At 56.7% G+C, this 57,671-nt stretch carries 52 protein-coding genes (1 of these 52 running past the window's edge); 45 read left to right on the top strand and 7 right to left on the bottom strand.

Translation table 11 applies throughout. The annotated features are described in order from the left end of the window. The 3 genes from glyA to ychF all read left to right on the top strand — a co-directional run. Positions 1-897, top strand: partial view of a serine hydroxymethyltransferase gene (gene glyA, locus DWZ54_RS01590; protein ID WP_118016080.1) — the 3' portion only. 351 nt of this gene lie to the left of the window's left edge; 897 of the gene's 1,248 nt are visible here — the last part of the coding sequence; the start codon falls outside the window, past its left edge; it ends in the stop codon at positions 895-897. Positions 898-918: 21 nt separating this feature from the next. Further along, entirely contained in the window at positions 919-1,557 is a 639-nt protein-coding gene (gene upp, locus DWZ54_RS01585) for a uracil phosphoribosyltransferase (RefSeq protein ID WP_118016079.1), read from the top strand. Positions 1,558-1,651: 94 nt separating this feature from the next. Then, on the top strand, positions 1,652-2,758 hold the full coding sequence (gene ychF, locus DWZ54_RS01580; RefSeq protein WP_118474223.1) for a redox-regulated ATPase YchF: 1,107 nt from the start codon (positions 1,652-1,654) through the stop codon (positions 2,756-2,758). Positions 2,759-2,938: 180 nt separating this feature from the next. On the opposite strand, the gene DWZ54_RS01575 is transcribed toward ychF, so the two are convergent. Next, positions 2,939-3,742 carry a carbon-nitrogen family hydrolase gene (locus tag DWZ54_RS01575; protein ID WP_118474222.1) on the bottom strand — a complete coding sequence of 268 codons (804 nt, stop codon included), beginning with the start codon at positions 3,740-3,742 and terminating at the stop codon, positions 2,939-2,941. Between the two features lie 58 nt (positions 3,743-3,800). On the opposite strand from DWZ54_RS01575, the gene DWZ54_RS01570 reads away from it, so the two are divergent. From DWZ54_RS01570 to alr, 8 genes are all read left to right on the top strand, one after another. Beyond that, complete coding sequence (locus DWZ54_RS01570) at positions 3,801-4,004, top strand: DUF951 domain-containing protein (RefSeq protein WP_118474221.1); 204 nt, start codon at positions 3,801-3,803, stop codon at positions 4,002-4,004. Between the two features lie 263 nt (positions 4,005-4,267). Then, positions 4,268-5,566, top strand: coding sequence for a porin (locus DWZ54_RS01565; RefSeq protein ID WP_118474220.1), 1,299 nt, complete (start codon positions 4,268-4,270; stop codon positions 5,564-5,566). Between the two features lie 271 nt (positions 5,567-5,837). Continuing rightward, positions 5,838-7,154: an S-layer homology domain-containing protein gene (locus DWZ54_RS01560; protein WP_118474219.1), complete on the top strand. Its 1,317-nt coding sequence runs from the start codon at positions 5,838-5,840 to the stop codon at positions 7,152-7,154. 140 nt (positions 7,155-7,294) lie between these two features. Beyond that, positions 7,295-8,353 (top strand): protein tyrosine phosphatase, encoded by a 1,059-nt coding sequence (locus tag DWZ54_RS01555; RefSeq protein ID WP_233541582.1) that lies wholly within the window; start codon positions 7,295-7,297, stop codon positions 8,351-8,353. Between the two features lie 237 nt (positions 8,354-8,590). Further along, entirely contained in the window at positions 8,591-9,886 is a 1,296-nt protein-coding gene (locus DWZ54_RS01550; protein ID WP_118474217.1) for a putative porin, read from the top strand. A gap of 258 nt (positions 9,887-10,144) precedes the next feature. Further along, on the top strand, positions 10,145-11,467 hold the full coding sequence (locus tag DWZ54_RS01545) for an S-layer homology domain-containing protein (protein ID WP_118474216.1): 1,323 nt from the start codon (positions 10,145-10,147) through the stop codon (positions 11,465-11,467). Positions 11,468-11,867: 400 nt separating this feature from the next. Continuing rightward, a complete protein-coding gene (locus tag DWZ54_RS01540) occupies positions 11,868-13,148 on the top strand; it encodes an S-layer homology domain-containing protein (RefSeq protein WP_118474215.1) in 1,281 nt (426 codons plus the stop codon). Between the two features lie 264 nt (positions 13,149-13,412). Then, complete coding sequence (gene alr, locus DWZ54_RS01535; protein WP_118474214.1) at positions 13,413-14,522, top strand: alanine racemase; 1,110 nt, start codon at positions 13,413-13,415, stop codon at positions 14,520-14,522. A 76-nt stretch (positions 14,523-14,598) separates the two neighbouring features. On the opposite strand, the gene DWZ54_RS01530 is transcribed toward alr, so the two are convergent. The 3 genes from DWZ54_RS01530 to DWZ54_RS01520 form a co-directional block, all read right to left on the bottom strand. After that, positions 14,599-15,738 carry an AbrB family transcriptional regulator gene (locus tag DWZ54_RS01530; RefSeq protein WP_118474213.1) on the bottom strand — a complete coding sequence of 380 codons (1,140 nt, stop codon included), beginning with the start codon at positions 15,736-15,738 and terminating at the stop codon, positions 14,599-14,601. Positions 15,739-15,749: 11 nt separating this feature from the next. Next, entirely contained in the window at positions 15,750-16,199 is a 450-nt protein-coding gene (locus DWZ54_RS01525; RefSeq protein ID WP_118474212.1) for a hypothetical protein, read from the bottom strand. 135 nt (positions 16,200-16,334) lie between these two features. Continuing rightward, positions 16,335-17,291 carry an L-lactate dehydrogenase gene (locus tag DWZ54_RS01520; RefSeq protein ID WP_118016066.1) on the bottom strand — a complete coding sequence of 319 codons (957 nt, stop codon included), beginning with the start codon at positions 17,289-17,291 and terminating at the stop codon, positions 16,335-16,337. A 379-nt stretch (positions 17,292-17,670) separates the two neighbouring features. Here DWZ54_RS01520 and DWZ54_RS01515 point away from each other — a divergent pair, with 379 nt between their 5' ends. The 14 genes from DWZ54_RS01515 to DWZ54_RS01450 all read left to right on the top strand — a co-directional run bounded on the left by DWZ54_RS01515 (position 17,671) and on the right by DWZ54_RS01450 (position 33,973). Next, the gene (locus tag DWZ54_RS01515; protein ID WP_118474210.1) at positions 17,671-18,693 is read left to right on the top strand and encodes a rod shape-determining protein; all 1,023 of its coding nucleotides are present in this window, start codon (positions 17,671-17,673) and stop codon (positions 18,691-18,693) included. Between the two features lie 105 nt (positions 18,694-18,798). Further along, positions 18,799-20,301 carry a phosphodiester glycosidase family protein gene (locus DWZ54_RS01510; protein WP_118474209.1) on the top strand — a complete coding sequence of 501 codons (1,503 nt, stop codon included), beginning with the start codon at positions 18,799-18,801 and terminating at the stop codon, positions 20,299-20,301. A 129-nt stretch (positions 20,302-20,430) separates the two neighbouring features. Further along, complete coding sequence (locus DWZ54_RS01505) at positions 20,431-22,554, top strand: SpoIVB peptidase S55 domain-containing protein (protein WP_370245718.1); 2,124 nt, start codon at positions 20,431-20,433, stop codon at positions 22,552-22,554. A gap of 105 nt (positions 22,555-22,659) precedes the next feature. Beyond that, the gene (murA, locus tag DWZ54_RS01500) at positions 22,660-23,925 is read left to right on the top strand and encodes a UDP-N-acetylglucosamine 1-carboxyvinyltransferase (protein WP_118474208.1); all 1,266 of its coding nucleotides are present in this window, start codon (positions 22,660-22,662) and stop codon (positions 23,923-23,925) included. Between the two features lie 150 nt (positions 23,926-24,075). Further along, positions 24,076-25,173, top strand: a complete 1,098-nt coding sequence (locus tag DWZ54_RS01495) for an NADH:flavin oxidoreductase (protein ID WP_118474207.1) — start codon at positions 24,076-24,078, stop codon at positions 25,171-25,173. A 230-nt stretch (positions 25,174-25,403) separates the two neighbouring features. Beyond that, the gene (locus DWZ54_RS01490) at positions 25,404-27,080 is read left to right on the top strand and encodes a carbon starvation protein A (RefSeq protein WP_118474206.1); all 1,677 of its coding nucleotides are present in this window, start codon (positions 25,404-25,406) and stop codon (positions 27,078-27,080) included. A 138-nt stretch (positions 27,081-27,218) separates the two neighbouring features. Beyond that, the gene (locus tag DWZ54_RS01485) at positions 27,219-27,917 is read left to right on the top strand and encodes a response regulator transcription factor (RefSeq protein ID WP_118474205.1); all 699 of its coding nucleotides are present in this window, start codon (positions 27,219-27,221) and stop codon (positions 27,915-27,917) included. Then, the gene (locus DWZ54_RS01480) at positions 27,914-29,332 is read left to right on the top strand and encodes a HAMP domain-containing sensor histidine kinase (protein WP_118474204.1); all 1,419 of its coding nucleotides are present in this window, start codon (positions 27,914-27,916) and stop codon (positions 29,330-29,332) included. Before DWZ54_RS01485 ends, DWZ54_RS01480 begins: the two co-directional genes overlap by 4 nt. Continuing rightward, the gene (locus DWZ54_RS01475; RefSeq protein ID WP_118474203.1) at positions 29,329-30,138 is read left to right on the top strand and encodes a DUF3919 family protein; all 810 of its coding nucleotides are present in this window, start codon (positions 29,329-29,331) and stop codon (positions 30,136-30,138) included. Before DWZ54_RS01480 ends, DWZ54_RS01475 begins: the two co-directional genes overlap by 4 nt. After that, on the top strand, positions 30,135-31,175 hold the full coding sequence (locus DWZ54_RS01470) for an extracellular solute-binding protein (protein WP_118474202.1): 1,041 nt from the start codon (positions 30,135-30,137) through the stop codon (positions 31,173-31,175). Before DWZ54_RS01475 ends, DWZ54_RS01470 begins: the two co-directional genes overlap by 4 nt. A 142-nt stretch (positions 31,176-31,317) precedes the next feature. Then, positions 31,318-31,752, top strand: coding sequence for a PTS sugar transporter subunit IIA (locus DWZ54_RS01465; RefSeq protein ID WP_118474201.1), 435 nt, complete (start codon positions 31,318-31,320; stop codon positions 31,750-31,752). A gap of 54 nt (positions 31,753-31,806) precedes the next feature. After that, on the top strand, positions 31,807-32,307 hold the full coding sequence (locus tag DWZ54_RS01460; protein ID WP_118474200.1) for a PTS sugar transporter subunit IIB: 501 nt from the start codon (positions 31,807-31,809) through the stop codon (positions 32,305-32,307). A 29-nt stretch (positions 32,308-32,336) separates the two neighbouring features. Further along, positions 32,337-33,143, top strand: a complete 807-nt coding sequence (locus tag DWZ54_RS01455; RefSeq protein ID WP_118016166.1) for a PTS sugar transporter subunit IIC — start codon at positions 32,337-32,339, stop codon at positions 33,141-33,143. Then, entirely contained in the window at positions 33,140-33,973 is an 834-nt protein-coding gene (locus tag DWZ54_RS01450; protein ID WP_199663159.1) for a PTS system mannose/fructose/sorbose family transporter subunit IID, read from the top strand. The genes DWZ54_RS01455 and DWZ54_RS01450 overlap by 4 nt, the downstream gene beginning before the upstream one ends. A gap of 130 nt (positions 33,974-34,103) precedes the next feature. Here DWZ54_RS01450 and DWZ54_RS01445 read toward each other — a convergent pair whose 3' ends face one another. Further along, entirely contained in the window at positions 34,104-35,288 is a 1,185-nt protein-coding gene (locus DWZ54_RS01445) for an iron-containing alcohol dehydrogenase (protein WP_118474199.1), read from the bottom strand. A 253-nt stretch (positions 35,289-35,541) separates the two neighbouring features. Here DWZ54_RS01445 and DWZ54_RS01440 point away from each other — a divergent pair, with 253 nt between their 5' ends. From DWZ54_RS01440 to DWZ54_RS01420, 5 genes are all read left to right on the top strand, one after another. Beyond that, entirely contained in the window at positions 35,542-36,420 is an 879-nt protein-coding gene (locus DWZ54_RS01440; protein ID WP_158573591.1) for a DMT family transporter, read from the top strand. A gap of 261 nt (positions 36,421-36,681) precedes the next feature. After that, entirely contained in the window at positions 36,682-36,882 is a 201-nt protein-coding gene (locus DWZ54_RS01435; protein ID WP_118016169.1) for a 4Fe-4S binding protein, read from the top strand. Then, positions 36,879-38,021, top strand: coding sequence for a 2-oxoacid:acceptor oxidoreductase subunit alpha (locus tag DWZ54_RS01430; RefSeq protein ID WP_118474197.1), 1,143 nt, complete (start codon positions 36,879-36,881; stop codon positions 38,019-38,021). The genes DWZ54_RS01435 and DWZ54_RS01430 overlap by 4 nt, the downstream gene beginning before the upstream one ends. After that, a complete protein-coding gene (locus DWZ54_RS01425) occupies positions 38,021-38,842 on the top strand; it encodes a 2-oxoacid:ferredoxin oxidoreductase subunit beta (protein WP_370245717.1) in 822 nt (273 codons plus the stop codon). The genes DWZ54_RS01430 and DWZ54_RS01425 overlap by 1 nt, the downstream gene beginning before the upstream one ends. Then, positions 38,839-39,369, top strand: a complete 531-nt coding sequence (locus DWZ54_RS01420; protein WP_118474195.1) for a 2-oxoacid:acceptor oxidoreductase family protein — start codon at positions 38,839-38,841, stop codon at positions 39,367-39,369. The genes DWZ54_RS01425 and DWZ54_RS01420 overlap by 4 nt, the downstream gene beginning before the upstream one ends. Before the next feature lie 92 nt (positions 39,370-39,461). On the opposite strand, the gene DWZ54_RS01415 is transcribed toward DWZ54_RS01420, so the two are convergent. After that, positions 39,462-39,737, bottom strand: a complete 276-nt coding sequence (locus DWZ54_RS01415) for a hypothetical protein (protein WP_118016173.1) — start codon at positions 39,735-39,737, stop codon at positions 39,462-39,464. Between the two features lie 97 nt (positions 39,738-39,834). After that, positions 39,835-41,025 carry an MFS transporter gene (locus tag DWZ54_RS01410; RefSeq protein WP_118474194.1) on the bottom strand — a complete coding sequence of 397 codons (1,191 nt, stop codon included), beginning with the start codon at positions 41,023-41,025 and terminating at the stop codon, positions 39,835-39,837. A 212-nt stretch (positions 41,026-41,237) separates the two neighbouring features. Between DWZ54_RS01410 and DWZ54_RS01405 the strand changes: the two genes are divergently transcribed. The 15 genes from DWZ54_RS01405 to fucO all read left to right on the top strand — a co-directional run bounded on the left by DWZ54_RS01405 (position 41,238) and on the right by fucO (position 57,518). Continuing rightward, the gene (locus DWZ54_RS01405; protein ID WP_118474193.1) at positions 41,238-42,041 is read left to right on the top strand and encodes a Cof-type HAD-IIB family hydrolase; all 804 of its coding nucleotides are present in this window, start codon (positions 41,238-41,240) and stop codon (positions 42,039-42,041) included. 5 nt (positions 42,042-42,046) lie between these two features. Then, positions 42,047-42,982, top strand: coding sequence for an RNase adapter RapZ (gene rapZ, locus DWZ54_RS01400; protein ID WP_118474326.1), 936 nt, complete (start codon positions 42,047-42,049; stop codon positions 42,980-42,982). 2 nt (positions 42,983-42,984) lie between these two features. After that, positions 42,985-44,310, top strand: a complete 1,326-nt coding sequence (gene yvcK, locus DWZ54_RS01395) for a YvcK family protein (RefSeq protein ID WP_118474192.1) — start codon at positions 42,985-42,987, stop codon at positions 44,308-44,310. A 40-nt stretch (positions 44,311-44,350) separates the two neighbouring features. Then, the gene (whiA, locus tag DWZ54_RS01390) at positions 44,351-45,298 is read left to right on the top strand and encodes a DNA-binding protein WhiA (RefSeq protein WP_118474191.1); all 948 of its coding nucleotides are present in this window, start codon (positions 44,351-44,353) and stop codon (positions 45,296-45,298) included. Further along, on the top strand, positions 45,295-46,128 hold the full coding sequence (locus tag DWZ54_RS01385; RefSeq protein WP_118474190.1) for a polysaccharide deacetylase family protein: 834 nt from the start codon (positions 45,295-45,297) through the stop codon (positions 46,126-46,128). The genes whiA and DWZ54_RS01385 overlap by 4 nt, the downstream gene beginning before the upstream one ends. Positions 46,129-46,135: 7 nt before the next feature. Continuing rightward, complete coding sequence (locus DWZ54_RS01380; RefSeq protein ID WP_118474189.1) at positions 46,136-47,536, top strand: copper amine oxidase; 1,401 nt, start codon at positions 46,136-46,138, stop codon at positions 47,534-47,536. 73 nt (positions 47,537-47,609) lie between these two features. Further along, complete coding sequence (gene scfA / locus DWZ54_RS01375; protein WP_005841055.1) at positions 47,610-47,747, top strand: six-cysteine ranthipeptide SCIFF; 138 nt, start codon at positions 47,610-47,612, stop codon at positions 47,745-47,747. Positions 47,748-47,803: 56 nt separating this feature from the next. Beyond that, entirely contained in the window at positions 47,804-49,204 is a 1,401-nt protein-coding gene (scfB, locus tag DWZ54_RS01370) for a thioether cross-link-forming SCIFF peptide maturase (protein WP_118474188.1), read from the top strand. Positions 49,205-49,496: 292 nt separating this feature from the next. Then, the gene (gene gap, locus DWZ54_RS01365) at positions 49,497-50,519 is read left to right on the top strand and encodes a type I glyceraldehyde-3-phosphate dehydrogenase (protein WP_118016181.1); all 1,023 of its coding nucleotides are present in this window, start codon (positions 49,497-49,499) and stop codon (positions 50,517-50,519) included. Positions 50,520-50,628: 109 nt separating this feature from the next. After that, positions 50,629-51,822, top strand: coding sequence for a phosphoglycerate kinase (gene pgk, locus DWZ54_RS01360; RefSeq protein WP_118474187.1), 1,194 nt, complete (start codon positions 50,629-50,631; stop codon positions 51,820-51,822). A 75-nt stretch (positions 51,823-51,897) separates the two neighbouring features. Beyond that, on the top strand, positions 51,898-52,647 hold the full coding sequence (tpiA, locus tag DWZ54_RS01355; RefSeq protein WP_118016183.1) for a triose-phosphate isomerase: 750 nt from the start codon (positions 51,898-51,900) through the stop codon (positions 52,645-52,647). Between the two features lie 32 nt (positions 52,648-52,679). Next, positions 52,680-54,209: a 2,3-bisphosphoglycerate-independent phosphoglycerate mutase gene (gene gpmI / locus DWZ54_RS01350; protein WP_005841065.1), complete on the top strand. Its 1,530-nt coding sequence runs from the start codon at positions 52,680-52,682 to the stop codon at positions 54,207-54,209. 120 nt (positions 54,210-54,329) lie between these two features. Further along, positions 54,330-55,022 (top strand): iron-sulfur cluster assembly scaffold protein, encoded by a 693-nt coding sequence (locus DWZ54_RS01345; protein WP_199497591.1) that lies wholly within the window; start codon positions 54,330-54,332, stop codon positions 55,020-55,022. A 54-nt stretch (positions 55,023-55,076) separates the two neighbouring features. Further along, positions 55,077-56,081: a GGGtGRT protein gene (locus DWZ54_RS01340; RefSeq protein WP_036375790.1), complete on the top strand. Its 1,005-nt coding sequence runs from the start codon at positions 55,077-55,079 to the stop codon at positions 56,079-56,081. A gap of 288 nt (positions 56,082-56,369) precedes the next feature. Then, positions 56,370-57,518, top strand: a complete 1,149-nt coding sequence (fucO, locus tag DWZ54_RS01335; protein ID WP_118016185.1) for a lactaldehyde reductase — start codon at positions 56,370-56,372, stop codon at positions 57,516-57,518. Positions 57,519-57,671: the final 153 nt, after the last annotated feature.

The following is a 57,671-nucleotide window of genomic DNA, read 5'->3' as shown; positions in this document are numbered from 1 at the left end:
ATGAACCTCACGGACGGCGGCCATCTCACGCATGGCAGCCCCGTCAACATGAGCGGCAAGTACTTCAAAATCGTGCCGTACGGCGTTGACAAGGAAACGGAACGCATTGACTACGATGCCCTCGAGAAGAAGGCGGAGGAATGCAAGCCGAAGCTCATCGTCGCCGGTGCTTCCGCCTATGCGCGCATCATCGACTTCCCGCGCCTCGCGGACATCGCGCACAAGGTCGGCGCTTACCTCATGGTCGACATCGCACACATTGCCGGCCTCGTGGCAGCCGGCCTTCATCCGAGTCCGGTCCCGTACGCCGATGTCGTCACGACGACGACGCACAAGACGCTGCGCGGTCCTCGCGGCGGCATGATCCTCTGCAAGGACGCTGAATTCGGCAAGCAGTTCAACAAGGCCGTATTCCCCGGCATCCAGGGCGGCCCGCTCATGCATGTCATCGCGGCCAAGGCCGTAGCGCTCGGCGAGGCCCTGCGTCCGGAATTCAAGGAATATGCGGCACAGACGATCAAGAACGCCAAGGCTCTGGCTGAAACGCTCCAGAACGACGGCTTCCGCATCGTTTCGGGTGGCACGGACAACCACCTGATGCTCGTCGACCTCACGAGCAAGAACATCACGGGCAAGGAAGCGCAGACGGTCCTCGACGAAGTCAACATCACGTCGAACCGCAACACGATCCCGTTCGAGCCGCGCTCCCCGTTCGTCACGAGCGGCATCCGCCTCGGCTCACCGGCACTGACGACGCGTGGCTTCAAGGAAGACGATATGCGCGAAGTCGGCAACATTATCGCACTGGTCCTCAACAATCCGACGGACGAAGCGGCCAAGGACGAAGCACGCCGCCGTGTGGCTGCTCTTTGCGCTAAATATCCGCTTTACGAATGAGAACAAGGGGGCAGAAGAAATATGGCTGAAGAACTCAACGTCCATGTCATCGATCATCCGCTGATCCAGCACAAGCTCACGCTGATGCGCATGAAGGAAACCGGCACGAAGGACTTCCGCGAGCTTCTCGAAGAAATCGCCATGCTCATGACATACGAGATTACGCGCGATTTCCCACTCAAGGAAATCGAGATTGAGACGCCGGTTGCCAAATGCAAGGCCAAGGTGCTTGCCGGCAAGAAAGTCGGCGTCGTGCCCATCCTGCGCGCGGGCCTCGGCATGCTCTCGGGCGTGGCCAATATGATCCCGGCCGCACGCGTCGGCCATGTCGGCATGTACCGCGATCCGAAGACGCTCAAGCCGGTGGAATACTACTGCAAGCTGCCGAGCGACGTGGCGGAGCGCACGCTCATCGTCGTCGACCCGATGCTGGCAACGGGCGGCAGTGCCTCGGCAGCCCTGACGCTGCTCAAGGAAAAAGGGGCGAAATCCTTGATCCTCATGTGCCTCGTGGCTGCGCCGGAGGGCATCCGCGTCATCAACAAGGAACATCCGGATGTGCCGCTTTACGTGGCTGCCGTTGATGAACGCCTCAACGACAAGGGCTATATCGTACCAGGCCTCGGCGATGCCGGTGACCGCATCTTCGGTACGCTCTGAGCATCCAACGCATAAGAATGGCCCCTCCCGCCAGGCTGCTGTCTGTTGAGAGGGGCTTTCTGGATTTGACTATCATGATAAAGGAGTTTTTATTTTGAGTAATTTAGAAGTGGGTATCGTTGGCCTGCCGAATGTCGGCAAGAGCACGCTTTTCAATGCCATCACGAAGGCCGGTGCAGAGGCGGCGAACTTCCCGTTCTGCACGATCGAGCCGAACGTCGGCGTCGTGGCCGTGCCGGATCCGCGCCTGCAGGTACTCCATGAGATGTACAATTCCAAGAAGACGACGCCGGCCACGGTCCGCTTCGTCGACATCGCCGGCCTCGTCAAGGGCGCATCCAAGGGCGAGGGCCTCGGCAACAAATTCCTCGAGCACATCCGCCAGGTCGATGCCGTCGCGCATGTCGTGCGCTGCTTTGTCGACCCGAACATCACGCACGTCGAGGGAGGCATCGACCCGCTGCGCGACATCGACATCATCCAGACGGAACTCTGCCTGGCTGACCTCGAGATCGTCGAGAAACGCATCATGAAGCTCGCCAAGATCGCGAAATCCGGCAACAAGGAAGCGAAGGTAGAGGACGAAATCCTGCGCCGCATCAAGGCTGCACTCGACGAAGGCACGCCGGCCCGCCAGGTCGATCTTTCGGATGATGACCTTGAGCTCATCAAGGAAATGAACCTCCTGACGCTCAAGCCGACGCTCTACGTGACGAATGTCGCCGAGGATGAAGTCGCGACGGCTTACGACGAGAATCCGTACGTGCAGCAGGTCAAGGAATACGCAGCCAAGGAAGGTGCGGAAGTCGTGGCCATCTCGGCCAGGGTTGAGTCAGAAATCGCCGAACTCGACCCTGAGGAAGCCAAAGCGTTCCTCGAGGACCTCGGCGAAACGGAGAGCGGCCTCGACCGTCTCATCAAGGCTGCTTTCGATCTCCTGGGCCTCCAGACGTTCCTGACGGCCGGCCCCGATGAATGCCGTGCCTGGACGATTGTCAAGGGGACGACGGCACCGAAGGCTGCCGGCAAGATTCATACGGATTTCGAACGCGGCTTCATTCGTGCCGAAATCGTCAATTACGATGATCTCGTAGCTGCCGGCAGCGTGGCCGCAGCCCGCGAAAAAGGACAGGTCCGCGTCGAAGGCAAGGATTATGTCATGCAGGACGGCGACGTTGTTAACTTCCGCTTCAACGTTTGATAGAAACGGTCTCCTCTGGGGCTCTGAAGGAACGGGATGCCGGTGACATCGGGCCGTAAGGGCAAAAAAGGGGCATGACCCCTTTATACGGCTGGCGCCGCTAGCTGTCCCAAAGGGGAAGCCTTTCCTAAAAAGAAAAGCCGCCTGGACTTGATTTTGCAGGCGGCTTTTCTCATGCCTTTATCGGTGTGTCGTGTATAGTTCGGGGCGGCGGTCGGCGCGTACCGGGATATCCTGGCGGATATGGCGGCAGAGCACGGGGCGCAGGTTCGCCGTGAGGATGGACTGCTCCGTATCGGCCTCGGCCAGGATCTCACCCCAGGGATCAATGATGGCCGAATGACCGGCCAGATGATTGCCCTGTTCGTCCGTGCCGGCCTCATTGGCCGCGACGACGAACATCTGGTTCTCGATGGCCCGTGCGCGCGTCAGGACCCGCCAGTGCGTCAGACGGCTCTCCGGCCAGGCGGCCGGCAGGAACAGGATATCGATGCCGGAGAGTGCCAGCTTCTGGATGAATTCAGGGAAGCGCAGGTCGTAGCAGATCGCGAAGCCGCATTTCACGCCGTCGAGCTCGCACGTAATGAGCTGGCTGCCCGGCTGGAAATCCTTTGCTTCGCCGCTCGGCGAGAACAGATGGACCTTGTCGTACCGCGTCACGAGATCGCCGAGCCGGTCGTAGACGAAACAGGTGTTGTAGACTTTCGGGCCTTCCTTGTCTGTGGCGACATTGGCCACGGTGCCGCCGACGATGTTGACGCCGTAGTGTGCGGCGAGCAGTGCGAGCGTCTGGCGCGCCTCACGACCGTCGCGGTCTGCGAGCGGCGCGATGGGCTTCGGGTAAAAGCCGAGGCGCCAAAGCTCGGGCAGCACGAGTACATCCGGCTTGTCACGCATGGCATCCTTGGCCATGGCTTTGAGCGTGGCGATATTGGCTTCCGGGCGCCCAAAGGCGACCGGCATTTGCAGAATAGAGACTTTCATGGGGCGTATCTGTCCTCCTTATTGATACACGGTCCTTTTAAGAAAGGAGTAATTGATTATGACGAATCCAACGTATGCCGTCGGGGATATCGTGCGCATGAAGAAAGCGCATCCCTGCGGTTCGCATGAATGGGAAATCCTGCGCACAGGCATGGATTTTCGTCTGAAATGCCAGGGATGCGGCCATCTCGTTATGATGCCGCGCACGAAATTCGAACGTCTCGTCCGTGAAATCGTGCGTCATGCTGAAACGGTAGATTAAAATAATCGCTCTTATTGTACCACAGTTTTTTCATAAATGTGTATGATTTTCTTTCCTATTGTTACCGAGTTCTTATTGAAGAATTAATCTTTAATGAGAAAACTTGCTTCTCCACAGATGGTATGTTAATATAAGCATGTTGTTCGTACCGGATAGACGGGAAAGGGACAGGCTGAGGAAACATGGCAACTCATGGTTGTCCTCCTGTGAAACGGTTAGAGCAACTCGTTGTTTTTTCTGTTTTTATGAAGGAGGAGTTTCTCATGAAGAAGACTCTCGTATCCGCACTGACGACGGCTCTCGTTGTCGGCGCTGCCAGCACGACGTTTGCTGCTGCCAACCCGTTCTCCGATGTACCGGCTGACCACTGGGCTTACGACGCTGTATCCCAGCTCGCAGCTGACGGTGTCATCGAAGGCTATGGCGACACGACGTTCCGTGGCAACCAGAACATCACGCGTTATGAGATGGCTCAGATGATCGCCAAGGCTATGGCCAAGAGCGATGTTTCCGCTGCTGATAAGGCCCTCATCGACAAGCTCGCTGCTGAGTTCTCCGATGAGCTCAACAACCTCGGTGTTCGCGTCAGCAACCTCGAGCGCAACGCTGATAAAGTAAAGTGGACGGGTGAGGCTCGTTACACCTACACGAGCCAGCGCGATGAGCAGGCAAATGGCTCCCAGAAGAAGGACAACACGGATAAGCTCCAGTTCCGTCTCTATCCGACGGCTGAAGTCAACAACAACTGGCATGTAAAGGCTCGTCTGACGGCTTCCACGCTCATGGACAAAGATGCAGGCAAGGATGACAGTGATAAAGTTGAACTGACGTATGTCTATGCAGACGGCCAGTACAACAACTTCGACGTCAAACTCGGTAAGATGCCGCTGTACTCTGTTGCCGATGACGGCCTCGTAGTCGATGACTTCTTCTCCGGTGCTCAGGTTAACTTCGGCAAAGACCTCAAGGCTACGCTCGAAGCTGGCCGTTATGACCTCGACCGTGCACAGGATAACTTCAAAGATGCTGTTAAAGAATCCACGGCTGACAAAGCTGCGAACTACCAGGGCATTGAGCTCAACTACGGTCCGAACAAGTTCCGTATGGGCGCTTCCTACCGTCATTTCAACAGCGCAGCCTTCAAGGATGTTGAGAACTACCGCAACGGCACGTCCGAATCCGATGATGCCAACATCTGGTCCGTTGGCGCTGGCTACAGATTCGACCACAACTGGGATCTCTTCGGTGCTTTCGCTCAGAACACGGAAGCTGACAACAACGATACGGCTCACAGCATCCAGCTCTCCTATAAGGGCACGGATATTGCCAACAAGGGCACGTGGGGCGCTTATGCCGCTTATCGTTACCTCGGCAACAACGCTGTCGTCCTGCCGACGTATGATACGGCTCACAGCCATGTCAACGAGAAGGGTTGGGAAGTCGGTGCAAGCTACGTTCCGTTCACGAACGTCTACACGGCTATCGAGTACTTCGACGGCAAGGACCTCGCTACGGATCGCGATGCCAAGACGCTGTTCGGCCGCGTAAGCTTCTTCTTCTGATGACGGCTTCCGTTTTCGGATTTCCAAGCAACAAATACGAAAAGACCTTCCTGCGGGAAGGTCTTTTTTGTACGCGTGATATGAACAAATTTTAGAATAATATTAGAAAATGTATTGCCAGAAAATTTGAATCATGATACAATAAATACAATCGCTGCTGAACAAGAAGCTTGAGATGCTTGAGGAAACAAGGAAACTCGGCATATGAGCGGATGCGGACGGCAGTGAGAAGGATTACATCTTTACTTGTATTTGAAAAGGAGTTGTCCTCATGAAAAAGACACTGGCAACCACACTGACGACAGCGCTGGTCATTGGCGCAGCCTCTACGACGTTTGCAGCAGCAAACCCCTTTTCCGATGTACCTGCCGACCACTGGGCGTATGATGCGGTGACGCAGCTCGCACAAGACGGCGTCATCGAAGGCTATGGCGATACGACCTTCCGCGGCAATCAGAGCATCACGCGCTACGAGATGGCACAGATGGTCGCAAAGGCCATGGCACGCACGGACGTATCGGCCAGCGACAAGGCTCTCATCGACAAGCTCGCGGCAGAGTTCTCCGATGAGCTCAGCAATCTCGGCGTGCGCGTCGCGAACCTCGAGCGCAATGCCGACAAGGTCAAGTGGACCGGCGAGGCCCGTTACCGCTACTGGAGCAACCGCGTAGAAGATCGCGAGGCTTCGAAGCATAATGGTGACGGCAAGGATAAGCAGAACAAGGATACCCTGCTCTTCCGTCTGTATGCCACGGGTGAGATCAATGATAACTGGCGTGTTGTCGGACGTCTCGATGCCACGACGAATATGACTTCCGACAACGGCGGCTCGGGTAAGACTGATAATGTTAAGCTCACGCGTATCTTTGCACAGGGTGACTACACGAACTTCCAGGTCCGCCTCGGCAAGCAGCCGTTCTTCTCGACTGAGACGAACGGCCTGCTCTTCGATGATAACTTCAGCGGTGCCGGCATCACGTTTGGCAAGCAGCTCAAGGCGACCATTGAAGCCGGCCGCTGGAATCTCGAAAAGGCCGATGAAGTTGTAGCTGCTGCTGCAGGAAAGAAGGACACAGCAGCCAATTACCAGGGCATCATGCTCAACTACGCTCCGAATAAGCTCACGCTCGGTGCAGGCTACCGCCATCTCGGCAGCGATGCCTTCAAGGGCGTTGATTCCTACAGCAACAGCAAGGATGTCGCCAATCGTGAGGATTCGGCACAAATCTGGTCGCTCGGCGCTGCATACCGCTTCGACCGCAACTGGAACCTCGAAGGCGCATATGCGGAAAACACGAAGGCTGACAACTTCAAGACGGCTCACAACATCCAGCTTTCCTACAAGGGTGCAAACCGGGCCAATGCCGGCAGCTGGGGTATGTACGCCGCTTATCGTTACCTCGGTGAGAACGTCGCGGTGAACTCCACGTACGACACGTTCCTCAACAATACGAAGGGGTGGGACTTCGGTGTAGATTACACGCCGCTCAAGAACACGTACGCCGCCGTCTGGTACTTCGACGGCAAGCAGCTCGCAAACGACAAGAGCGCCAAAGTCCTCTACGGCCGTCTGAGCTACTACTTCTGATTTTTGGGTATCCCTCCATTTCCAATATAGCAACAAGCAGGAAAAGCGCAGCCATTCGCCATGTGGCTGTGCTTTTTCTGTGCACGTTTGGCAGGGAAGGAGTATAATGGGGGCAGCATATGATACTAGGAGGGATAATCATGAAGAACAAGAAGATGTGCCTGGCCCTGGGGTTGGCAATTTATTTGGGCAGTGCGCAGCTGCCGGGGGTATCGCTGGCCGCGGCTCAGCCAGATGTGGCCGCAGCAGCTCAGACGACGGCCGCAGCCGTGACGACGGACAAGCCGGGCGCGATTGACGCAGCGAAGTATGCGGGCTATATCTGGCGGCTCGATGCGAAGGACCGCGAGCAGCTGCCGCGCAACTTCCGCACGGTGAATTCCGCGTACCGTACGGAGGTCAATCGGCAGAAAACGGGGAAGGACTTTGTGGCAAAGCCGACGCGCGAAGGGCTGTCGAACCTCAATATGTCGGGCAGCGCACAGTTCTCGGCGGGGGAGCTGGCCGTCATGGTGCCCGTGCTCAAGGCGCAGGCCAAAGGCCCCATCTACATCGTGGATCTGCGTCAGGAAGCACATGGCTTCGTCAATGGAGATGCCGTCAGCTGGTACGGGGCGCACGACTGGGGCAATATCGGCAAGACGCATGCCGAGGCCCTGAAGGATGAACATGCGCGCCTGCGCCGCATCCGCGGCAAGGTCGTGACGGTCGCGAAGCTCAATGGCGACAAGAAGCCCATCCTGCCGCGCCACGTCAAGGCGGAGCAGGTCATGGACGAGCAGCAGCTGGTCAGGAAGAACGGCCTGCGTTACTATCGCATCACGGCGACGGATCATATCTGGCCATCACCGGAACATATCGATGCCTTCATCGCTTTTTCGCGCAAGCTGCCCAAGGACGCTTGGCTCCATTTTCATTGTCAGGCCGGGCAGGGTCGCACGACGACTTACATGGCCCTTTACGACATGATGAAGAATCCGCAGCTGCCGCTTGCGGACATTGTCTCGCGCCAGTACCTGCTGGGCGGTGCCGACATCTCGTATACCATCGCGAATCCGAAGCCGGGCCAGTGGAAAGCGCCGTATTACGAAGAAAAGGCCAGGATGCTGCCGAAGTTCTACGCCTACGTGCAGGCGAACCATGCCGATGGTTTCCGGATGACCTGGAGCCAGTGGCTCAGGGAACATCCGGAGACATAAGAGACTAGCGAAGATTCGTTCTTATCGTGATTTAAGCGATATTTTACTCACCTTTAATGGTAATTGACTCAGTCAAGTATTATAATGAAGTTGTTCCAAGGGAAGGAAGCAAGGAAGAGCCGAGGAAACATGGCCACTCTGATTTCTCCTGCCTCCGGCCTGCGGAACAGCCGGCTTTCCAATAGGGGGAAAGCGCTCCGCTAGGGCATAGACCCTGCATAAAAGGAGGAATTCATTATGAAAAAGACTCTTGTATCTGCATTGACGACGGCTCTTGTTGTCGGTGCTGCCAGCACGACGTTTGCCGCTACGAACCCGTTCTCTGATGTCCCGTCCGACCACTGGGCATACGACGCTGTATCCCAGCTTGCCGCTGATGGCGTCATCGAAGGCTATGGCGATACGACATTCCGCGGCAACCAGAACATCACGCGTTATGAGATGGCGCAGATGATCGCAAAGGCCATGGCCAAGAGCGATGTCTCCGCTGCCGACAAGGCGCTCATCGACAAACTCGCCGCTGAGTTCGCCGATGAACTCAACAATCTCGGCGTCCGCGTCAGCAACCTCGAGCGCAATGCCGACAAGGTGAAATGGAATGGCGAAGCCCGCTACACCTACACGAGCACGCGCGACAAATCCAAGACGGACAGCAAGAGCAACGATGACGAGCTGCTGCTGCGTCTCGAGCCGTCGGCTGAGGTCAACGACCACTGGCATGTCAATGCCCGTCTCGATGCTTCAACGGACCTCGCCGAGGATAAAGGCGACGGCAACCATGGTGGCTCTCAGGATACGAATGTGACGCTGCAGCGCATCTGGGCAGAAGGCCAATACGGCACGACGAACATCAAGCTCGGCAAGCTGCCAATGCAGATCGATGACAACCTGCTCTTCGATGATGAGATTTCCGGCGCCGCCATCACGACGGGCAAGGACCTCAAGCTCACGCTGCAGGCCGGCCGTTTCGATCTCAATGGTGATACGAACAACAAAGCCGTCCAGATTGCGGATGAGAAGGCCGATGATGCTGCCAACATGCAGAGCGTAGGCCTGCAGTACGGCAAGGATAAGTTCAGCATCGGCGCTGCCTACCATCATCTGAACAGCGATGCCTTCACGAAGATGGGCCCGTCCTACAAGGCCAGCGGCGATGAGGACAATGCCGATATCTGGAGCGCCAACCTCCACTACGCATTTGACAAGAACGTTGCACTCGGCGGTGTCTATGCCGAGAACACGAAGGCTGACGATTACGAGAAGGCCGGCACGGTCGAGCTCGACTACAAGGGCGCACAGCAGGAAAACAAGGGCACGTGGGGCGCTTATGCCGCTTATCGTTACCTCGGCCAGAACGTAGCCTTTGACCCGTCCTATGATGGCGCCTGGGCCGGCACGAAGGGCTGGGAAGTCGGCACGAACTACACGCTCTTCAAGAACACGGTCGCCAGCCTCAAGTACTTCAACGGCGAGAAGCTGGACAGCGGCAAGGATGCCGAGAAACTCTTCGGCCGCGTCGAGTTCTTCTTCTAATCCTGTTTTCCCTATCCAAAAGACTTCCTCTGCGGAGGAGGTCTTTTTTGGCCATGATATTGTTAAAAAAATGTTACAAATTTACAAGATATCACCGACTCCTCTTTACAATAATATTTGAATTATGTTAGAATGTTAATTAATCATTAGGAAATAAGAAGAAATGCTGTATGAGGAAACAAGGGTGCTCATAAGAAGCATATCTTCTGATTTCTATTGATGCAGACTGTTCATCTATTTCAGAAGGAGGAGTTTCTTATGAAGAAGACTCTCGTATCTGCACTGACGACGGCTCTCGTTGTCGGCGCTGCCAGCACGACGTTTGCTGCTGCCAACCCGTTCTCCGATGTACCGGCTGACCACTGGGCATACGACGCTGTATCCCAGCTCGCAGCTGACGGTGTCATCGAAGGCTATGGCGACACGACGTTCCGTGGCAACCAGAACATTACGCGTTATGAGATGGCTCAGATGATCGCCAAGGCTATGGCCAAGAGCGATGTCTCCGCTGCTGATAAGGCCCTCATCGACAAACTCGCTGCTGAGTTCTCCGATGAGCTCAACAACCTCGGCGTCCGCGTCAGCAATCTCGAGCGCAACGCTGATATGGTTAAGTGGAACGGCATGGCTCGTTATACGTATACGCATGATAAATATGAATATAAAGATCTGGAAGGAAAGGACAAGAACAATGAGCTGCTTTTCCGTCTCGAGCCGTCCGCTGAAGTCAACGATCACTGGCATGTAAAGGCACGTCTCGAGGCCAAGACGGATCTTAAGAGCGACCAGGGCAATGATGGCAAGGTTTCTCTGAAGCGCATCTGGGCACAGGGTGATTACAGCAATTTCCAGGTCAAACTCGGTAAACTCCCGAGCACGGTCAATAATACGCTCGTATACGATAATCCGTATTCCGGTGCAGCTGTAACGTTCGGCAAGAACCTTAAGGCTACGCTCGAGGCTGGCCGCGTCGGCACTGATGAATTGAGCAACACGTTGAATGGCAAAGGCGTTCGGGGAACTATCACGAAAGCCATCTTGGATGATGATTATCCTATTGATAAGGCAGCTAGTTATCAGGGCATCGGTCTTGCCTACAATGATGGCAGCAAGCTGACGGGTCGTGCCGGTTATCAGCATTTTGACTGGAACGCTGACGATGTTGACAACGATGATGTCGGCATTTGGTCAGTTGGCGCCAACTATCGCTTCGACAAGAACGTTGCATTCGATGCTTCGTATGCGAAGTCGAATCGTAGCCTGACGGATTATTACAAGGATCTTAAGGGTGACGACAATCAGGATAAGTCGTATGCTTTTGAACTCGACTATAAGGGTGCTCAGAAGCAGAATGTCGGTACCTGGGGGGCATGGGTCGCTTACCGTTACCTCGGTGCATTAACGTCTGTGAAGCCGACCTACGATGGCATCCATGAAGGCTATAAGGGCTGGGAAGTCGGCATGAACTATACGCCGTTCCAGAATGTCGTCGGCACGCTGCGTTATGGCGACACGAAGAATCTCTATGAGAATGATCTCAAAGACAAAGTGTTCTTCGGCCGTATCGAAGTATTCTTCTAATCTTCAAGGCTTGAAAGAATAGTTTAATAAGAGCAGGCATTTTGCTTCGTGAGAAGTGAGATGCCTGCTTTTCTAATTGTCGGTTATTTATTTAAAAATAGAACAAAATATCGCTTTACACAGAAACAAATTCTTTTGTTTTGATGATGTTGTGCGTATTTTATAATAAAATATTCTTTGTTTTTTAACAGTCCTCTTTCTTCAATAAGGAAAATCTTGCGTTTTATTAAGAAAATCTTATTTTAAGATTGCAATATATTTAACACTATGCTAAAATAAAGCCTGACCGATGGGAATCGGGAGATATGGAATTTGAGGAAACATGGATACTCATAAGGAACATACCTTCCAATGTCCTACCGGGGCGCATTTTTATCTGTTTCAGAAGGAGGAGTTTCTTATGAAGAAGACTCTCGTATCCGCACTGACGACGGCTCTCGTTGTCGGCGCTGCCAGCACGACGTTTGCTGCTGCCAATCCGTTCTCCGATGTACCGGCTGACCACTGGGCATACGACGCTGTATCCCAGCTCGCAGCTGATGGTGTCATCGAAGGCTATGGCGACACGACGTTCCGTGGCAACCAGAACATCACGCGTTATGAGATGGCTCAGATGATCGCCAAGGCTATGGCCAAGAGCGATGTCTCCGCTGCTGATAAGGCACTCATCGACAAACTCGCTGCTGAGTTCTCCGATGAGCTCAACAACCTCGGCGTCCGCGTCAGCAACCTCGAGCGCAACGCTGATATGGTTAAGTGGAACGGCAAGATTGAGTACACGTACAAGAGCCTCCGCGACAAAGATACGACGGATCCGGATCAGAAAAAGAAGAACAGCGATCACCTGCTGTTCCGCCTCGAGCCGACGGCTGAAGTTAACAGCAACTGGCATGTACATGCCCGTCTCGATGCTTCCACGGAAATGGATAGCGATTCCCCGGCTAAAGATGCCCCGAATGAAGATAAAGTCGACCTTAAGCGTGTATGGGCACAGGGCAACTACAACAACTTCCAGGTTAAGCTCGGTAAGTTCGCGCAGATCGATGACGACAGCATCTTCGATACGACGTTCTCCGGTGCTGAAGTTTCGTTCGGCAACAAAGTAACGTTCACGGCTGGTGCTGGTCGTCTTGATGCTGATGATTATGTAACGACGAAGAAGGACGTTGTTACGGATGATGCTGCTAACTATCAGTATGCTGGCCTCGGATATGCAGCTGGCAAGTTTGTCGGCGGTGTTGACTATCATCACCTCAATGCTGATAACTTTGCATATGAGAAGAAGCATGCAAATGACCAGATTGAAGATAATGCCAACATCTGGCTCGTCAAGGCCGCTTATCAGTTCGATAAGACGAATGGCCTGAACGGCTTCTATGCCAACAACACGTCGGCTGATGATTTCGACAAGGCTTGGAGCACTGAGTATGACTACAAGGGCGCACAGGCTGAGAACAAAGGCACTTGGGGTGCTTGGGCAGCTTATCGCTACCTCGGCCAGAACACGGCTCTGTTCTCCACGTTCGATGCTATTCTCCCAGGCCAGAAGGGTTGGGAAGTCGGCGCCAACTACGCTCCATTCAAGAACATCGTTGCGACGCTGCGTTATGGCAACGGCAAGGATCTCTCCTCTGACAACAAGGTTGAGAACCTCTTCGGCCGTGTTGAGTTCTTCTTCTAATCGTTCGATTAGCAGAACTCAATTGCATATGAAAGACCTCCGCTTCGGCGGAGGTCTTTTTGTGTGCTCTTTTAGCAGGGGACAGCTTTTGCTTTGTGCGGATAGCCTTCTCCGCGCACGGAGAAGGTGGCCCGCAGGGCCGGAAGAGGTCCATGGGCATATATGGTGGGAATGAGCGTGGAAAAAACTGTCGGTGCTTGACTTTTCAAGGGCGTGTAGTAAACTGATTAAGGAATGCAACATTATAGAAAAGGGGAGTTTTTCATGCCGAATCGTGCGGCTTGGGCGGAGATTGACCTGGGCGCTTTGAGACATAATTATGAGGAAATCAAAAAGAATATTCGCGGCGGCGCAAAGCTCTGTGCGGTCGTCAAGGCCGATGCTTACGGGCATGGTGCCGTGGCTGTCGCGCGTGTAGCCGTGGAAGCCGGGGCCGCGTATCTCGCGGTCGCGACGCTTGGCGAGGCCATTGAGCTGCGCGAAGCGGGCTTCACGACGCCAATCCTCCTCCTGGGCCTTGTGCTGCCTGACGAGGCGCGCGACATCGTCGATTACGATGTGACGCAGGTCGTCTGCGAGCTGCCGCTCGCGGAGGCAATCTCCCGCGAGGCCGTGCGCCAGCACAAGGTGGCTAAGGTACACCTCAAGGTCGAGACGGGCATGGGCCGCATCGGCATCCGTCCGGAAGAAATCGGCGCTTTGGCTGCCGAGGTCAAGGCCCTGCCGAATATTGAAATCGAAGGCATGTTCTCTCATTTCGCCATGGCGGACAGCAGGGACAAGACGTACACGAAGGGGCAGCTCGTGAAGTTCGAGCAGGCGCTCAAGGCCGTCAAGGACGCCGGCGTTGACCTCAAGCTCCGCCATATCGCGGAGTCGGCCGCTATCCTCGAGATTCCCGAGGCACATTACGATATGGTGCGCGCCGGCGTCATCCAGTACGGGATGTGGCCGTCCGATGAAGTCACGCATCCGATTAATCTCAAACCGGTCATGAAGCTCTGCGCCAAGGTCGTTTTCATGAAGACTCTGCACAAGGGCGAGAGCATCGGCTACGGCCGTCAGTTCATCGCAGCGCGCGAGAGCCGCATTGCAACACTGCCAATCGGCTATGCGGACGGCTATATCCGCGCGTACGGCAATGGCGGCAGCGTTTCGTTCGGCGGCCGCCGCGCGCCGATTGCGGGCCGCGTCTGCATGGATCAGGTCATGGTCGATGTGACGGATTTGCCGGATGTCAAGGAAGGCGATACAGCTGTGCTGTTCGGCGATGACGATATCACGGCCGATGAAGCGGCCGGCTGGCTCAACACCATCAATTATGAGGTGACCTGCCTCGTTTCGCCGCGCGTGCCGCGCGTCTACAAGGGTTAAAAAATGCCATCTGCAGGAACTGGCTGAACCAGGCTGCAGATGGCATTTTTCTATGCAGGGATTTATCCGGCAATAGTCAGGCCATGCGGCGCTGATAGAGCGCGACGATGCCCTTGGCGATGTAGGGGAAGATGAGCATGATGAAGAGCAGGCGCGTGAGCTGGTAGGCGGTCATCGTGCTCGTGTCGGCACCGACGACGAGGGCCGTGATGCCCATCTCGGCGAGGCCGCCCGGCGCCGTGGCGAGGAAGGTCGTGGCAAGACTGGCGCCCGTCAGCTGGCTGATGAGGAGCCCCATGCACATGCTGACGACAAGCACGAGCAGCACGCCGCCGACGAGCACGGGCCCCATGCCGCGGTAGTCCTTGAGTTGCCGCAGGTTGATGCTGCAGCCGATATAGGAACCGACGCAGATCTGGGCGACATTGATGGCGTGGACGGGGACGAGCGGTGCGCTTTCTCCTGAGAGCAGGATGAAGACGATGGTCGCGAGCAGCGGTCCGAGCATCGTGGCGGTAGGCAGGTGGATGGCCCGGCCAATGATTGCGCCGACTATGGCGACGGTGGCAAAGAGCAGGCCCGTTTCATATGAGGCCGTGACGGGCACGGCGCTGCCTGCGGCGGCACCGCCTGACGGCAGTACATGGGTGGCCAGGAACGGGATTGTGAAGACGACGGAGAGCATGCGCAGCGTCTGCATGATGGTGACGGCCGTGAGATCGGCGTCGGGAATCTCGTCGGCGAGGATGACCATCTGCGAGAGTCCGCCGGGGACGCAGCCAAGAAGGCAGCTCGTGAAGTTGATCGCCGTGTGGCGGAACATCAGCCAGGCCGTGAAGATGCCGGCGAGTACCGTGATCATGGTGGCCATCAGCATCAGGGGCAGCTGCGAGAGGATGGCCTGTCCCGTCTCAATCGTGAACGAGCGGCCCATCGCGTAGCCGAGCAGAATCAGCGCCGTGTTGCGGATGCCGAGCGGCCAGTGGAACGTGCGGCCGAGTACGAGGGAAGCGAGTGAGACGGCCGTGATCGGGCCGAGTGTCCATGGCAGCGGCGCGTTGATGGCGTCCATGAGGAAGCCGCCGACGATGGCAAGGCTGAGCGTCAGCAGGCAGTCCCGCCAGACTGCTGCCCGTGGGCGGCTGGCCGCAGCTTCTGTCTGCGAAAGAGCCGTTTCCCTGGCCGTATGTTCTGGTTCTGGGGTTGAAGCGTGCATGATGGTTGTCCTTACTTTACCTGATCCTGCCAGTAGGCGAGGTCAGCAGCGTTCAGCGGCAGGTCGATGGTCTTGCCGTTTGGATAGGAAAATTCGCAGCGTACGGTTTTGGCATCGGCGATGGCCGACAGTGCGGCAGAGGGCAGGAATACCGAGAGCACATTCGTTTTCTGCCAGAGGCCGGACTTCTCCTGCTTGACGGCGGCCGTGAGCTCCCAGACCTTGTCGTCCGTGTAGAGCTTCAGGTGCGTGGACGGTTTCTCGCCGTTGTAGCGCGTATCCCAGATGGTGAATTTTGCGCTCGTGGCCGTGCCGTCTGAGCCGCGCAGACCCTGGAAATCGATGCGGCAGTAAGCCGAGAGGCTGTCTGCCGTGCGGTTGTCGTGACTCTCGCAGAAGACCAGAAGACCGCCGAACGCCGCGACGATGACGAGCAGGATGATGATGGCATAACGTTTCATGAGAAAAACTCCTTTTCATTTTTTAATGATACTGCCCGTCTAGTATATCATGCCGGAGGAGCGATGCCAATAGCAGACGGGCATAAGAAAAGCGATGGCCGAAGCCATCGCTTTTGTGTTCTGTGCCGAACAATCTTATTTGATGCCAGCGCCATCGAGAGCACTGCGAACGCTCTTGGCAGCGTCGTACATCTTCTGGAGCTCGTCGTCCGTGAGATGTACTTCGAAGGAGCGAACGATACCATCTGCGCAGATCATGCGCGGGATGGAGAGAGCGACGTCGTTAATGCCATACTCGCCGTCGAGGACAGCGGAGCACGGCAGGATCGTGTGCTCATCATAGAGAACGGACTTGATGAAGCGGCAGGCAGCCATAGCGATACCCGTGTTCGTGAAGCCCTTGCGGTTGATGACGTCGTAAGCGACCTGTACGAGTTCCTGCTCAACAGCCTTCTTGTCGAGCTTCTCCGTCTTATGGAAGTACTCATCCATGTGCTCGAGGGAGAAACCAGCGCAGCCCGTCGTGGACCAGGCAACGAATGCGGCGTTGCCGTGCTCACCGAGAACATAACCGTTGATGTTCTTCGGGTCCACCTGGTACTTGTCGGCTAGGATGCGGCGGAAACGATACGTCTCGAGCATCGTGCCCGTGCCGAGGATGAGGTTGCGCGGATAATCGAACTGCGTGGAAACAACGTACGTAGCGACATCGAGCGGGTTCGTGATCATGATGATCATAGCCTCTTTCGTGCGCTTTACGATCTCGCCGAAGACGGACTGCATGATCTTAGCGTTCGTACCAGCGAGCTTCAGGCGGTCCGGCGTCTCACCCGGGCGGATGGACGGGCCTGCCGTGATGACGATGATGTTCGCATCTTTGCAGTCATCGTAGTCACCGAGGTGGAACTTGATGTTCGTGCTGTAAACGCAGCTCGTTGCATGGCTGGAGTCAACAGCTTCGCCCCAAGCTTTGTCCTGGTTGAGGTCGATGAGAGCGACTTCCGTTGCGAGCTGGAAGTCAGCAATCTTGTTCGCTACTGCAGAACCAACGTTGCTGGCGCCGATGACGACGATTTTTCTTCTGTTGTTCATTATTTCGAAAACCCCCTGTAAATCGTAGCAAGAATATGTTCTAAGATATCCTTAAGTCAAGCTAATCGTATCATTCCCACAAGGCATTGTCAATGCGTATTTTAAAGAAACAAAAGCGGAAGTTTTCATAAAATTATCGTAAATTATCGAAAATAACATGAAACTTTGTCAATAGTTGGCGCACAAGCGAAAAACGGTCAGATTTCTGATTTTTTAGGGGGATTTCCCCATTGTAAAAGGCAGAATTTTATTATATAGTATACTTTTAGAAAAAGAAGATGCGGGCGGCTTTCCCGTTGGTTTTCAGCTGCTCATGCTACAATCTTTTTCGGACGATAATAACGATAATAAGGATTATTCTGGAAGGGGATTACAATAAATGTTTGGTATGTCAATGGATATCGGTATTGACCTTGGCACGGCAAACGTGCTGGTCTATGTGAAGGGCAAGGGCATTGTTCTGCGCGAGCCGTCTGTCGTTGCCGTCGATAAGGATACGAACCGCGTGCTCGCCATCGGCGAGGAGGCGCGCCGCATGATTGGCCGCACGCCGGGCAACATCGTGGCCATCCGCCCGCTGCGCGAAGGTGTCATCGCCGATTACGACATCACGGAGAGCATGCTGCGCCACTTCATCGAGAAGGTGGTCGGCCGCAGCTTCGTCTTCCGCCCGCGCATCATGATCTGCATCCCGTCGGGCTGCACGATGGTTGAGCAGCGCGCCGTGCAGGAAGCTGCCGAGCAGGCCGGTGCCCGCCACACGCAGCTCATCGAGGAGCCGCTCGCAGCCGCTCTCGGCGCCGGCCTCGACATCGTGGAGCCGTGCGGCTCGATGATTGTCGATATCGGCGGCGGCACGACGGATATCGCCGTCATCAGCCTCGGCGGCATCGTCAACAGCGAATCGCTGCGCATTGCCGGCGATAAGTTCGATTCGGACATCATCGCCTACGTCAAGCGCGCGTTCAACCTCATGATCGGCGAGCGCACGGCGGAGGATATCAAGTTCAAGATCGGCGCAGCCTTCCCGGAAGCGCGCAATGAGACGCTCGATATCCGCGGCCGCGACCTCCTGACGGGCCTGCCGAAGACCGTGCAGATCACGACGCCGCAGGTGGCTGAGGCCATCGGCGCTTCCGTCTCGCGCATCGTCGAATGTGTCAAGAAGGTCCTCGAGGAGACGCCGCCGGAGCTTTCCGCAGACATCATGGACCGCGGCATCATCCTGACGGGCGGCGGCGCGCTGCTCTTCGGCCTCGATGAGCTCATCCGCCGCGAGACGGATATCCCGACGGCTCTCGCCGACGACCCGCTTTCCTGCGTGGCCCTGGGCTGCGGCAAGGCACTCGACACGTTCTCCAAGTTCGACGGACGTGCCATGAACCTCAAAATCGGTAAATAAGGTTTTGCGGCCTTTCGGGGCGGGAGCTTGCTTCCGCCGCCGGAGGGCCGTTTGATGGTTTTGGGGCAGATGGACGGTATGTCCTGGTAAGGGGGAACTTATTCCATGAATCGTTTCTTGAAACGCGCCGCCGTGCTGGCAGCTGCGGCTGTTTTTTCGTGGCAGAGCCTGGCATTTGCTGCGGATCTGACGACGGTGCGCTTTCATAGTGGCAGCGAGCATGACCGCGTGGTCTTTGATCTGTCGGAGCTGCCGAGTTACAAGGAGTCCCTGTCGGATGACCGGCGCACGCTGACGCTTGATTTTGCCGGCACGAAGGACAAGCGGTCGCAGAAGCTGCCGGTCAAGAGCAGCCGCATCGAGTCGATTTCGTATACGGCTAAAGGCGGCCACCTGATCGTGACGATGCGCCTCAAGGCCGGCCTTGCGTATGACCTCCATACGCTCAAGAATCCGGTGCGCCTCTTCGTCGATGTCATGCCGTCGGGTGCGGCGGAATTCCAGACGAAGACGCCTGCAGGCAGCGACCGCAAGGGACAGACGAAGCCTGCAGCTGGTGCGGGGGCGTCTGGCGCGAGTACGTCCGGCCGGGCCGGCACAATCGATGGCGATTACATCGAGGATGTGGCTCCGGGGCTCACGAAGCATACGTACGTCTATTGGGATGATTACGGCAAAGTCTCGGCCTGGCTCATCGAAGCGGATCCCAGCAAATACGATTTGCGCCTGGTGCTCGCGAAAGGGAAGGTGCCCGGCCGTGAGACGGTCAGCGGCATCGCGGCGCGCGCGGGCGGCACAGCCGCCGTCAATGCCTCGTATTTTGCATCTTCCGGGGATATCCTCGGCGTGACCCGCATCAATGGGCAGACGGTCGGCACAACGTATTACACGCGCTCGGCTTTTGGCCTGCGCGCTGACGGCACGCCCCTTTTCGGCACGGTTTCCTACGATGGCAGTGTCACGATGGGCGGTGTCACGCAGCCTGTCGGCGGCGTGGACTGCGAGCGCGGCGCGGACAGCCTCGTCATCTACAACCGTGCGTACGGCACGCATACGGATACGAATGAATACGGCCGCGATTACGTCGTGCGCGGCGGCCGCGTGACGGATATCCGCCAGAATGATGCGCCCATCCCGCAGGACGGCGTGGTCGTTTCCGTGCATGGCACCGTGGCCGATGCCTTTGCCGGTGTCCAGGTCGGCGATTCCGTGACGATCAGCGAAGATTTCGGCTCGTACTGGCAGGATGCCGTGACCATCGTGGGCTGCGGTCCGCGCCTCGTGGAGAACGGCCGCGTCCACGTGACGGCGAGCGAGGAGGAGTTCCCTTCGGATATCCGCGTCGGGCGCGCGCCGCGCACGGCCGTCGGTGTCACGAAGGATGGCCGCTACCTGCTGGCTGTCGTCGATGGCCGCCAGTCGCACAGCGTTGGCTTGACGCTCACGGATTGGGCAAAGCTGCTCGTGAAGTTCGGCGCACGGGATGCCATCAATCTCGATGGCGGCGGCTCGACGGATCTCGTCGTGAACGGCGAGGTGCAGAATTCGCCGTCTGATGGCCAGGAGCGCGCCGTCGGCGACGCTCTCGTGCTCGTGCCGAAGCGCTGATGTCTGAGAGGCGGATGAGAAACGCGGGAAAATCGGCGCAAAAACGTGCAAGGCTGGACGAGTATGTTATAATGGAAAGGAATCATGTTTATCTTTCTGATTACGAGGTGAATACTTTTGCATAAATTCATGAAGCGATTCGTTGTGGCTGGTGCCATGACGCTCCTTTTCGCGTCGGCGGCTGCGCCGGCACGGGCTATGGACCCCATCCTGCCGTTCCAGGATGTGCAGCAGGGCATGAGCGGCACGGCCTATACGGTAGTAGACAGTTCCGGCATCATCCGCAGCTTTGACGTGGATATCGTCGGCAATATGGATAATGGCAAGGGCTCTTCACGCATGATCATGGCCCGGGCACGCGGCCCGGTTATTGAGCAGGCCGGCGGCATCCTGCAGGGCATGAGCGGCAGCCCTGTCTATATCGATGGCCGTCTGGTCGGCGCCGTGGCAGCCGGCATCAAGGACATGACGCCGTATACGTTCTTCATCACGCCGATTGAGGATATGACGCCGCTCTGGAGTATGCCGGACACGAAGAACAAGACGCATCTTCACACCATCAACCTCAAGAAGGTCGCGGCTGACAAGGCCCGTGAGGAGGCTCTGGCCAAGGAAGAGGCGCGCAAGAAGGAAACGAAGGGCGACAATGTCATCCTGAACCGCCTGATGGATGTCATCAAGGAAGCCCGTGACGATATCAAGACTCGCACGGCGGAGGAAAAGGCGTCGGACGAGCAGGAGAAACCGGCGGAGAAGGCGGATGCAGCAGCGGTAAAGGATACGGCTGCTGCGGAAGAAGGCAAGGCGGAGGAAACGGCTGCCGAGGCGGCTTCCTCCCCGTCCGCTGCGGAAAGCGGCGAGGGGCAGGCAGCTGAGAGCTCTGCGCAGGCCGATACGGCGGCCGCGAAACCGGTTGTCGGCGAGAAAAAGGATGTGCTGTTCCTCTCGGGCTTCAACCAGGCGGGCATTGACTTCCTGCAGAAGAACGTGTCGCTCGGCCAGAAATTCTCGCTGATGCCTATGGGCGCTCCGGGCTCTGGTGATGCACCGACGACCCGTTACGATGCGACGCTTGAGCCGGGCAGTGCGGTCGGCGTGGCCATCGTCTACGGCGATTTTGCCGTCGGCGCGACGGGTACGGTGACGGCTGTCGATGGCAAGAACATCCTGGCTTTTGGCCATCCGTTCCTGCATCGCGGCAATGTCAACTACTTCATGACAGATGCCAAGGTTGTCGGCACGATCAGCGGCCAGAGCAACGGCATGAAGATCGCCAATATCGGCAATATCATCGGCCGCATCAATCAGGACCGTGAAACGGGCATCGCCGGACGTCTCGGTGATTTCCCGTCGGTCGTGCCGGTCAAGGTGCGCGTCAAGGATACGGGACTCAACCGGGATATCGAATATGGCGCGCGCATTGCCTATGACGAGGCTTTCCTGCCGGAGCTTTCGGGCGGCATCGCTTATGCGGCGATGAGCAAGACGTCGGATACGCTCGGCGGCAGCACCGCCAATGTTCATTTCACGATCCGTACGAATGCGACGAGCAGCGGCCGTTTTGAGCGCAGCAACATGTTCTACAATGTGGCCGATGTCGGTCAGATTGCCGTGGGCGAGCTCATGCAGGCCATGAACATCATCTGCTCGAATCCGGAGCAGGAATCGGATATCGTTGATGTCCAGGTGGATATCTCGATGGAAAGCGGCCGCAAGACGGCGACGCTGCTCTCGGCCGTGCCGGACAAGACGGTGGTCCATCCGGGCGAAACCGTCCGCTTCACGACGACGATCAAGCCGTACCGCCGTGACAAGGAAACGCTGCTGATCCCGTACCGTGTGCCGGATACGGCTCCTGAGGGCCTGCTCTCGCTCGAGGTGCGCGGCGGCGGCGTGATGCCGGTCACCCAGCTCAAGCTCCTGCAGCAGACGGGGCTTGACCTGCTCGTGCAGGAAGACAAGACGCAGACGACGAAGGATAAGCTGCAGAGCCTCAAGCAAGCTGGCCGCAACAACGATATCGTCATCGCGCCGGGCGCTTCGCCCGTCATCCTGTCGGAAAAGGAGCAGCGCAAGGCTGTGAAAGAGGCGACGGCTGCGGCCAAACGCGCGGCAGAAGAGGCGAAGAACAAGCCCAGGAAGTTCTCCTTCTCGATGCAGAAGAAGGCGGAACAGACAGGCGAGACGAAGTTTACGACGAATTATATCATCGACAATGTCATCCATACATCCCTGCAGGTCGAGAGAAAGTGACCGCCCCTATTGTCAGCAGGCGAATATGATGATACACTGAAAAATGATGCTTTGACGCACAGCGGGCGTACAGGCTGTGCTGCTATAGGAGGAAAAGGGACTTAAATGGAAAAGTTGGTTATACATGGCGGACGCCGGCTGGAAGGCCGGGTCAAGATCAGCGGGGCGAAGAATGCGGTGTTGCCGATTATCGCGGCGACGCTTCTGGGGCAGGATACGCCAAGCCTGCTCGATGAAGTGCCGGCACTTGAAGATGTGCATACGATTACGGAAGTGCTGCGGAAACTCGGCGTCAAGGCGGACTTTGATGCCGAGAAACATCAGCTCTTCGTGGACAGCACGGTCATCGGCAGCTGCGAGGCCCCTTATGACCTCGTGCGCAAGATGCGTGCGTCCTTCCTGATCATGGGACCGCTGCTGGCTCGCTGCGGGCAGGCCAAGATTTCCCTGCCGGGCGGCTGCGCCATTGGCACGCGTCCCATTGACCTTCATCTCAAGGGCTTTGAGGCACTCGGTGCCACAATCAAGATCGGTCACGGCTTCATCGAAGCAGCTGCACCGGAAGGCCTCAAGGGCGCCAAGATCTATCTCGATTTCCCGAGTGTCGGGGCGACCGAGAACATCATCATGGCGGCTTCGATGGCAGAAGGCCAGACGGTGCTCGAGAATCCGGCTCAGGAGCCGGAGATCGTCGATCTCGCGAATTACCTCAATGTCATGGGCGCGAAGATCCGCGGTGCCGGCACGAACGTCATCAAGATTGAAGGCGTGCCGAAGCTCACGGGCCGTGATTACACGATTATCCCCGACCGTATCGAAGCCGGCACCTATATGGTGGCTGCGGCCATGACGCGCGGCGATGTCTACATCGAGAATGCCATCAGCGAGCACCTGAAGCCGGTCATCGCGAAGCTCAAGGAAGCCGGCGTGACGATTGAGGAGCATGTGGATGGCATCCGCGTGACCTGCGACCGCCGCACGAAGTCGGTCGACATCAAGACGATGCCGTATCCGGGCTTCCCGACGGACATGCAGGCACAGTTCATGGCCATGATGGCCATTTCGGAGGGAACGGGCGTCGTCACGGAGACGGTGTTCGAGAACCGCTTCATGCATGTCGATGAACTCAAGCGCATGGGTGCGAACATCAAGATCGATGGCCGCACGTCCATCGTGGAAGGCGTGGAGAAGCTTTACGGCTGCCAGGTCAAGGCCACGGATCTGCGCGCCGGTGCGGCGATGGTCCTCGCGGGCCTCGTGGCAGAGGGAGAGACGCAGGTCGGCTACATCCATCATATCGACCGCGGCTACGACAATCTGGTCGCGAAACTCGTCGGCCTCGGTGCCGACATCTGCCGCGTCGACAAATAACAGACAGAGATTCAGACAGGATAAGTGTTGGGACATGTACCCGGCACTTATTTTTGTTCTAAGGCATGTGTTCTTTTTGTAACATATCGTTTTACTTTTGTGTATGCGTTTGTGAATTAATTTTGTTTATATATATTAGGAGAGAGATTGATGAGCAATATGATTGAAAGACCACTCGAGCTGCCGCATCTTACGCTCAAGAACCGCGTCATCCGTTCCGCTGTCCACAGCTTTCTCGCTGGCAGGGACGGCTATATGACCGAAGCGGAATACAAGATGTACGAGGCGCTGGCAGCGAACCACATCGGCACGATTATCACGGGGCATTGCTGTGTCGATCCGCGGGGCCGCGCGAATATCGAACAGGTCAACCTTTACGATGACTGCTTTATCCCGCAGTTCCGCCGTGCCATCGAAACGGCACATGCACAGGATGCGCGCTTCATCGTGCAGATCAATCATGCCGGACCGCGTGCTATTGACAACGACGACCTGGCCGATGTCGTCGCGCGCCCGCTCAAGAAGGAGCGCACGGCCAGGGCTTTGACGAAAGAGGAAATAAAGGATATTGAGGCGCATTTCATCGCCGCTGCCCGCCGCGCGCAGCAGGCCGGTGCCGATGGCGTGCAGCTGCATGCCGCACATTCTTACCTGTTGTCACGCTTCATCGACCCGACGTTCAATCAGCGCACGGATGAATACGGCGGCGATATCGAGGGCCGTTTCCGCATGACGGAAGAGATCATCCGCGGCATCCACGAGGCCTGCGGCCCGGATTTCCCCGTGCTCATCAAGGTCAATATCGACACGAAGCATGAGGATGCCAGGGGGTATCATGACGATATGGTCTGGCTGCTGCACCGCGTGCATGCGTTAGGCGTTACGCTCGTGGAGTTTTCGGGAGTCGATTTCATCAATCTGCCGCATGATGCGACGCTCTATTATCTTGAGGAAGCGGTGCGCCTCAAGCAGGAGGTGCCGGAGGTGCCGCTCTCGCTCGTGGGCGGCGTGCGTTCCCTGGCCGATATGGAGAACGTCATGGCCGCCGGCATCGAATGCGTCTCAATCGGACGGCCTTTGATTGCCGAGCCGGACTTTGTCACGAAAGAACTGTCCGGCGGCGAGAAATCCATCTGCATTTCGTGCAGCCGCTGCTTTGTGCTGCCGCATATGCACCCGGGCGTGCGCTGCGTTTGGGCCTGGAAAAAGATTCGTGCAGCCCAGAAAGCTGCTAAAACTGGGAAATGAAAATCATCTGAAAATTACTTCTTTGGTTTACAAGTTGACATATATTTAATCGAGTGCTAAGATACATTCAATCGATAAGATGTCCGTCGCAAGGGAGCGAAAGGGATAATCGGCTGAAATGTTTCTGCTGATGATACGAATGAATCCTGTTCGCGTATGTGGCGTGACAGGATTCATTTTTTATATTCCTATCTGTAACGGTTTTTAGTAGGAAGGAAAGAAGGATTCATATGACAGGATTAATGCTTGTCGGTATCGCACTCGTCTGGTTTGCCGGTGCTTATCTCTTTTACGGGCGCTGGCTTGCGAAGACCTGGGGCGTGGACCCCAAGGCTCCGACGCCGGCCGTGCGCAAGAACGATGGCCAGGATTATTCTCCGGCTTCGCGCTTCACGGTATTTGCTCATCAGTTCTCGTCCATCACGGGCGCAGGCCCTGTGACGGGGCCAATCATCGCGGCAATGTTCGGCTGGCTGCCGGCATTTCTCTGGATTCTGATTGGCGGCGCGTTCTTCGGCGCCGTACAGGATTTCACGGCACTCTACGCCTCGGTCAAGAATGAGGGCAAGTCGATGGGCCTCCTCATTGAGCAGTATGTCGGCCGCACGGGCCGCCGTCTGTTCCTGCTGTTCAGCTGGCTTTTCACGCTGCTCGTCATCGCAGCCTTTGCCGACATCATCGCCAAGACGTTCAACGGTTTCGGCGCCAACGGTACGCTGAACACGCCGGGCGCACAGGCCGCCACGATCTCCATGCTCTACATCGTCGTCGCCATGGGCTTCGGCATCTTCATCAGCAAGGTCAAGCCGTCCGGCGTTTTGAAATTCCTTGTGGCCGTCGTGCTCGTCGTCGCGATGTTCGCCGTCGGCATGCAGTTCCCGCTTTACTTCGATGTGCCGACTTGGCGCTATATCGTCTTTGGCTACTGCTTCATCGCAGCTGTCCTGCCGATGTGGCTGCTCATGGAGCCGCGCGATTACCTGAGCTCCTTCCTGCTGCTCGGCATGGTCGCCGGCGGTGTTATCGGCGTCATCGCTGCGAACCCGTCCGTCAACATGCCGGCGTTTGTCGGATTTGAAGTCAACGGCAAGCCGCTGTTCCCCATCCTGTTCATCACGATTGCCTGCGGTGCCGTCTCCGGCTTCCACAGCCTCGTTTCTTCGGGCACGTCCTCGAAGGCCGTGGCCAATGAGACGGATATGCTGCCGGTAGGCTACGGCGCGATGCTCTGCGAGTGCATGCTCGGCGTCGTCGCGCTGGCCATCGCCTGCGCCGCCGCCTCGAACGGCGTCATGGCACAGGGCACGCCGTTCCAGATCTTCGCTGGCGGCATCAGCACGTTCTTCACGAATATTTTCGGTCTGCCGGCAGGCTTCTCCGCCTGCTTCATCACGATGTGCGTCTCGGCCCTCGGCATGACGACCATCGATTCCGTGGCCCGCATCGGCCGCATGTCCTTCCAGGAAATGATCAAGCCGAGCGATGGCGTTGAGGCCAGCAGCACGCAGAATTTCCTCATGAACAAGTATTTCTCGACGATCATCACGCTCGTTTTCGCGTATGGCCTTTGCCTGGCCGGCTACATGAATATCTGGCCGCTGTTCGGCGCGGCCAACCAGCTGCTGTCGGCTCTCGTGCTCATTGCCCTGGCCGTCTTCCTCAAGATGACGGACCGCAAGGGCTGGATGCTCTACGTGCCGATGACCTTCATGTTCATTGTCACGATGACGGCGCTCGTCATGAGCGTCTATGGCGGCATTACGAAGCTCATGGCCGGCAAGTTCCTCATCGGTGTCGACGGCCTGCAGCTTGTGCTCGCCATCGCGCTCATGACGCTGGCCATCCTCGTCGTCAAGCACTGCGGCAAGGAACTCTTCGGCAAAAAGGCCGAAGAACTTGAGGCCTGATGTCCTTCGAATTCTTCTGTTGTTTTGAAAATCCCTTAAGTCATAGAAAGCGGTCGTATGGAATCACCCATGCGGCCGCTTTTGTTTTGCGTTCCGACGAATTTCCTGTATAATGGAGCGGAGATGGAGGACGGAAAAATGGGAAAACGAATTTTAGTCATTGATGATGAGCACAGCATCCTGGATCTCGTGCGCATAAATCTGGAACTCGCCGGCTATGAGGTCGTGACGGGCGTATCGGGGCAGGAGGCCCTGCAGCTCGTGGCAAGCTGTCATCCGGCTATGCTGATCCTCGATGTCATGCTGCCGTATCAGAGCGGGTATCATGTGCTGCGCCATCTGCGCGAAAACGGGGAGCACCTGCCTGTCATCATGCTGACGGCCAAGGGCGAACGCGAGGACCGCATCCTCGGCCTGCGCCTCGGTGCCGATGATTACGTCACGAAGCCTTTCAGCAGCGAGGAGCTCATCCTGCGCGTGCAGGCCGTGCTGCGGCGATCAGAACCGGCTGCCGGGACATTCCCTGAGGAAGAAGCCGTCGCCGTGCAGGGCCTCGTGATCGATCCGGAGTCGCGCACGGCCGAGGTGGACGGGCAGCCTGTGAGCCTGACGCGCAAGGAATTTGATACCCTGGCACTCATGATGCGCCATCCCAATCACGTGTTTACGCGCGAACGGCTGCTCGAAGAAGTGTGGGGTTACGATTTTGCCGGCAGCACGCGGGCCGTCGACATTCTCATCCAGCGGCTGCGCAAGAAGATGGGGCCCTATGCTGAACGCCTCGAGACGGTTTATGGCACGGGCTACAAGCTCGCAGAAAGGCAGGAAACGCGATGAAGCTTTGCATGCGCATGAAGGGCAAGGTCATGCTCATGAGTGTGGCGATTTTCCTGCCCGTGCTGCTCGCGGCCTGCAGCATTGCCTACAGCGCTCTGGCGCACAGTCTCGTGCAGGCCAGCGCGGATACGTCGCTTCGGGAAAGTTACGGCGCGCAGCTCTATGTGGACCGTGTGCTGGAAGGCGTGGACAAGACGGAAGAAGCGTTCCGGTCGCATGCTTCCCTGATCACGGCGTACCTGTCCGAGCAGCTGGGTTACCGCATCCAGGCGTACGATGTCCATGGCAGTCTCCTCGCCGATTCGGTCCGCAACGAATTGAGCCTGCCGGCGGGCGACATCCAGCAGGCCGTAGCGGGAGAAAAGGCATGGACCGTCGATGAGACGGGCAGCGAACCCGTGCTGCTGCTTTCGTTCCCGGTCTTTGCCAACCAGCAGACCATCGGGGTCCTGCGCTTCCTGCATCCCTTGACGCGCGAGACACAGCTCATGCAGCGGACCCTGATGATGATGGCGGTGGTCATCCTGTTTGCAGCGCTGCTGGCCTGGGTCCTCGCGGGTTTCTTTGCCGATGCCCTGACGAGTCCCCTGCACAAGCTGCAGCAGGCGGCAGCCCGCATCTCAAAGGGAAATTACAAGGAGCCCGTCTCGATTGAAAGCGGCGATGAAATCGAAGCCCTGGCCAAGGATTTTGACAAGATGCGTTTGGGAATCCGTGGCTATATCGAAGGACTCGAGCAGGAACGCCAGAAACAGAAGATGTTCCTCGACAGCGTGACGCATGAATTCAAGACGCCGCTGACAGCCATCATCGGCTATGCCGAATTGATCCCGCGCCTGCGCGAGGAAGAGGCGAAGGCGCGGGGGCTGCGCTCCATCCATGAGGAGGGGCGGCGCCTGCTGAAGCTCGTGGAAGAGCTGCTGGCCCTGTCACGCCTCGGGCGCACCGGCTTTTCCGTTACGGACAGCGAGGCGCCGCTGGCACCGCTCGTGCGTGAGGTCGTGCGTGAGGTGAGGCCGCGCCTTCATGCAGCGGATATCCACCTGGAGCTCATGCTTACGGATGATGTGTGCCGGTTCGACCGTGACAAGACGAAGCAGGTCTTCCTGAATATCCTCGACAATGCCCTGCGTTACAGCGAATGCATGACCATCGAGATCATGATGGCCGGCAATGAGCAGCAGCTGGAGGTACACATCCTCGATGACGGCATCGGGATGACGGAGAAGCTGCAGCAGGCCCTGCTGGATCCCGTGAGCCGCCTGCGTGACGCGCGTCAGGCGAAAGGCAACGGGCTGGGACTTGCCATCTGCCGCGAGATCATGACGAAGCAGGGCGGTGCCATCGACTTGTACAGTCATCCGAGCAGCGGCACGGAGATTGTCCTGAGCTTTGCGACAGGGGGTGCTTCATGAAACGGAAATGGATCTGGCGGGTGCTTTTCCTGTATGCTCTGCTGCTCTTGGGCTGTGTTGCGATGATTTTCTGGAATGCTCGCGCGTATCATCAGGTGACGGTCATTGAATCCCGAGAGGAAGCCGAGCGCCGGGCCGATATCTCGCTGTCCGTGCGCATCGAATTCCAGGATGCATATCTGGGGCAGGGCGTAATTGACCAGGAAGAGCGCCTGCAGCGCATTGATGAGCTGCGGCAGAAGCTTTTGCGCCGCGGGGCTGCCCGGACGCTTCCGGCGGTGCAGGACGATTCCCGCATGACGGGACGCATCGTTTACCTGAATGGCAAGACACAGGAGTTTGCGCTCGGCAGTCATCTGTGGCTGGCCGGCGCGGCATATGGTGATGAGAACGGCGATGTGCAGAATCTGCAGCGCGTCATCCTCGCAGGCCTCATCACGCCGCAGCATCTGGCTGAGCTCTTGCCGGATGCCGCCGAGGTTCGCTGGCTTTCCGGCGGGGAAAGCCGTGTCCTGACGGCAGGAGAACGCCGCCACCTGGCGACAGCCTTGCAGGAGGCCCGGCCGCTTGGTGAAAGCGATGTGCATCTGCAGCTGGAGGTGCGTCAGATGACGCCGTCCGCTCACATCCGCATCCATCTGCATGAGCCGGAACAGCCTGGCGTTCATCTGCCGGATGACGTGCTCAATCTCGATTTATATGAAAACGGCTGCCTGGCGCTGCAGTATCTGGGGGATACGAGCGGCAGAAGCCTGTGGACGGCGGCGGATGTATGCCGGCAGTGGTCAGGAGGTGAGTCGTCGTGAAATGGAAGTATCCGGTTGTAGTCCTGCTTTTCGTGCTGACGGCTCTGCTCTCCGCCTGTGCACATGATGGGGAAACGCAGCTGTCAGATGACGGCCTGCCCGACCTTCGCGGGCACCACATCGTCGTGTATTCGGCCATGCGCGATGAAGTGGGGCGCGCGGCCCTTGCGCTCTTTCAGCAGAAGACGGGCTGCACCTACGATTATATTTATCTGCCGACTCAGGCCATGCTCGGGCGCGTCCGTCATGAAAAGGAGCATCCGCAGGCCGACATCATGATGGGCGGCGCGACACATGCGCAGGTGAGCGCTGCTGAGCACCGCCTGACGTCTCCGGTCGTGCTGCGGGGAGCCGATGTCATTCCGGAGCAGTTCCGCTCGTCGGAGAAGCGCTGGTTCGGCATCGCCTCGACGCCGCTGGCCATCGTGATCAACCGGGAACGCTGGGAGCGGGAATTTGCGCCGCAGGGCAAGAACATGCCGGCAACGTATGAGGACCTGCTCGACCCGGATTACCGCGGAGAGGTCGCCTTTGCCGACCCCAATGCCGCCGGTACGAGCTATACGCTGCTCGCGTACGTCATGCAGCACGATACGGCGCCCAGGGATTTCTACGCGGCCCTGAAAGCAAATCTCGGCGTAAGCTCTTACAACGGCTTTGAGGCCGTGCAGCGCGTCGCCAGCGGCCAGTGCCTGCTCGGCATCGGCTTCCTCGACGATGCACGCAGCCTCGAATCCTCGGGATTCCCGCTGCACACCATCGTGCCGGAGGGCTGTGCCTGGACGCTCGATGCCGTGGCCAGGGTCGATGGTGCGCCGCATCCCCGTGAGGCAGAAGCCTTCCTGCGATTCTGCATGATGGAAGAAACACAGGAGGTCCTGAACCGCATTGCCTTTTCGGCCGCGACGCATCCGGGGGCGGTGACGCAGGCCGACAAGGAAACCATGGCCCATTACGGCGAGATGGATTTCCGCCGTGCGGCCGAGGAGCAGGAGGCCATCCTGCATGCCTGGAATGATATCTCCCCGGCAGAATAAAAAGGAATATATCTGTTTTGTTGAAATACCGCAGAAATGTTACAGGATTGAAACATTTCTGCGGTATTTTTGCAAAGATTGTCCGTTATTCTATAAACAAGATGAAACGAAAGAGAAATGAATGAAACAAGGGGGATTTATCTTGCAGAGGAAATATCTCATGGCCAGCCATGGACACCTGGCTTCCGGCATGCAGAGTTCAATCAATATCCTGGCCGGCAAGGGCGAGGAGCTCAAGGTTATCGACGCCTATGTGACGGAAGAGGATTATACGCCGCAGATCACGGCGTTCCTGGACAGCCTGCAGGAAAATGAGCAGGGGGTCATCTTCACGGATTTCTACGGCGGCAGCGTCAACCAGAAGGTCGCCACAGAAGTCGTCAAGAGCGGCAAGGAAAATGTCTTCGTGCTCGCCAATGCGAACCTGCCGCTCGTGCTGGCTGTCATGCTCTCGCCTGAGGAAGAACTGACCGCAGAGACGCTGAAGGCGATGACGGCAGAAGCCGCGCCGCAGCTTGTGCCGCTGGTCCCCGAGAAGAAAGAGAGTGCAGAGGAAGAACTCGACGATTTCTTCTGATGGCAGTTCAATCATAACGCATTTATATCGTTTTTATTTTAGGAGGAATAGATTATGATTTCCCAGATTCGCGTAGATGACCGTTTGATCCATGGCCAGGTGGCCGTTGTCTGGACGAAAGAGCTCAATGCACCGCTGCTCGTCGTCGCCAACGATGAGGCAGCCAAGAGCGACGTCATGCAGATGACGCTCAAGATGGCGGTACCGAATGGCATGAAGCTGCTCATCCGTTCCGTTGACGATGCCATCCGCGTCTTCAATGATCCGCGCGGCAAGGATAAGCGCATCTTTGCCATCGTGAACTGCGTATCGGATGCGACGAAGATCGCGAAGAACGTCCAGGATATCGAGACGGTCAATGTCGCCAATGCAGGCCGCTTTGACAAATCGGACCCGAAATCGAAGACGGCACTCTTCCACAGCGTCCTGCTCAACCCGCAGGAACTCGAGGCTGCTCGCGAACTGGCAGCCCTGCCACACGTCAAATCGTACAACCAGGTCCTGCCGACGAACCCGCAGCTGGATCTCAAGGAAGCTCTGGCAAAGCTGGGCTGATACTTGCAGGATTGGAAGGAGCGTAAATTATGCTAGAATATGCTGCCATAGCGGCACTCAGTGTCTTCATCTGCTTTGCAGGCAACTACCTGACTGGTCAGAGCATGATGGAGCGACCCCTCGTTGTCGGCCTGGTCACGGGCTTTCTGCTCGGTGATATGGAAACGGGTATCCTGATGGGCGCGGCTCTCGAAGCCGTATTCCTCGGCAACGTCAATATCGGCGGTGTCATCGCGGCTGAGCCGGTCACGGCTACGGCCATGGCGACGACGTTTGCCATCACGGCCAACGTCGAGCAGCAGGCGGCCATCACGCTGGCCATCCCAATCGGCATGCTCGCTGCATTTGTCGTCATGTTCCTCAAGAACGTCTTCATGAACATCTTTGCGCCGTTCCTCGACCGCGCGGCTGCTGCCAATGCACAGGGCAAGATCGTGGCCATGCATTACGGCACCTGGGTGCTCTATTACATCATCATCTCCTCGATGTCCTTCTTCGGCGTGCTGGCTGGCAGCGGTCCGGTCAACGTCTTCATGGAAAGCGTGCCGCCTGCGTTCATGCATGGTCTCTCGGCCGCCGGCGGCCTGCTCCCGGCTGTAGGTTTTGCCATGCTCATGAAACTCCTCTGGGATAACAAGCTGGCCGTATTCTACCTGCTGGGCTTCGTGCTCACGGCTTATCTCAAACTGCCGGCTGTAGCCGTTGCTGCTCTCGGCGTTGTCATTTGCGTCGTCATCATCAGCCGTGATATCGAGATCGCGCATCTGCCGGCCGGCGGTGCCGCCTCGACGGCTCCCAAGACGAAAACGGAAGAAGAGGAGGACTTTTTCGCATGATGGAAGAGAAGAAAACACTTTCCCCTGAAGATAAAAAAATGCTGCGCTCCGTCTTCTGGCGCTCTTGGACGATGAACGCGAGCCGCACGGGCGCCACGCAGTACCATGCACTCGGCGTCATTTACACGCTGCTGCCGGTCATCAACCGCTTCTACAAGACGGATGCAGAACGCGCAGAGGCCATTGTGCGCCATACGACATGGTTCAATGCGACCATGCACATCAACAACTTCATCATGGGCCTCGTCGCCGCGATGGAGAAACAGAACAGCGAGGACAAGAGCTTCGATACCAACTCCATCACGGCCATCAAGGCCTCGCTGATGGGCCCGATCTCCGGCATCGGCGATTCCTTCTTCTGGGGCATCCTGCGTGTCCTGGCCGCCGGCATCGGCATCTCGCTGGCAAGTGCCGGTTCGCCGCTCGGCGCCCTCGTCTTCCTCGTACTCTACAACGTACCGGCCTTCCTCATCCACTATTATGCGCTGATGAGCGGCTACATGGTCGGTGAGAGCTTCATCAAACGCCTTTACGAGAGCGGCGGCATGCGCCTCCTGACGAAGGCTTCGGGCATGATCGGCCTGATGATGATGGGCTGCATGACGGCTTCGACGGTCAAGTTCAAGACCATCGTTTCCGTGGCCGTGGAAGGCAGCAAGGAACCCATCATGCTGCAGAAGTACCTCGATCAGCTCTTCATCGGCATCGTGCCGCTCTGCGTCACGCTGCTGGCGTTCTACCTGCTTCGCAACAAGCATGTCAACGTCAACTACGTCATGCTCGGCATCATGCTGCTCGGCATCGTGCTGGGCCTGCTCGGCATTTGCTGATTCATCTTTTCCCTGATTCTTAGATTTTCCTCTTTTTACAAATTACCCAATCCCATGCAGAAGCCCCCTGACAAATCGAATGTTTGTCAGGGGGCTTTGCTGTGGCTTGTTTCTGTGGCTTAGTTCCTGCTCAATGATTGGCGAGCTTGTAGATGGCGATGACATCCTTTTTCGTCAGGGGGTGGAAGGTGCCGAGCTTCTTGGTGTCGCCAGCCGTGGCGAGGTCGGCGAGCTCCGTGATCGTCTCGTTGCTCAGCGTCTTGCCGAAGAGTTCCTTGAGGCTTACCGGCATGCCGATGCCCTGGAAGTAGGCGACCATCTTCTCGATGCCGAGGCGGGCCCGCTCCTCTTCCGTGCCGGTCTCGATGCCGAAGATGCGCTCGGCGTATTGGGCGAAGCGGGCGGGATCGTCGCGATAGACGTATTCGGCCCAGGCCCCCCAGACCGAGGTCAGCGAGGCGCCGTGCGTCACATCGTAGCGCGCGCTGAGTTCATGGCCGAGCTTGTGGCAGGAGAAGTCCTTGCCGCGGCCGAGCCCCGTGAAGTCGCAGTGCGAGACGCTGCCGCACCACATGATTTCGCTCATGGCATCGTAGTCTTCCTGGTTCTCGATGGCCACGCGGGACTTGTTCATGACTGTCTTGATGACGGATTCGGCGACGTAATCGGTCAGCATGTTCTCGGCCTTGACGTTCGTGAAGTAGCGCTCCATCGTGTGCATGAGGATGTCCGAGATGCCGCAGACGAGCTGGCGTTTCGGGACCGTGAAGGTGAGCTCTGGATTCATGAAGGCGACGACCGGGCGGTTTAAGGGGGTATTGAGGCCCATCTTGCGCGATGTCTCTTCATTCGTCAGGACGGCGGAATCGCTCGTCTCACTGCCGGCTGCGGCAATCGTCAGCACCGAGCCCATCGGCGTCGTCTTCTCGAGTTTGGCATGGCCCGTCCAGAAATCCCAGACATCCGTGTGCGGATTGGCCACGCCGTGTGCGATGGCCTTGGCCGAGTCGATGACGCTGCCGCCGCCGACGGCCAGGATGAAATTGGCCTTGAAGAGCAGTGCTTCGCGCACGCCTTCGCGGACGAGCGAGAGGCGCGGGTTCGGCTGCACGCCGCCGAGCACCTGGAAGGCCAGGCCGTTCGCCGTCAGCTGGCATTCGATGCGCGAGAGCAGGCCGGAGCGCACGACGCTGCCGCCGCCGTAAACGATAAAGACGCGGCTGCCGCCGTAAGCGCGAATCTTTTCGGCGACCTGATCCTCGGCATGACGCCCAAAGACGATCTCCGTCGGGCATTTGAAGGTAAAGTTCTGCATGGAAAAATCCTCCGTAATCCATAAATCATACATCCATCTAAGTGTTTGGCTATGTGGATAGTATTGGGCGTTCAAAGCGGGAAATCCTGCCAGCTTTTGGGAAAGGTACGGATCTCACCGTATTTTTCGTAAAAGAGGTCTTCTGTCCACGCACAAAATTGGGGATTTCTGTTAAAATGTCTTTCTGTATGCATGAAATAAGATGGTGGCCTGAGGCCGCTGACGCATAAACGCATGGAAAGGATGGATGGACATGACAACAAAACGCGCGGAGTGCCTGCTGCTCTTTGTGACTTTCTGCTGGGGCTCTTCATATCTCTTCATGAAAGACGGTCTGACGGATCTCGGTGCCTTTGCCATTGTCGCCTGGCGCTTCGGCATCGCCTTCCTGGCAGCGGGACTGCTGCTCGGGAGCGGCTGGAAGCGCGTCACCTGGTCGATGGTGCGTGCCGGCGCCCTCGTCGGGCTCATGGTTTTCTTGGCCTTCAGCCTGCTCGTCAAGGGCGTGGCTTACACGAGCACGACAAACGCCGGCTTCATCACGAGCATGATGGTTGTGTTCATTCCCTTCGTCGAGCGCTTCGTCTACGGGCGGCCGCTGCGCCGCTCGGTCTGGATGACTTCGGCGCTCTCTTTGCTCGGTATCGGCTGCCTGACGCTTTCGGGCGGGCTCAGTCTCAATCCCGGTGATGTCTTCTGCCTGATCGGTGCGATGCTCTGCGCCTTGCAAGTCTCGTATGCCAGCCGCCTGCTCGTGCACATGGATGCCGTGACGCTCGGCGTCCTGCAGTTCGGGTTCACCGCGCTCTTCGGCCTTTTGACGGCGCTTTACCTTGGCGAACCGATGATGCCGCACGGCACGAGCTGGGGCAGCATGATGTACCTTGGCCTTGTGTGCTCGGCCTTCGGCTTCCTGGCACAGCTTCAGGCACAGCGCTTCATTGCAGCCGAACGCGTCGGCATCCTGTTCTCGCTGGAGCCTGTGTTTGCTGCCATTATCGGCGTTATTTGCCTGCACGAGAGCTTCGGCTTCTCGCATCTCGCCGGCGCCGCACTCGTGCTCATGAGCGTCGTGCTCTCGGGCAAGAGCGACAGCTCCGCGGAGAAAGCGGATCAAACGGCAAAAGCTTGACTTTATACTAAAAAAATGATACGGCAGCAGGAGTTTGTCCATTTGTGACGAACTCCTTTTTTATAGGAATATAAGACAGATTATTAAGAGTATTTTGTTATAGAATACATACAAATATACACAATAAAAACCAGATTAATTTACAAAAATACTGGATTTATAAATATATTTCTGCTATGATGTAAAAGTATATGGCAGATTAAATATAGTAACTATGCATTATCTATATAAAAGCCGTGTTATTTCTTAGGAGGGAACGCTATGAAGTCAGAGATCACCATTAAGACGGTGCGCTGCAAAGGCTGCGGCATCTGTGTGGCTTTCTGCCCCAAGGCTGTGCTGGCGCTCAGTGAGCTTGGCAAGGTCCAGGTCGTGAATAAAGAGGCATGCATTGCCTGCGGCCAGTGCGAACTGCGCTGCCCGGATTATGCGATTTTCGTGGATAAGGAGGCAGCAAAATGAGCAAGGCAAGATTGATGCAGGGCAATGAAGCGTGCGCAGAGGGCGCAATCGCGGCAGGTGTAAATTTCTTTGCCGGTTATCCGATCACCCCGTCGACGGAAATCGCAGAGACCATGGCGCGCCTGCTCCCGAAACACGGCGGCAAATTCGTGCAGATGGAAGACGAGATTGCCAGCATGGGCGCCATTCTCGGTGCTTCGCTGGCCGGCTCCAAGGTCATGGATGCGACGAGTGGTCCGGGCTTTTCCCTCAAGCAGGAGCTCATCGGCTATGCAGCCTGCGCTGAGATTCCCTGCGTGCTCGTCGACGTTCAGCGCGTCGGTCCCTCGACGGGCCAGCCGACGGCGCCGTCGCAGGGCGATGTCATGCAGGCGCGCTGGGGCACGCATGGCGACCATCCGATCATTGCCCTCTCTCCCTGGAGCGTCCGCGAGACATACGATGCAACCGTCATGGCAGTGAATTATGCCGAGCGCTTCCGCACGCCGGTCATCCTGCTGATGGATGAAGTTATCGGCCACCTGCGCGAGAAAGTGGAGCTGCCGGATCACGTGGATGTCTATCCGCGCCGCAAGCCGAAGAAGACGCGTGCCGAAGGCTATGAACCGTATGCGCCGGCCGAGGACCTCGTGCCGGATGTCGCGGATTTCGGTCAGGGCTACCGCATCCATGTGACGGGTCTCATCCATGATGAGACGGGCTTCCCCTCGGGCAGCCCGCAGGTCACGGAAGACTCCATCCGCCGCCTGCACGAGAAGATCGACCGCGTTGGTGAAGAGATCATCCACACGGAATCGTATTTCATGGACGATGCCGAATACGCCGTCGTTTCCTTTGGCGGTTCGGCCCGCACGGCCTATGAATCGGTCCAGGCGGCACGGGCCAAGGGGCAGAAGGTCGGCCTTCTGCGCCTCATGACCATCTGGCCGTTTGCCGATGCTGCCATCAGGCGCCTGGCGGCGAAGGTCAAAGGCATCCTCGTTGCGGAGCTCAACTACGGGCAAATCGTGCACGAGGTGCGCCGCGCTGTGGCCGGGCAGTGCCCCGTGGAACTCTGCGGGAAATACGATATGAGATCGTTTGAGCCGGAGGACATTTCCTCCGCCATCGACAAGATGATTGCAGGGGGGAATAAATGATGGAACGGAGCTTTGAACGTTATTTTCGCCAGAATCACCTGCCGCACCTCTGGTGCCCGGGCTGCGGCAACGGCATCGCGATGAAGGCCATCGTGCAGGCGATTGAGCAGAAGGGACTGTCCCAGGACAACACCGTCATCGTCTCCGGCATCGGCTGCTCGTCGCGTGCATCCGGCTACATGGATTTCGATACGCTGCATACGGCCCATGGCCGCGCCATCCCGTTTGCCACGGGCATCAAGCTGGCCAATCCGGATCTAAACGTCGTCGTCATCACGGGTGATGGTGACTGCACGGCCATCGGCGGCAATCACTTCATTCACGGCTGCCGCCGCAACGTGGACCTCACGGTCGTCATGTTCAACAACAATATTTACGGCATGACGGGCGGTCAGGCTTCGCCGACGACACCAATCGGAGCCAAGGCCACGACGGCACCGTATGGTTCCGTTGACCGCACCTTCGATGCCTGCGAGCTCGCCGAAGCAGCCGGTGCGACGTATGTCGCCCGCTCGACGGCTTTCCACGTTACGCACATGACGAATATGATCGCCGCCGGTCTCGACAACAAGGGCTTTTCCTTCATCGAAGCCATGGTCCAGTGCCCGACGGCCTTTGGCCGCAAGAACCGCATGGGCGGCCCGGCTGACATGATGAAGTGGATGCGCGATCATGCCGTCATGAAGGCCGCCTGGGACAAGTTGCCGCAGGAGAAACGCGAGGGCAAGTTCCCGATTGGCTGCTTCCTGCAGACAGAGGCTATTGACTACGATACGGCATACGATCAGGTAATCGAACGGGCAGGGGGTGCTGCAAAATGAGAAAACAGCTTAGATTATCAGGCTCCGGCGGACAGGGCGTCATCACGGCAGCCATCATCTTTGCCGAGGCGGCGGTCGCCGAAGGCAAGGAAGCCGTGCAGTCCCAGTCGTATGGCCCGGAAGCCCGCGGTGGTGCGTCGAAGTCCGAAGTCATCATCGATGACAAGCCTATCTTTCATCCGCATGTCATCGTGCCGGATCTCGTGCTCGCCATGACGCAGAAAGCGGCGGACAAGTACTATAAGGACCTCAACCCCAACGGCCTGCTCGTCCTTGACGAACAGCTCGTGCCAAACGTCCCCGATTTTCCGCATGTCGTGCGCATCCCCATCACGAAGCTCGCAATCGAAGAAGTCGGCAAGCCGCTCTTCGCGAACATCGTGGCGCTCGGCGCCCTCGTGCGGCTGACTGGCCTCGTCTCGTTTGACACCATCAAGCAGGCCGTCGCCCACCGTGTGCCGCCTCATACCGTCGAGCAGAACATGAAAGCCCTGCAGATCGGCTGGGACGCAGCAGACAAGGCATAAAACGTATCTTATATCGATATAAATGAAAAGCTGATTATCATGAATGGCATCTTGTTCATGATAATCAGCTTTTATTTTATTTTGAAGCATCGTTAGCTCAGTTGCAGGATATAATGCATACATAAGACGATGAAACAGACAATAGATAAGCCGAAAGAAAAGATTTCCACGCAGCGAACCGGATAGACGCAATGCAGCGGGATATCCATGACGCGCGGCACGTTGCTGGCGAGCAGGGAGATGGCGATGGAGACATAGAGCAGGATGATTGTCAGGGAGCCGGATGAGGATTCAGCGAAAGCCCGGATCAGGAGATAGAGGGCAAAGGCGATGAAAAAGTAGGCGATTTTATCATTATGGAAGCTCATAGTCTCACGTCCCTTCGTTTGGTATTGGATACGTATTTATTTCGTTGGAAGGGGGCGGAAATCCTGCCACGGGCAGCGGCTTTTCCGTTCTTGTAGATCAGCAGGGCATGGCATGGTAGCGGCGCCAGACGGCGGTGCTCAGCAGGAGCAGGATCACGCCGGAGAGAGCAAAGACCCAATGCATGCCGAGGTACGTCGCAATCAGGCCGCCGAGCAGTGGCCCTGCCATTGAGCCGACCTGCTGGGCGGCAAAGAGCATGCCGAAGATGCGTCCCTTGTACGATGGCGGCGTGTTGCTGGCCAGTATGGCATTGATGGCAGGGTGGATGCCGCAGAAGAAGAGGCCGCCGACGAACTGCATGATGGCAAAGGGCACGAGGGTGTCGGGGATGCCCTGGATGATCATGGAGATGCCGGCACCCGTCATGCCGAGACACATGGCCTTGAAGAAGCCGCGGCGCTGGCCAAAGGTGCCCCAGATTGGTGCCGCCATGGCGCCGGCGATGCCACCGAGCGAGAAGACGAGACCGGCGACGAAGACGATATTCGGCAGAGGACCTGCGAGCTTGGCGACGTACGTCGTGAGAACCGGCTGCAGGATCAGGATGACCATCTGTACGAGCGTGCCGCAGAGCAGCATGTTGCGCAGCAGCGGCATCCGCCAGGGCGAGCATTCCGTGGCGTCAGGAATGTCTTCTTTTGCCGCTCCTGTTTTAGCAGGCGTGGGAGGTTCCTTGATGATGAACGTAAAAATCAGGAAGTTTGTGAAGAGCGCGGCTGCGGCCAGAAAGAATGAGTAACGCATGCCGACGGCCTCGGCAAGGATGCCGCCGAGCAGCGGCCCCACGACACCGCCGGCCGTCAGTGTACCCTGCATGATGCCGAGACAGAAGCCGAGCCTGGAGGGGGGTGCATAAAGCGTCATGATGGCGAGGTCCATGGGCCATAGTCCTGAAGCAAATCCCTGGAACAGGCGCATGAGCGTCAGCTGTTCCGGAGACTGTACGATGCCGCCGAGGAAATAGCTGATGGAGAGGAGAAAGCTCGCACGCATGGCCATGATGCGTTTTCCTTTCGTATCGGCCATCTTTCCCCAGATCGGGGCCATGATGGCCGATACGAGGAAGGAGGCGGAGAAGACGATGCCGGACCAGATGTTGACATCCGCCTGGCTGACGCCGAGCTCCATGGTCAGGTACATGGGCAGGAACGGGATGAGCATGGTATAGCTGGAGGACATGAACAGTATGTTGCAGGTGAGGATGACGAGAACAAGCTTCCAGTTCAATAAAAGACCTTCTTTCTAAAAATAAAAAACGATTTCAAGTACGAAGGGCATCTGCAACGAAGCGTCGGCGTAGATGCATAACTGAAATCTTCCTCTATTTTACCACGATTTGTCAACAGAGCAAAAGGAAGTTTTGTGGTCAATGCTTGCATTTTCGCCGCAATGTGAGAAAATAGAAGCGGACACTTTCCCTTTTGCAGAGGAGGTATGATATGTCTATTAAATTGTTTGTTACGGATCTTGATGGAACACTGCTCCCAAAAGGTCAGCAGGTTTCGCAGGAAAATATAGATGCCGTTCAGGAGGCCGTTAAGGCTGGCGTTACGGTGACGATTGCCACAGGCCGCATGTATCGGGCGGCGCTGCCGGTTGCACTGACCCTCGGGGTGGATGTTCCCATCATTACATATAATGGTGCATTGATCAAATCCACCAGCGGCGAGGTGTTTTATGAGAGCTTTTTGCCCAAGAAGGTTATAGCAGATGTCGTGTCGTTCTGTCAGGAAAGAGGCTGGTATCTTCAGTCATGCAGTCATGATGAGCTTTATCTGCCCGCACACACATCGGAAGCGGAAGGGTATGAAGCAGCGCAGAACATCAAGGGACATGTAGTGGGCTGGGATGGCCTCAAGGCACATAATGAGGCTGTCTGCAAGCTGCTTTCGATTACATCCGGTGCAGAGGAGACAGATGCGCGTATTCGTGAGATGCGTGCGTATTTTGGTTCTGAAATTGCTGTAGTGCGCTCAAATGCCAATTACGTTGAAATCGTGAATCCCGGCGTTTCCAAAGCCGCGGGGATTCAGCATCTGGCGGATAAGCTGGGGGTTAAGCTTGATGAGGTTATGGCGATTGGTGACGCCAACAATGATTTGCCGATGCTCAAGGCCGCCGGCCACAGCATTGCGATGGGCAACGCCGTGCCGGAGGTCAAGGCCGTATGCGATGCCGTGACGACGACCTGTGAAGAAAATGGCTTTGCCAAGGCTATCTATGACTATGTACTGAGAGGATGATCATCATGACAACGGAACAGGATCACAAGAAACTGACGCAGATCGTGGATGATTCGTTTCGCCTGGTTATCGTGACGGGCATGTCTGGCGGCGGCAAGACGCAGGCCAGCCGCTTCCTGGAGGATATGGGCTATTTCTGTGTTGACAATCTGCCGCCGGTGTTCATTCCGAAATTCGTGGAGCTCTGCAAGCATGCGGGCGGCCATGTGCGCCGTGTCGTACTGGTCGTGGATACGCGCAGCCGGGAATTCTTCGATACGTTCGTGCATACGCTCGAGGATATGGATCAGGACGATGTGCCGTATGAGATGCTCTTCATGGATGCTTCCGATGCGGCAATCATCCGCCGTTACAAAGAAACGCGCCGCCGTCACCCGATGGCGCCGTATTCGAGAATCTCAGAAGGCATTGCGAAGGAACGCGAGCGCCTGGCGCCGGTACGGGCCAAGGCGACGTACATCATCGACACATCAGAGCTCAAGAAAGTGGACCTGCGCGACAAGCTGCGCCGTCTTTTCGGCAAATCGGGCGGCGAGCAGATGAATATCAATGTACTTTCCTTCGGCTTCAAATTCGGCATGCCGCTCGATGCGGATATGGTCCTCGACGTGCGTTTCCTGCCGAATCCGTTCTACATCGAATCCATGCGCCACAAGAGCGGCGCGGTGCCGGAGGTAGCGGAATACATCGCGAAATGGCCGGTGACCAAGGAGTTCACGCGGCTGCTCGACGAAATGCTGGATTTCCTCGTGCCGCAGTATATCAAGGAGGGCAAGAGCCAGCTGGTCATTGCCGTGGGATGTACGGGGGGCATGCACCGCAGCGTTTATATTGCCAAACATATCTATGATCGTCTCAATGCGCAGGGCTTTTCAGCACGTCTGGAGCACCGTGACCTGATGAAGAATGATGTGCGAGAGCATGTGCGTGAGGAGTGTTGAGCATGCATCTTTTGAAATGGCTCTATCCCGGCATGAAATTCAAGCGCTGGCTGCTGCTGTTTTCAGCCGGTGTCATGCTGGTCAGCCTGGGGCTGGCGCTCGTCTTCAACTATAAATATCTCGATGTCATCGAGGAGACGATTTTCCGCGTCGTCTATCTCTGGAAGGGCAGCTACAATTATATGTTCACGACGCTCGTGGGCATTGCTGTCGTCATCCTGGGAATCGTTCTGATGCTGGTGGCGACGCGTTTTGTCATCCGTTCGGTCATCATGGTCCTGCTGCCGGATAATTCAGAGCGATTGGTTGACATCATCTACGAAAAACGCCGTCTCGGCAAGGGGCCGTCCATCGCTGTCATCGGCGGCGGCCACGGTCTCTCCGTCCTGCTGCGCGGCATCAAGTCTGCAACATCAAACGTGTCTGCGATTGTCACGGTGGCCGATGACGGCGGTTCATCCGGGCGCCTGCGCGAAGACCTCGGCATCATCCCGCCTGGCGATTTGCGCAACTGTCTCGTGGCCCTGGCGGATACCGAGCCCTTGATGGAAAAGCTGTTCCAATACCGCTTCAAGGGCAAGAGTGAGCTGGCCGGCCATTCCTTTGGCAACCTCTTTATCGCGGCGATGACCGAGGTCACGGGCGATGTCGAGATGGCCCTGCGGGAATCCTCAAAGGTCCTGGCCGTCAAGGGTGAAGTCCTGCCGGCTTCCAAGGAGCATGTGCGCCTCGATGCCATCATGGAGGACGGCACGATCGTGGAGGGCGAGTCCCATATCCCGGAGGTGCACAAGCGCATCCGCCGGGTCAAGCTTTTCCCTCAGCATGTCCAGCCCGTGCAGGCTGCTCTCGATGCCCTGATGCATGCCGATGCCATCATCCTGGGGCCCGGCAGCCTCTACACGAGCATCATGCCGAATCTCCTGGTTGATGGTGTGGCAGAAACCCTGCGCAAGAGCAAGGCAGTTAAGATCTATATCTGCAATGTCATGACCCAGCCGGGAGAGACGGATGGCTATACGGCGTCGATGCATGCCAAGGCCATCCTCGATCACGGCGGCCGCGGCGTCATCGATTACATGCTGGTCAATTCCGCCACGATCTCAAAAGAGATGAAGGTCCAGTATGCCAAGCAGGGAGCGTATCCGGTCGAAGTCGATGAGGATGCCATCAATGCACTCGGCATCGGCTTCATCAAGGCGGATATCATCAATGAGACGGATCTCATCCGCCACGATCCGGACAAGCTTTGCCGCAATGTCATGAAAATGGTGGACGGCCTGCGCCCTGGCCTCGGCAGTGATCATTACATGCGCGAATCGCATTGAGGCGGGAAATTTGTGTCAAGCAAGATGAGAGGATGGTGTTATGCCGTCATTTGCCACTGAGGTCAAGAATGAGCTGGCCCGTTACATCCCGGAGGAATCCTGCTGCCGCAATGCGGAGCTGGCTGCCCTGCTGCGCATGGGAGCTACGATTACCTTTGGCCTGCGTCACACCTTCGGCCTGAATTTCACGACGGAGAATGCCGCCGTGGCGCGCAAGACGCTGCAGCTGCTGAAGCTTGAAGGGCACGGCCTGCGCACGGAGATCACGGTCAGCCGCAGCCGCCGTCTCAAGAAACACAACAGCTATGCCGTGCGGGTCATGCCGGAGCCGGCTGTGGCCGATTTGCTGGAACATCTTGGCTTCCTGCACGATGAGAGCCTCAACATGGAGTCAGACCGGGACCTCCTGAAGAAAAACTGCTGCCGCGCGGCCTATCTGCGCGGCGCTTTCTTGGGTGGGGGCAGTGTCAACCGGCCGGAGGCGAGCTACCATCTGGAGCTCGTGACCGGGAATTACGGATTTGGCAATCTGCTCTATACCCTGATGCGGCGCATGATGTTCCCGGTAGGCTTTACCGACCGCAAGGAAGATTACATTGTTTATCTCAAGGAGGGCGATGCCGTCATTGACTTTCTGGCCATGCTGCGGGCGGACAAGTCCGTCGAGGCTTTTGAGATTGCGCGCAATCTCAAGGAGGTGCGTGAACAGGTCAACCGCCTCGTCAATTGTGAGACGGCCAATCTGCAGAAGACGGTGGATGCGGCCGGGCGGCAGGTCGCGGATATCAGGCGCCTGGCGGCCCGGGAGGGCGGTCTTGAGGCCTTGCCGAAAAAACTCAGGGAAACGGCTGAGGCACGGCTGGCGCGTCCCGATGCCAGCATCGTGGAGCTTGGAGAATTATTGGGCGTAAGCAAATCGGGCATGAACCATCGCCTGCGGAAACTGCATGCGATGGCACTTGCTGCGGAAGGAGAGAAACATTCGTGAATCGTTTGAAGAAATGGATCATAGGGCTCTGCTTCATCGTGTTGGCGGTCTTCCTGTGGATCCTGGCATCGCCATCGCCGGAAGGCGTGCTGGTGCTGGAGTATCATCAGGTAACGGAACATACGGATGAAGATGCGTATCGTTACAATGTGCCGCCGGAGGATTTTCGTCAGCAGCTTTCGTATTTGCAGAGCCAGGGATATACGACAATCTCCATGCTGGATTTCATGAGGGCAAAAAAAGGCAAGCAGGAGCTGCCGGAAAAGCCCCTGATCCTGACGTTCGACGATGGCTATGAAGATAATTATACGACGCTGCTGCCGATACTCGAGGAATACGGGATGAAGGCAACGGTTTATGTCGTGACGAACAACATCGGCCAGCCGGGATATCTGACCTGGAATGAACTGCGCGATATGCAGGGACGCGGCATTGAGATCGGCAGCCATACGGCGAATCATCAGCCGCTGACGCAGCTGCCGCCGGCAATGCGTGCCGACGAGGTGCGCCTATCCAAGCTGCTCATGGAGTGGAACGGGATCCATACGATTTTTACGTTCTCTTATCCGAATGGTGCGTTTGATGCCAGTCTGCCGGCCCTGCTGCAGCAGAATGACTACTTGACTGCTGTGACGGGCGATGCCGGTTACAACACGTTTGCGACGAATCCATACCTTATGCAGCGCGTCAATATCCCCCATCCGCGCTTTGGCTTGCTGGAGTTCAAGCTGCGCCTGTTCAAGGCAGAGGTATTTACAAAACTCGGAATCCATCAGCATCTGGCTGGTGAAAATGGAGAAGATTTACCGATTACGGTAAGGAGGAATTGAAGGCAGGATGATAAAAGGCAAGAAGTATATGGTGGCGGGCGTGCTGGCCTGTTTGCTGGCAGGGAATGTGATGCTTCCCGGCAATGCTTCCGCTAAGGATATATCGCTTTCAGAGCAGCCGTCTCTTGATACGGTGAAGGCGTCCGGACAGCTGGTGGCAGAAAAGGACCTGACTGCTCCCGTGGCAGCTGCCGTAAATCAGGAAACCGTTGAGAAAGCGGCGGGCAGGACTGAGAAGAAGAGCAGGAAGGACCGGCATAAGAAGGCGGTGCAGCCAGCACCGAAGACCGGGGAGGCGACGGCTTTGAATATCCAGCAGCGCGTGGCGGCCATCCTGCGGCAGCGCATGGCAGAAGAAAATAAATGGCGCGCCAAGTCTCACATGATGCGCATGTGGCCGGTGGAGTCCGAGGACACGGGCGGAACGCTGATTTTTTCCGACAGCCCGGAATCCGTCACGGAGGACGGCATCCTCTACCAGGACAGTGTGGCGGGAGATGCCCGCGTGCTCTACTATCACCTGAACAGCAGCAACGCGCCGAAAAAGGTCGCGGTGGTGCTGGAAAATGACGGTGACGGCTCTACCATCGTGCGTGTGACGCGCGGCGGTACGAGTGCGCCGAGCGGCGATTATCTGGATGTCGGCAAGAATACACAGGAGGCGTACTTCAACGGTTCGCGCCATGAGCTCATCTATTTGCGTCCGGACAACAAGAAGCTGCTGCAGCCGCAGATGGATAAAACCGTCCTGCAGCCCGGGCAGCTTGTCTACGGTGTTTATGATTTCACGGCCAGCCGCAAGGTGAAGGTGTCCGTCATCATGTATCCTGCTGATCAGGATCCCATTGAATTCCTCAAGTCGGCCCGCGTGCTGCCGAAGGATGAACAGCGGCTGCGCGGCACCTTCCATGGCATGGATCGCATCGTGACATCTCAGACGCCATACGATCCGACGCAGGATGGCATCGTGTATTTCCCGCTGGCCGATGATCTCCATGACCGTTACCGCGTCGGCATCGATGCGACGGACGGCAGCCAGGTTATCAATTACGGCAATTACGGCGTTCTTTACCGGCTGGAGATCCCGACCACGGGGAGTGGCGCCACGCAGTATTTCCTGAGCCCGCTCGGCGGCGTCTACGCCGGTGCGATGACTGTGCAGTACGGCACGAATCCTTCCCGCATGCTCTCGACACCTTATGGGCGCACGTTCTTCGGCGACAGCACGCCGCCGGAGTCGCCGAATGCCGAGCAGGCGCGCAATGAGGGGCTGGCACTGCTCACGGAATATACGGAGCTGGCCGATCTCGGCACGTATGAGAATGATAAGAAGACGGTTTTTGAGTTCTCGCCGCCAGGGGCATCCAACCTGCCGGTCAATATCATCATGATGCCGTCGAATAATTAAATCTTGCGTTCCATCTGGAAAACAGATAAAATAAAAAGAAGATAGCATTTTTATCTAGTTAGGAGGGCTGACGATGAAACACATCAAGACGGTCAACAAACCTTCGATGCAGGCTTCACTCAAGACGGGCGGCTGCGGTGAGTGCCAGGCATCCTGCCAGTCTGCTTGCAAGACTTCCTGCACGGTAGGCAATCAGGTTTGCGAGAAATAAGTTTTCGTGAAGAGCCTTCCCATTTGGGAAGGCTTTTTTCTATCAAAGGAGTAACGATGAAAGCGAAAATCCATAAATTCGAACAGGGCGGCCATTACATTCTGCTCGATATCAACAGCGGGGCGGTCCACGTCGTCGATAAGATGATCTATGACATGATGGACATCTTTGACGGCACGAACGATGAGGCCGTCGTGGCAGCCCTGAAGGAGACATACCCGGAGGCAGATCTGCGCGAGGCGCTCGGCGAGCTTCACGAGCTCATGCAGGTGGGCGAGCTCTTTGCACCGGATATCGATGTGCCGCCAACGTTCAAGCAGAAAGGGCTTATCAAGTCGATCTGCCTCATGGTCGCACAGGACTGCAACCTGCGCTGCAAGTACTGCTTCGGCGACGGCGGCAGCTACGGCCAGGAACGCGCTGTCATGACGCCGGAAGTCGGCAAGCGTGCCATCGATTTTCTCATTGAGAGCTGCGGCCCGCGCAAGCACTGCGAGGTCGATTTCTTCGGCGGTGAACCGCTCATGAATATGAAGACTGTCAAGGCCGTGACAGAGTATGCGCGCCAGCGTGAGAAAGAGACGGGCAAGAAATTCAAGCTCACGATGACGACAAACGGCATGCTGTTGAATGATGAGAACATCAAATGGCTCAACGACAATGACTTCTCACTCGTGCTTTCCCTCGACGGCCGCAAGGAAGTCAACGACGCCATGCGTCCGGATGCCGGCGGGCACGGCACCTATGACCGCATCGTGAAGAACTTCAAGAAGTGCATTGCGAGCCGCAAGGGCGGGGACTACGATTATCGCGGCGTCTATACGTATCTGCGCGGCACGTACACGCACAACAACATGGACTTCACGAAGGATGTCCTCTCGATGGTCGATGAGGGCTTCAACATCCTGTCGGTTGAGCCGGTTGTCATGAAGGACAGCCCGCTGGGCTTCACGGAGGAGGACCTGCCGCGCATCCGTGAGGAGTACGACCGCCTGACCGAGGCCTACATGAAGCGTCACCGCGAGGGACGTGGCTTCTGGTTCTTCCATTTCAACATGGATCTCTCGAATGGTCCGTGCGTTGCCAAGCGTCTTTCGGGCTGTGGTGCCGGCCATGAGTACGTTGCGGTTTCCGAGAACGGCGACCTCTATCCGTGCCATCAGTTCGTCGGCCGCGAAGGCTACAAACTCGGCAGTATCTACGATGGGGTCACGAATACGGAGCTGCCCGCTTATTTCCGTGAGAGCCATGTGCTCAACAAGGAAAAGTGCCGCGACTGCTGGGCGCGTTTCTTCTGCTCGGGCGGCTGCCATGCCAATGCTGACCTTTTCCACGGCGACATCCGTCAGCCGTATGAAGTTGGCTGCGAGATTCAGAAAAAGCGTCTCGAGTGTGCCATCCTCGTACAGGCCCTGCTGGCCTTGGAGAAAATGGATAAAGAAGAAGCCGCGGATTAAGCCTTGATCTATTAATTCCATTTATGATTATGACAGCGCCTTGACAAGTATTTTTGCTTGTCAAGACGCCTTTTTTTGCGTGAAATCCTATTGTTTATCAGTGTTTGAAGGGAGTTGGGCCGCGAAAGTTTCTTGTTAAAGATTTTGTATATAATATTCAGATAATAAATGCTTTTGGCTATTCTGTAATTGCTTCAATTTATGATAAAAGCATTGACATCTGGCCCGCGCTTATTGTATTATTGACCTGTAAGAACTGAACTTCTAAGAATATTTAGGGGGTAATTTTCAAATGGCAGTAAAAGTTGCTATCAATGGTTTTGGTCGTATCGGCCGTCTCGCATTCCGTCAGATGTTCGATGCTGAGGGTTATGAAGTTGTTGCTATCAACGACCTCACGAAGCCGTCCATGCTCGCATACCTGCTGAAGTACGATTCTTCCCAGGGCAAGTACGAGTACGCCGACACGGTTTCCGCTGATGACGAAGCTGGTACGATCACGGTCAAAGGCAAGACGATCAAGATCTATGCTGAGCGTGATGCAAAAGACATTCCTTGGGCTAAGCATGATGTAGATGTCGTTCTCGAGTGCACGGGCTTCTACACGTCCAAGGAGAAGGCTTCTGCTCATCTCGTAGCAGGCGCTAAGAAAGTTGTTATCTCCGCTCCGGCTGGTAACGACCTCCCGACGATCGTTTACAACACGAACCACAAGACGATCCCGGCTGGCACGAAAGTTATCTCCGCTGCATCCTGCACGACGAACTGCCTCGCACCGATGGCTGACGCTCTGAACAAGTTCGCTCCGATTAAGAGCGGCATCATGCAGACGATTCACGCTTTCACGGGCGACCAGATGGTACTCGATGGCCCGCAGCGCAAGGGTAACCTCCGCCGCAGCCGTGCTGCTTCCGAGAACATCGTTCCGGCTTCCTCGGGTGCTGCTAAAGCTATCGGCCTCGTTCTGCCGGATCTGAACGGCAAACTCATCGGCGCTGCACAGCGCGTTCCGACCCCGACGGGCTCCACGACGCTGCTCTATGCTGTTGTTGAGGGTGAAGTTACGGTTGAGGGCATCAACGCTGCCATGAAGGCTGCTCAGACGGAGTCCTTCGGCTACAACGAGGACGAGATCGTTTCGAAGGATATCGTCGGCATGCGTTATGGCTCCCTGTTCGATGCTACGCAGACGATGGTTTCCCATACGGGCGACGGCAACTCCCTCGTACAGGTTGTTTCCTGGTACGACAACGAGAACTCCTACACGAGCCAGATGGTTCGCACGATCAAATACTTCGCTGAGGAAGTTAAGTAATTGAATTAAGAGTTCTCAACTGAATACAGTAGAAGATCTCTTGAGGTCCGGCCGTTTGTTTGGGCCGGACCTCATTTATTATGAGAAAATAAACCCTGGAGGTTTTACGATGAACAAGAAAACCATCAAAGATATCGACGTAAACGGCAAGAAAGTATTTGTCCGCGTCGATTACAATGTTCCGTTTGACGACAAGATGAACATCACGAACGATACGCGCATGGTCCGCACGCTGCCGACCCTGAACTATCTGCTCGATCATGGTGCAGCTCTCGTCATCGCCTGCCACATCGGCCGTCCGACCGAGGCTCGCGAGGACAAGTTCTCCACGAAGTATCTTGTCAAGCACCTCTCCGAGCTGCTCGGCCGTGATGTCAAGTGGGCATCCGACTGCGTCGGCGCTGAGGCGGATGCCGCAAAGGCTGCGCTGAAGCCGGGCGAGGTCCTGCTGCTTGAGAACCTCCGCTACCATAAGGAAGAGAAGAAGAACGATCCTGAGTTCGCGAAGCAGCTTGCTTCCGGCTGCGACCTCGCAGTCGACGATGCTTTCGGTGTTTCCCACCGTGCACATGCTTCGAACGCAGGCGTTCCGAAGTACATCGAGACGGTTGCCGGCTTCCTGATGGAAAAAGAAATCAACTACATCGGCAAGACGCTTGAGAACCCGCAGCATCCGTTTGTTGCCATCATCGGCGGCGCCAAAGTTTCCGATAAGATCGGCGTTATCAGCAACATGATCGACAAAGTCGATACGATCATCATCGGCGGCGGCATGGCTCATACGTTTGATGCAGCCAAGGGCCTGCCAATCGGTGATTCCCTCTGTGAGCCGGATAAGTACGATCTTGCCCGTGAGCTGCTCAAGAAGGCTGCTGACAAGGGCGTAAAGGTTGTCCTGCCGCTTGATCTCGTCATCGCTGACAAGTTCGCAGCTGATGCCAACACGAAGACAGTTGATGTCGACAAGGTTCCCGATGGCTGGCAGGCACTCGATTCCGGCAAGAAGACGTCGGAAGAGTACACGAAAGCCCTTGAAGGCGCCAAGACGGTTATCTGGAACGGACCGATGGGCGTATTTGAGTTTGATGCTTTCGCAAAAGGCACGCTCGCTGTTGCCAAGGCTGTTGCCAAGGCTACGGAGAACGGCGCAATCTCCATCGTCGGCGGCGGCGATTCTGTTGCAGCCCTCAAGAAGACGGGCCTGACGGACAAGATCTCCCATGTCTCCACGGGCGGCGGCGCTACGCTTGAGTTCCTCGAAGGCAAAGAGATGCCGGGCATTGCAGCACTCGCTGACAAATAAGATGTTTTAGGATCCGGGGGGCCGCTCTGCGCTCCTTCGGATATGCAGATAAGCATTTAGGGGGTATTTTTTAAAATGGCAAGAACTCCGATTATTGCAGGCAACTGGAAAATGAACAACACGATCGTCGAGGGCAAGAACCTCGTCCGCGGTCTGGCTCCGCTCGTCAAGGATGCCAAGGTAACGGTTGTCGTCTGCCCAACGGCTACGGCTCTCGCTGCTGTTGCTGATGCCGCTCTCGGCACGAACATCCATGTTGGCGCTCAGAACGTTCATTGGGAAAAGAACGGTGCCTTCACGGGTGAAATCTCCACGGGCATGCTCAACGAGATTGGCGTAGACTACTGCGTCCTCGGTCACAGCGAGCGCCGCGGCTATTTCGGCGAGACGGATGAGGGCGTCAACAAACGCGCTCATGCTGCTTTTGCTGCTGGCATCACGCCGATCATCTGCTGCGGTGAGTCCCTCGAGCAGCGCGAAGCTGGCGTTTATCTCGACTTCGTCGCTGGCCAGGTCAAGGCTGCTCTTGCTGGCTTCAAGCCGGAAGAAGTAGCAGAGCTCGTCATCGCTTACGAGCCGATCTGGGCTATTGGCACGGGCAAGACGGCGTCCTTCGAGCAGGCTGAAGAAGTTTGCGCACACATCCGCAAGACGGTTGCCGCTGAATTCGGCCAGGAAGCAGCTGACGGTATCCGCATCCAGTACGGCGGCAGCGTCAAGCCGGCTACGATCAAAGACCTCATGAAGCAGCCGAACGTCGATGGCGCCCTCGTTGGCGGTGCATCGCTCAAGGCCAAGGACTTCAGCGAGATCGTAAACTACTAATTCGTTTCCTTTAGAAGGAGTAGTAATCTACAATGGCAAAAATCAAACATGCACCAGTCGCTCTCATCATCATGGATGGCTGCGGCCTCGGTGGCAAGCTCGATAAGAGCAATGCTGTGGAAGCGGCGAAGACTCCGGTCCTCGACGGCCTCATGGCAAACTACAACACGAGCCATCTGCAGGCTTCCGGCGAATTCGTCGGCCTGCCGGACGGCCAGATGGGCAACTCGGAAGTCGGTCACACGAACATCGGTGCCGGCCGCCTGGTTTACCAGCAGCTGACGCGCATCACGCGTGATATCAAGAACGGCGATTTCTTCAAGAATGAAGTCCTCGTCAAAATTATGCAGGATGCCAAAGCAAATGGCGGTGCTGTGCACCTCCTCGGCCTTGTTTCTCCGGGCGGCGTACACAGCCACCAGGGTCACCTCTATGCACTCCTCGAGATGGCCAAGCAGCAGGGTGTCAAGGACGTCTACGTCCATGCCTTCCTTGATGGCCGCGATGTGCCGCCGCAGAGCGCACAGCCGTACCTTGAGGAGCTTGAGGCAAAATGCAAGGAAATCGGCGTCGGCAAGATTGCAACGGTTGCCGGCCGCTATTATGCCATGGACCGTGATCATCGCTGGGATCGTGAGCAGAAGGCCTATGAGGCCATCGCTCATGCAGAAGGCGTTGTCGCAGACGATCCGGTGGCTGGCCTCAAGGCAAGCTACGAGAACGGCGTCAATGACGAGTTTGTCGTACCGTTCGTCGTCAAGGGTTACGAGGGCATGAAGAACGGCGACGGCGCCATCTTCTTCAACTTCCGTCCGGACCGTGCACGTCAGCTCACGCATGCATTCGTCGATGAGACGTTCGACGGCTTTGAGCGCGACGAAGATCTCAAGATTCCGTTCGCTACGTTCTCCCAGTATGAGGATGGCATGAATGCAGCTGTTGCGTTCCCGCCGGAGCACATCGACAAGACGCTCGGCGAGATCATCCAGGACAACGGTCTCACGCAGCTCCGCATCGCTGAGACGGAGAAGTACGCGCATGTCACGTTCTTCTTCAACGGCGGTGTTGAGGAACCGTACAAGGGCGAAGACCGCATCCTCGTTCCGAGCCCGAAGGTCGCCACGTACGACCTCAAGCCGGAAATGAGCGCTGTTGAGGTTACGGATAAGGTCTGTGAGGCCATCCGTTCCGAGAAGTACGATTTCATCATCCTCAACTATGCCAACTGCGATATGGTTGGTCATACGGGCGTCTTCCCGGCAGTCGTCAAGGCTGTTGAGACGGTTGACTCCTGCGTTGGCCGCTTCGTCGCAGCCATCAAGGAAGTCGGCGGCGAGGTCTGCATCACGGCTGACCACGGCAATGCCGATAAGATGATGGATTACGTCAACAACCAGCCGTTCACGAAGCACACGACGAACGCTGTACCGTTCATCGTCGTTTCGGATCGTGTCAAGTCCGTCAAGGATGGCGCGCTCTGCGACATCGCACCGACGCTCTTGACGCTGGCTGGTCTTGATATCCCGAAAGAAATGACGGGCAAGAACCTCGTAGAGCTTTAATTGTGCGGTAGAGGCGGCATTCCCTTGAGCAGGGAGGGGCAGGCGACTGCCCTCTGTGCTGGCCCCAGAGAGAATGCACCTCAGTATTATATTTTAGAAAAGAGAGGAATACGAACAATGATTGCTTATTCACAGAAAGTGGAAGACATGGCATGCGTAGCACAGGAAGTACATCACGGTGCTGCCCCGATTCCTGAAGAAGGCAAATGGGTAAAATCCAAGAATGTCCAGGACATCAGCGGCCTGACGCACGGTGTTGGCTGGTGCGCTCCGCAGCAGGGTGCCTGCAAACTGACGCTCAACGTCAAAGACGGCATCATTCAGGAAGCCCTCGTTGAGACGGTCGGCTGCTCGGGCATGACGCATTCCGCAGCTATGGCTGCTGAGATCCTGCCGGGCCTGACGGTCCTCGAGGCTCTCAACACGGACCTCGTCTGCGATGCCATCAACACCGCTATGCGTGAACTCTTCCTCCAGATTGCCTATGGCCGCAGCCAGACGGCGTTCTCCGATGACGGTCTGCCAATCGGCGCTGGCCTCGATGACCTCGGCAAAGGCCTGCGCAGCCAGGTTGGTACGCTTTACGGCACGCTGAAGAAGGGCCCGCGTTACCTCGAACTCGCAGAAGGCTACGTCACGAAGCTCGCTCTCGACAACGAAGGCCGCATCATCGGCTACGAAGTCGTACAGCTCGGCAAAGTCATGGAAGCTGTCCGTGCTGGCAAGGATGCCAATGAGGCAATCAAGGCCAACACGAGCACGAAGGGCCGCTTCAAAGACGGCGTTAAGTTCATCGATCCGCGCGAAGAGTAATATCGCTGCGTGACGAGATTCCGGGTTTCAAGGTAAAAGGAAGGAATGAATAGAATGTCATTATTCGAAGGCTATGAGCGCCGTATTGATCAAATCAACGAAGTCTGCAAACAGTATGGTCTGGCTTCCATTGAAGATGCCAAGAAAGTCTGCGACGAGAAGGGCATCAACCCGTACCAGATCGTAGAGGATCTGCAGCCGATCGCATTCGAGAATGCAAAATGGGCTTATACGCTCGGTGCTGCTATCGCCATCAAGAAGGGCTGCACGAAGGCTGCTGATGCTGCCAAGGCTATCGGCGAAGGCCTGCAGGCTTTCTGTGTACCGGGTTCCGTTGCTGACCACCGCAAGGTTGGTCTTGGCCACGGCAACCTCGGCGCTATGCTCCTTTCCGAGGATGCTGGCTGCTTCGCATTCCTCGCTGGCCACGAGTCCTTCGCGGCTGCAGAGGGTGCTATCGGTATCGCCAAGACGGCAAACAAGGTTCGCAAGAACCCGCTGCGCGTCATCCTCAACGGCCTCGGCAAGGATGCTGCTCAGATCATCAGCCGCATCAACGGCTTCACGTATGTCGTAACGGATTACGACTTCAAGACGGGCAAACTCAACATTGTTGAGGAAATCAAGTACGGCTCGGATCCTGAGCGTGCAAAAGTTAAGTGCTACGGTGCTGACTCCGTTCAGGAAGGCGTTGCCATCATGGAGCATGAGGATGTTGATATCTCCATCACGGGCAACTCCACGAACCCGACGCGCTTCCAGCATCCGGTTGCAGGCTGCTACAAGAAAGCCTGCATCGAGAAGGGCAAGAAGTACTTCTCGGTTGCTTCGGGCGGCGGCACGGGCCGTACGCTCCATCCGGACAACATGGCAGCCGGCCCGGCTTCCTATGGTATGACGGATACGATGGGACGTATGCACGGTGATGCTCAGTTCGCAGGTTCTTCCTCCGTTCCGGCACACGTCGACATGATGGGCCTCATTGGCGCCGGCAACAACCCGATGGTCGGCATGACCGTTGCTGTTGCTGTTGCTGTACAGGAAGCAATGAACAAATAATTCACCGCGTGTGAATCTCTTGCATAGAGACGGAGCTCAAAAGGGCTCTGTCAGGCAGTAAAAAGACCGCAGTTCAAAAGGACTGCGGTCTTTTGCTGTCTTTGCTATGGCTTATTGCCCGGAGGGGCAAGCGGGGGGATTTGGCAGACTAAATCTTCGTAAATTCTTGTTTTATGATTATTTTTTTGAGATAAAATTTCTGTTTATAGTAGCATGTTTTGCGTTTATAGCGTATAATAAAAAGGAAGTTAGAGATTTCACATATATGATGTTGCAGGAGGTTTTATCATGGTCAATCGTATCGTCTTGAACACAGTCTCGTATCATGGCAAGGGTGCCATCGAAGAAATCCCAGGCATTGCACAGCGCGAGGGCTTTCATAAAATCTTTGTCTGCTCTGACCCGGATCTGGTGAAATTCGGTGTGACGGCCAAGGTCACGGATCTGCTCGAAAAAGCGGGTATCGATTATACGCTGTATTCAGAAATCAAACCAAATCCAACAATCAAGAATGTACAGGATGGTGTCAAGGCTTATCAGGAAGCCGGCGCTGACTCCATCATCGCCATTGGCGGCGGTTCCTCGATGGATACGGCGAAGGCAGTCGGCATCATTATCAAGAACCCGGAATTTGCCGATGTGCGTTCGCTCGAGGGCGTGGCGCCGACGAAACACCATGCCGTAAAGACCATTGCCGTGCCGACAACGGCAGGCACAGCTGCTGAGGTCACGATCAACTACGTCATCACGGATCCTGAGAAGGTCCGTAAGTTCGTCTGCGTGGATGAGCATGATATACCGGCTTATGCCGTCATCGACCCCGACATGATGTCTTCGATGCCGAAGGGACTTACGGCTTCGACCGGCATGGATGCCCTGACGCATGCAATTGAAGGCTACACGACGAAGGGCGCCTGGGAAATGACCGATATGATGCATATTGAGGCCATTCGCCTGATTGCCGAGAATCTGCGTCAGGCCGTGGAGAATGATCCGCAGGGACGTGCCGGTATGGCACTTGGACAGTATATCGCCGGCATGGGCTTCTCGAACGTGGGGCTTGGCATCGACCATGCGATGGCGCATACGCTTTCTGCTCACTATGATACGCCGCATGGTGTTGCCTGCGCGATGCTGCTGCCGATTTCCATGGAGTTCAATAAGGAATATACCGGCACGCGCCTGCGCGAGGTAGCACGTGCGATGGGCGTCAAGGACGTTGACAGCATGAGCCAGGAAGAGTACCGCACGGCAGCCATCGATGCGGTCAAGAAACTCTCCGCGGATGTTGGCATTCCGGCTACACTCGATAAGATCAAGGAAGAAGATCTTGATCAGCTGGCTGACGATGCACTGAAGGATGCCTGCTATCCGGGTAACCCGCGCGAAGCCACGCCTGATCAGGTCAAGGAGCTGTTCCGCAAGATCATGGCATAAGCATACAGGGGATGGCTTCGGTTTAAGATCACGAGGCCTGCAGTCGCATGCAGGCCTTTTTATATTTTTTATAAAAGGGTGTTGACAAACGCAGCGCTATCCTGTATCATAATACAAGTCGCTGAGAGATACGGCCACCACGAACGAGCGCCT

This window comes from Mitsuokella sp. AF33-22 (assembly GCF_003475755.1).
GTDB lineage: Bacteria > Bacillota > Negativicutes > Selenomonadales > Selenomonadaceae > Mitsuokella.
This window is presented reverse-complemented; position numbering and strand designations above follow the sequence as displayed.

Coding starts and splice junctions, on each gene's coding strand:
- upp (WP_118016079.1), top strand. CDS start 919: ATGGCTGAAGAACTCAACGTCCATGTCATCGATCATCCGCTGATCCAG.
- DWZ54_RS01575 (WP_118474222.1), bottom strand. CDS start 3,742: ATGAAAGTCTCTATTCTGCAAATGCCGGTCGCCTTTGGGCGCCCGGAA.
- DWZ54_RS01570 (WP_118474221.1), top strand. CDS start 3,801: ATGACGAATCCAACGTATGCCGTCGGGGATATCGTGCGCATGAAGAAA.
- DWZ54_RS01565 (WP_118474220.1), top strand. CDS start 4,268: ATGAAGAAGACTCTCGTATCCGCACTGACGACGGCTCTCGTTGTCGGC.
- DWZ54_RS01560 (WP_118474219.1), top strand. CDS start 5,838: ATGAAAAAGACACTGGCAACCACACTGACGACAGCGCTGGTCATTGGC.
- DWZ54_RS01555 (WP_233541582.1), top strand. CDS start 7,295: ATGAAGAACAAGAAGATGTGCCTGGCCCTGGGGTTGGCAATTTATTTG.
- DWZ54_RS01550 (WP_118474217.1), top strand. CDS start 8,591: ATGAAAAAGACTCTTGTATCTGCATTGACGACGGCTCTTGTTGTCGGT.
- DWZ54_RS01545 (WP_118474216.1), top strand. CDS start 10,145: ATGAAGAAGACTCTCGTATCTGCACTGACGACGGCTCTCGTTGTCGGC.
- DWZ54_RS01540 (WP_118474215.1), top strand. CDS start 11,868: ATGAAGAAGACTCTCGTATCCGCACTGACGACGGCTCTCGTTGTCGGC.
- alr (WP_118474214.1), top strand. CDS start 13,413: ATGCCGAATCGTGCGGCTTGGGCGGAGATTGACCTGGGCGCTTTGAGA.
- DWZ54_RS01530 (WP_118474213.1), bottom strand. CDS start 15,738: ATGCACGCTTCAACCCCAGAACCAGAACATACGGCCAGGGAAACGGCT.
- DWZ54_RS01525 (WP_118474212.1), bottom strand. CDS start 16,199: ATGAAACGTTATGCCATCATCATCCTGCTCGTCATCGTCGCGGCGTTC.
- DWZ54_RS01520 (WP_118016066.1), bottom strand. CDS start 17,291: ATGAACAACAGAAGAAAAATCGTCGTCATCGGCGCCAGCAACGTTGGT.
- DWZ54_RS01515 (WP_118474210.1), top strand. CDS start 17,671: ATGTTTGGTATGTCAATGGATATCGGTATTGACCTTGGCACGGCAAAC.
- DWZ54_RS01510 (WP_118474209.1), top strand. CDS start 18,799: ATGAATCGTTTCTTGAAACGCGCCGCCGTGCTGGCAGCTGCGGCTGTT.
- DWZ54_RS01505 (WP_370245718.1), top strand. CDS start 20,431: ATGAAGCGATTCGTTGTGGCTGGTGCCATGACGCTCCTTTTCGCGTCG.
- murA (WP_118474208.1), top strand. CDS start 22,660: ATGGAAAAGTTGGTTATACATGGCGGACGCCGGCTGGAAGGCCGGGTC.
- DWZ54_RS01495 (WP_118474207.1), top strand. CDS start 24,076: ATGAGCAATATGATTGAAAGACCACTCGAGCTGCCGCATCTTACGCTC.
- DWZ54_RS01490 (WP_118474206.1), top strand. CDS start 25,404: ATGACAGGATTAATGCTTGTCGGTATCGCACTCGTCTGGTTTGCCGGT.
- DWZ54_RS01485 (WP_118474205.1), top strand. CDS start 27,219: ATGGGAAAACGAATTTTAGTCATTGATGATGAGCACAGCATCCTGGAT.
- DWZ54_RS01480 (WP_118474204.1), top strand. CDS start 27,914: ATGAAGCTTTGCATGCGCATGAAGGGCAAGGTCATGCTCATGAGTGTG.
- DWZ54_RS01475 (WP_118474203.1), top strand. CDS start 29,329: ATGAAACGGAAATGGATCTGGCGGGTGCTTTTCCTGTATGCTCTGCTG.
- DWZ54_RS01460 (WP_118474200.1), top strand. CDS start 31,807: ATGATTTCCCAGATTCGCGTAGATGACCGTTTGATCCATGGCCAGGTG.
- DWZ54_RS01455 (WP_118016166.1), top strand. CDS start 32,337: ATGCTAGAATATGCTGCCATAGCGGCACTCAGTGTCTTCATCTGCTTT.
- DWZ54_RS01450 (WP_199663159.1), top strand. CDS start 33,140: ATGATGGAAGAGAAGAAAACACTTTCCCCTGAAGATAAAAAAATGCTG.
- DWZ54_RS01445 (WP_118474199.1), bottom strand. CDS start 35,288: ATGCAGAACTTTACCTTCAAATGCCCGACGGAGATCGTCTTTGGGCGT.
- DWZ54_RS01440 (WP_158573591.1), top strand. CDS start 35,542: ATGACAACAAAACGCGCGGAGTGCCTGCTGCTCTTTGTGACTTTCTGC.
- DWZ54_RS01435 (WP_118016169.1), top strand. CDS start 36,682: ATGAAGTCAGAGATCACCATTAAGACGGTGCGCTGCAAAGGCTGCGGC.
- DWZ54_RS01430 (WP_118474197.1), top strand. CDS start 36,879: ATGAGCAAGGCAAGATTGATGCAGGGCAATGAAGCGTGCGCAGAGGGC.
- DWZ54_RS01425 (WP_370245717.1), top strand. CDS start 38,021: ATGGAACGGAGCTTTGAACGTTATTTTCGCCAGAATCACCTGCCGCAC.
- DWZ54_RS01420 (WP_118474195.1), top strand. CDS start 38,839: ATGAGAAAACAGCTTAGATTATCAGGCTCCGGCGGACAGGGCGTCATC.
- DWZ54_RS01415 (WP_118016173.1), bottom strand. CDS start 39,737: ATGAGCTTCCATAATGATAAAATCGCCTACTTTTTCATCGCCTTTGCC.
- DWZ54_RS01405 (WP_118474193.1), top strand. CDS start 41,238: ATGTCTATTAAATTGTTTGTTACGGATCTTGATGGAACACTGCTCCCA.
- rapZ (WP_118474326.1), top strand. CDS start 42,047: ATGACAACGGAACAGGATCACAAGAAACTGACGCAGATCGTGGATGAT.
- yvcK (WP_118474192.1), top strand. CDS start 42,985: ATGCATCTTTTGAAATGGCTCTATCCCGGCATGAAATTCAAGCGCTGG.
- whiA (WP_118474191.1), top strand. CDS start 44,351: ATGCCGTCATTTGCCACTGAGGTCAAGAATGAGCTGGCCCGTTACATC.
- DWZ54_RS01380 (WP_118474189.1), top strand. CDS start 46,136: ATGATAAAAGGCAAGAAGTATATGGTGGCGGGCGTGCTGGCCTGTTTG.
- scfA (WP_005841055.1), top strand. CDS start 47,610: ATGAAACACATCAAGACGGTCAACAAACCTTCGATGCAGGCTTCACTC.
- scfB (WP_118474188.1), top strand. CDS start 47,804: ATGAAAGCGAAAATCCATAAATTCGAACAGGGCGGCCATTACATTCTG.
- gap (WP_118016181.1), top strand. CDS start 49,497: ATGGCAGTAAAAGTTGCTATCAATGGTTTTGGTCGTATCGGCCGTCTC.
- pgk (WP_118474187.1), top strand. CDS start 50,629: ATGAACAAGAAAACCATCAAAGATATCGACGTAAACGGCAAGAAAGTA.
- tpiA (WP_118016183.1), top strand. CDS start 51,898: ATGGCAAGAACTCCGATTATTGCAGGCAACTGGAAAATGAACAACACG.
- gpmI (WP_005841065.1), top strand. CDS start 52,680: ATGGCAAAAATCAAACATGCACCAGTCGCTCTCATCATCATGGATGGC.
- DWZ54_RS01340 (WP_036375790.1), top strand. CDS start 55,077: ATGTCATTATTCGAAGGCTATGAGCGCCGTATTGATCAAATCAACGAA.
- fucO (WP_118016185.1), top strand. CDS start 56,370: ATGGTCAATCGTATCGTCTTGAACACAGTCTCGTATCATGGCAAGGGT.